Source organism: Halobacillus trueperi, assembly GCF_003386945.1.
Classification (GTDB): Bacteria; Bacillota; Bacilli; order Bacillales; family Halobacillaceae; genus Halobacillus; species Halobacillus aidingensis.
The window spans coordinates 170,522-228,192 of record NZ_QUAE01000001.1 but is presented as its reverse complement, the minus strand read 5'-3'; the positions used below and the strand labels follow the sequence as shown (position 1 = coordinate 228,192).

Annotated in this window: 64 protein-coding genes (2 of these 64 running past the window's edge); 12 read left to right on the top strand and 52 right to left on the bottom strand. The window is 43.8% G+C overall.

Annotated elements, in window-relative coordinates; translation table 11 throughout:
- The 20 genes from DYE48_RS01195 to DYE48_RS01110 all read right to left on the bottom strand — a co-directional run.
- A protein-coding gene (locus tag DYE48_RS01195; RefSeq protein ID WP_115822034.1) for a metallophosphoesterase family protein crosses the window boundary here: on the bottom strand, positions 1–721 show its 5' portion. Its footprint begins 32 nt before the window's first position; the window shows 721 of its 753 coding nt (coding positions 1–721); the start codon lies at positions 719–721; the stop codon falls past the left edge of the window.
- A 169-nt stretch (positions 722–890) separates the two neighbouring features.
- Positions 891–1,775 (bottom strand): alpha/beta hydrolase family protein, encoded by an 885-nt coding sequence (locus DYE48_RS01190; RefSeq protein ID WP_115822033.1) that lies wholly within the window; start codon positions 1,773–1,775, stop codon positions 891–893.
- 646 nt (positions 1,776–2,421) lie between these two features.
- Entirely contained in the window at positions 2,422–2,937 is a 516-nt protein-coding gene (locus tag DYE48_RS01185; RefSeq protein WP_115822032.1) for a hypothetical protein, read from the bottom strand.
- A gap of 195 nt (positions 2,938–3,132) precedes the next feature.
- Positions 3,133–3,288, bottom strand: a complete 156-nt coding sequence (locus DYE48_RS21060; protein WP_014641938.1) for a hypothetical protein — start codon at positions 3,286–3,288, stop codon at positions 3,133–3,135.
- 352 nt (positions 3,289–3,640) lie between these two features.
- Positions 3,641–4,492, bottom strand: coding sequence for an alpha/beta fold hydrolase (locus DYE48_RS01180; protein WP_167449416.1), 852 nt, complete (start codon positions 4,490–4,492; stop codon positions 3,641–3,643).
- Between the two features lie 525 nt (positions 4,493–5,017).
- Entirely contained in the window at positions 5,018–6,100 is a 1,083-nt protein-coding gene (locus tag DYE48_RS01175) for a mechanosensitive ion channel family protein (protein ID WP_115822030.1), read from the bottom strand.
- A 498-nt stretch (positions 6,101–6,598) separates the two neighbouring features.
- Positions 6,599–6,898, bottom strand: coding sequence for a hypothetical protein (locus DYE48_RS01170; RefSeq protein WP_115822029.1), 300 nt, complete (start codon positions 6,896–6,898; stop codon positions 6,599–6,601).
- Between the two features lie 138 nt (positions 6,899–7,036).
- On the bottom strand, positions 7,037–7,480 hold the full coding sequence (locus tag DYE48_RS01165) for a GNAT family N-acetyltransferase (RefSeq protein ID WP_115822028.1): 444 nt from the start codon (positions 7,478–7,480) through the stop codon (positions 7,037–7,039).
- Between the two features lie 97 nt (positions 7,481–7,577).
- Entirely contained in the window at positions 7,578–7,757 is a 180-nt protein-coding gene (locus DYE48_RS01160; RefSeq protein WP_115822027.1) for a hypothetical protein, read from the bottom strand.
- 37 nt (positions 7,758–7,794) lie between these two features.
- Positions 7,795–7,971 (bottom strand): hypothetical protein, encoded by a 177-nt coding sequence (locus tag DYE48_RS21055; protein WP_167449415.1) that lies wholly within the window; start codon positions 7,969–7,971, stop codon positions 7,795–7,797.
- 322 nt (positions 7,972–8,293) lie between these two features.
- Complete coding sequence (locus tag DYE48_RS01155) at positions 8,294–8,731, bottom strand: cell wall hydrolase (RefSeq protein WP_115822260.1); 438 nt, start codon at positions 8,729–8,731, stop codon at positions 8,294–8,296.
- A gap of 166 nt (positions 8,732–8,897) precedes the next feature.
- Positions 8,898–10,859, bottom strand: coding sequence for a phospholipase D-like domain-containing protein (locus DYE48_RS01150; protein ID WP_244199341.1), 1,962 nt, complete (start codon positions 10,857–10,859; stop codon positions 8,898–8,900).
- 211 nt (positions 10,860–11,070) lie between these two features.
- Entirely contained in the window at positions 11,071–11,430 is a 360-nt protein-coding gene (locus DYE48_RS01145) for a hypothetical protein (RefSeq protein WP_115822025.1), read from the bottom strand.
- A 57-nt stretch (positions 11,431–11,487) separates the two neighbouring features.
- A complete protein-coding gene (locus DYE48_RS01140) occupies positions 11,488–12,327 on the bottom strand; it encodes a DUF817 domain-containing protein (protein WP_115822024.1) in 840 nt (279 codons plus the stop codon).
- Between the two features lie 10 nt (positions 12,328–12,337).
- On the bottom strand, positions 12,338–12,550 hold the full coding sequence (locus DYE48_RS01135; protein ID WP_089650949.1) for a helix-turn-helix domain-containing protein: 213 nt from the start codon (positions 12,548–12,550) through the stop codon (positions 12,338–12,340).
- A gap of 10 nt (positions 12,551–12,560) precedes the next feature.
- Entirely contained in the window at positions 12,561–13,043 is a 483-nt protein-coding gene (locus tag DYE48_RS01130; RefSeq protein WP_115822023.1) for a DUF2975 domain-containing protein, read from the bottom strand.
- Positions 13,044–13,316: 273 nt separating this feature from the next.
- Positions 13,317–14,636, bottom strand: coding sequence for an aspartate aminotransferase family protein (locus tag DYE48_RS01125; protein WP_115822022.1), 1,320 nt, complete (start codon positions 14,634–14,636; stop codon positions 13,317–13,319).
- A 57-nt stretch (positions 14,637–14,693) separates the two neighbouring features.
- Positions 14,694–16,091, bottom strand: a complete 1,398-nt coding sequence (locus tag DYE48_RS01120) for a YjiH family protein (protein WP_115822021.1) — start codon at positions 16,089–16,091, stop codon at positions 14,694–14,696.
- An 87-nt stretch (positions 16,092–16,178) separates the two neighbouring features.
- Positions 16,179–17,540 (bottom strand): sigma-54 interaction domain-containing protein, encoded by a 1,362-nt coding sequence (locus tag DYE48_RS01115; RefSeq protein ID WP_208639623.1) that lies wholly within the window; start codon positions 17,538–17,540, stop codon positions 16,179–16,181.
- Between the two features lie 259 nt (positions 17,541–17,799).
- A complete protein-coding gene (locus DYE48_RS01110) occupies positions 17,800–17,967 on the bottom strand; it encodes an alpha-hydroxy-acid oxidizing protein (protein WP_115822019.1) in 168 nt (55 codons plus the stop codon).
- A 128-nt stretch (positions 17,968–18,095) separates the two neighbouring features.
- Here DYE48_RS01110 and DYE48_RS01105 point away from each other — a divergent pair, with 128 nt between their 5' ends.
- The 6 genes from DYE48_RS01105 to DYE48_RS01080 all read left to right on the top strand — a co-directional run bounded on the left by DYE48_RS01105 (position 18,096) and on the right by DYE48_RS01080 (position 23,317).
- Positions 18,096–18,938 carry an aldo/keto reductase gene (locus DYE48_RS01105; RefSeq protein WP_115822018.1) on the top strand — a complete coding sequence of 281 codons (843 nt, stop codon included), beginning with the start codon at positions 18,096–18,098 and terminating at the stop codon, positions 18,936–18,938.
- Positions 18,939–19,175: 237 nt separating this feature from the next.
- Positions 19,176–19,331, top strand: a complete 156-nt coding sequence (locus DYE48_RS01100) for an aspartyl-phosphate phosphatase Spo0E family protein (RefSeq protein ID WP_089650945.1) — start codon at positions 19,176–19,178, stop codon at positions 19,329–19,331.
- 494 nt (positions 19,332–19,825) lie between these two features.
- The gene (locus DYE48_RS01095; protein ID WP_115822017.1) at positions 19,826–20,326 is read left to right on the top strand and encodes a DUF3231 family protein; all 501 of its coding nucleotides are present in this window, start codon (positions 19,826–19,828) and stop codon (positions 20,324–20,326) included.
- 298 nt (positions 20,327–20,624) lie between these two features.
- Positions 20,625–21,758, top strand: coding sequence for a zinc-dependent alcohol dehydrogenase (locus tag DYE48_RS01090; protein ID WP_115822259.1), 1,134 nt, complete (start codon positions 20,625–20,627; stop codon positions 21,756–21,758).
- A gap of 160 nt (positions 21,759–21,918) precedes the next feature.
- Positions 21,919–22,356, top strand: a complete 438-nt coding sequence (locus tag DYE48_RS01085; RefSeq protein ID WP_115822016.1) for a YndM family protein — start codon at positions 21,919–21,921, stop codon at positions 22,354–22,356.
- A gap of 106 nt (positions 22,357–22,462) precedes the next feature.
- Positions 22,463–23,317 (top strand): manganese catalase, encoded by an 855-nt coding sequence (locus DYE48_RS01080; protein WP_115822015.1) that lies wholly within the window; start codon positions 22,463–22,465, stop codon positions 23,315–23,317.
- A gap of 125 nt (positions 23,318–23,442) precedes the next feature.
- On the opposite strand, the gene DYE48_RS01075 is transcribed toward DYE48_RS01080, so the two are convergent.
- From DYE48_RS01075 to dacB, 14 genes are all read right to left on the bottom strand, one after another.
- Positions 23,443–23,874, bottom strand: a complete 432-nt coding sequence (locus tag DYE48_RS01075; RefSeq protein ID WP_115822014.1) for an FAA hydrolase family protein — start codon at positions 23,872–23,874, stop codon at positions 23,443–23,445.
- Entirely contained in the window at positions 23,855–24,079 is a 225-nt protein-coding gene (locus DYE48_RS01070) for a helix-turn-helix transcriptional regulator (protein ID WP_115822013.1), read from the bottom strand. Before DYE48_RS01070 ends, DYE48_RS01075 begins: the two co-directional genes overlap by 20 nt.
- 374 nt (positions 24,080–24,453) lie before the next feature.
- Entirely contained in the window at positions 24,454–24,723 is a 270-nt protein-coding gene (locus DYE48_RS01065) for a DUF3243 domain-containing protein (protein ID WP_115822258.1), read from the bottom strand.
- Between the two features lie 142 nt (positions 24,724–24,865).
- Complete coding sequence (locus DYE48_RS01060; RefSeq protein WP_115822012.1) at positions 24,866–26,017, bottom strand: M14 family metallopeptidase; 1,152 nt, start codon at positions 26,015–26,017, stop codon at positions 24,866–24,868.
- Between the two features lie 168 nt (positions 26,018–26,185).
- Positions 26,186–27,394 (bottom strand): aspartate kinase, encoded by a 1,209-nt coding sequence (locus DYE48_RS01055; protein ID WP_167449414.1) that lies wholly within the window; start codon positions 27,392–27,394, stop codon positions 26,186–26,188.
- A 23-nt stretch (positions 27,395–27,417) separates the two neighbouring features.
- On the bottom strand, positions 27,418–29,229 hold the full coding sequence (locus tag DYE48_RS01050; RefSeq protein ID WP_115822010.1) for an IucA/IucC family protein: 1,812 nt from the start codon (positions 29,227–29,229) through the stop codon (positions 27,418–27,420).
- A gap of 16 nt (positions 29,230–29,245) precedes the next feature.
- Entirely contained in the window at positions 29,246–30,583 is a 1,338-nt protein-coding gene (locus DYE48_RS01045) for a lysine N(6)-hydroxylase/L-ornithine N(5)-oxygenase family protein (RefSeq protein ID WP_115822009.1), read from the bottom strand.
- Positions 30,558–31,139: a GNAT family N-acetyltransferase gene (locus DYE48_RS01040; RefSeq protein WP_425269276.1), complete on the bottom strand. Its 582-nt coding sequence runs from the start codon at positions 31,137–31,139 to the stop codon at positions 30,558–30,560. Before DYE48_RS01040 ends, DYE48_RS01045 begins: the two co-directional genes overlap by 26 nt.
- Positions 31,129–32,883, bottom strand: coding sequence for an IucA/IucC family protein (locus DYE48_RS01035; protein ID WP_115822008.1), 1,755 nt, complete (start codon positions 32,881–32,883; stop codon positions 31,129–31,131). The genes DYE48_RS01040 and DYE48_RS01035 overlap by 11 nt, the downstream gene beginning before the upstream one ends.
- Entirely contained in the window at positions 32,880–34,391 is a 1,512-nt protein-coding gene (locus tag DYE48_RS01030) for a pyridoxal phosphate-dependent decarboxylase family protein (protein WP_115822007.1), read from the bottom strand. Before DYE48_RS01030 ends, DYE48_RS01035 begins: the two co-directional genes overlap by 4 nt.
- A gap of 4 nt (positions 34,392–34,395) precedes the next feature.
- Complete coding sequence (locus tag DYE48_RS01025) at positions 34,396–35,745, bottom strand: aspartate aminotransferase family protein (protein WP_115822006.1); 1,350 nt, start codon at positions 35,743–35,745, stop codon at positions 34,396–34,398.
- A gap of 291 nt (positions 35,746–36,036) precedes the next feature.
- On the bottom strand, positions 36,037–36,984 hold the full coding sequence (locus DYE48_RS01020) for an alpha/beta hydrolase (RefSeq protein ID WP_115822005.1): 948 nt from the start codon (positions 36,982–36,984) through the stop codon (positions 36,037–36,039).
- Complete coding sequence (locus tag DYE48_RS01015; protein ID WP_115822004.1) at positions 36,981–37,616, bottom strand: GNAT family N-acetyltransferase; 636 nt, start codon at positions 37,614–37,616, stop codon at positions 36,981–36,983. The genes DYE48_RS01020 and DYE48_RS01015 overlap by 4 nt, the downstream gene beginning before the upstream one ends.
- Positions 37,617–37,878: 262 nt before the next feature.
- Positions 37,879–39,375, bottom strand: a complete 1,497-nt coding sequence (dacB, locus tag DYE48_RS01010; protein ID WP_341865603.1) for a D-alanyl-D-alanine carboxypeptidase/D-alanyl-D-alanine endopeptidase — start codon at positions 39,373–39,375, stop codon at positions 37,879–37,881.
- Positions 39,376–39,710: 335 nt separating this feature from the next.
- Between dacB and DYE48_RS21285 the strand changes: the two genes are divergently transcribed.
- Positions 39,711–40,319, top strand: a complete 609-nt coding sequence (locus DYE48_RS21285; protein ID WP_208639622.1) for a hypothetical protein — start codon at positions 39,711–39,713, stop codon at positions 40,317–40,319.
- A gap of 214 nt (positions 40,320–40,533) precedes the next feature.
- Here DYE48_RS21285 and DYE48_RS01000 read toward each other — a convergent pair whose 3' ends face one another.
- The 8 genes from DYE48_RS01000 to DYE48_RS00960 form a co-directional block, all read right to left on the bottom strand.
- Positions 40,534–41,436, bottom strand: a complete 903-nt coding sequence (locus DYE48_RS01000; RefSeq protein ID WP_167449413.1) for a DUF4097 family beta strand repeat-containing protein — start codon at positions 41,434–41,436, stop codon at positions 40,534–40,536.
- 686 nt (positions 41,437–42,122) lie between these two features.
- Entirely contained in the window at positions 42,123–42,338 is a 216-nt protein-coding gene (locus DYE48_RS00990; protein ID WP_115822001.1) for a hypothetical protein, read from the bottom strand.
- A gap of 77 nt (positions 42,339–42,415) precedes the next feature.
- Positions 42,416–42,727, bottom strand: coding sequence for a hypothetical protein (locus DYE48_RS00985; protein ID WP_167449412.1), 312 nt, complete (start codon positions 42,725–42,727; stop codon positions 42,416–42,418).
- A 29-nt stretch (positions 42,728–42,756) separates the two neighbouring features.
- Positions 42,757–43,182, bottom strand: coding sequence for a metallothiol transferase FosB (gene fosB / locus DYE48_RS00980; RefSeq protein WP_115821999.1), 426 nt, complete (start codon positions 43,180–43,182; stop codon positions 42,757–42,759).
- Between the two features lie 186 nt (positions 43,183–43,368).
- Positions 43,369–43,779 carry a hypothetical protein gene (locus DYE48_RS21330; protein ID WP_244199355.1) on the bottom strand — a complete coding sequence of 137 codons (411 nt, stop codon included), beginning with the start codon at positions 43,777–43,779 and terminating at the stop codon, positions 43,369–43,371.
- Positions 43,780–43,844: 65 nt separating this feature from the next.
- Entirely contained in the window at positions 43,845–44,720 is an 876-nt protein-coding gene (locus tag DYE48_RS00970) for a serine/threonine protein kinase (RefSeq protein WP_115821998.1), read from the bottom strand.
- A 125-nt stretch (positions 44,721–44,845) separates the two neighbouring features.
- Positions 44,846–45,355, bottom strand: a complete 510-nt coding sequence (locus DYE48_RS00965) for a GNAT family N-acetyltransferase (RefSeq protein WP_115821997.1) — start codon at positions 45,353–45,355, stop codon at positions 44,846–44,848.
- A complete protein-coding gene (locus DYE48_RS00960; RefSeq protein ID WP_115821996.1) occupies positions 45,339–45,722 on the bottom strand; it encodes a VOC family protein in 384 nt (127 codons plus the stop codon). Before DYE48_RS00960 ends, DYE48_RS00965 begins: the two co-directional genes overlap by 17 nt.
- Before the next feature lie 79 nt (positions 45,723–45,801).
- Here DYE48_RS00960 and DYE48_RS00955 point away from each other — a divergent pair, with 79 nt between their 5' ends.
- The 5 genes from DYE48_RS00955 to DYE48_RS00935 all read left to right on the top strand — a co-directional run bounded on the left by DYE48_RS00955 (position 45,802) and on the right by DYE48_RS00935 (position 48,483).
- Positions 45,802–45,981 (top strand): hypothetical protein, encoded by a 180-nt coding sequence (locus tag DYE48_RS00955; protein ID WP_115821995.1) that lies wholly within the window; start codon positions 45,802–45,804, stop codon positions 45,979–45,981.
- A gap of 12 nt (positions 45,982–45,993) precedes the next feature.
- Positions 45,994–46,185 (top strand): hypothetical protein, encoded by a 192-nt coding sequence (locus DYE48_RS00950; RefSeq protein WP_115821994.1) that lies wholly within the window; start codon positions 45,994–45,996, stop codon positions 46,183–46,185.
- Positions 46,186–46,488: 303 nt separating this feature from the next.
- Positions 46,489–47,373, top strand: a complete 885-nt coding sequence (gene cidR / locus DYE48_RS00945) for a cidABC operon transcriptional activator CidR (RefSeq protein WP_115821993.1) — start codon at positions 46,489–46,491, stop codon at positions 47,371–47,373.
- A gap of 209 nt (positions 47,374–47,582) precedes the next feature.
- On the top strand, positions 47,583–48,137 hold the full coding sequence (locus DYE48_RS00940) for an acyl-CoA thioesterase (RefSeq protein WP_115821992.1): 555 nt from the start codon (positions 47,583–47,585) through the stop codon (positions 48,135–48,137).
- Complete coding sequence (locus tag DYE48_RS00935) at positions 48,112–48,483, top strand: hypothetical protein (protein WP_115821991.1); 372 nt, start codon at positions 48,112–48,114, stop codon at positions 48,481–48,483. Before DYE48_RS00940 ends, DYE48_RS00935 begins: the two co-directional genes overlap by 26 nt.
- Positions 48,484–48,626: 143 nt before the next feature.
- Here the strand turns inward: DYE48_RS00935 and DYE48_RS00930 are convergent, their stop codons facing one another.
- From DYE48_RS00930 to DYE48_RS00885, 10 genes are all read right to left on the bottom strand, one after another.
- A complete protein-coding gene (locus tag DYE48_RS00930) occupies positions 48,627–49,010 on the bottom strand; it encodes a VOC family protein (protein WP_115821990.1) in 384 nt (127 codons plus the stop codon).
- A 46-nt stretch (positions 49,011–49,056) separates the two neighbouring features.
- Complete coding sequence (locus DYE48_RS00925; RefSeq protein WP_115821989.1) at positions 49,057–49,875, bottom strand: MBL fold metallo-hydrolase; 819 nt, start codon at positions 49,873–49,875, stop codon at positions 49,057–49,059.
- A gap of 148 nt (positions 49,876–50,023) precedes the next feature.
- Entirely contained in the window at positions 50,024–50,962 is a 939-nt protein-coding gene (gene rbsB, locus DYE48_RS00920; protein ID WP_115821988.1) for a ribose ABC transporter substrate-binding protein RbsB, read from the bottom strand.
- A gap of 10 nt (positions 50,963–50,972) precedes the next feature.
- Positions 50,973–51,935 (bottom strand): ribose ABC transporter permease RbsC, encoded by a 963-nt coding sequence (gene rbsC / locus DYE48_RS00915; RefSeq protein ID WP_425269275.1) that lies wholly within the window; start codon positions 51,933–51,935, stop codon positions 50,973–50,975.
- Positions 51,922–53,412: a sugar ABC transporter ATP-binding protein gene (locus DYE48_RS00910; RefSeq protein WP_115821986.1), complete on the bottom strand. Its 1,491-nt coding sequence runs from the start codon at positions 53,410–53,412 to the stop codon at positions 51,922–51,924. Before DYE48_RS00910 ends, rbsC begins: the two co-directional genes overlap by 14 nt.
- A gap of 14 nt (positions 53,413–53,426) precedes the next feature.
- Positions 53,427–53,813 (bottom strand): D-ribose pyranase, encoded by a 387-nt coding sequence (gene rbsD / locus DYE48_RS00905; RefSeq protein ID WP_115821985.1) that lies wholly within the window; start codon positions 53,811–53,813, stop codon positions 53,427–53,429.
- Positions 53,810–54,700 carry a ribokinase gene (gene rbsK / locus DYE48_RS00900; protein ID WP_115821984.1) on the bottom strand — a complete coding sequence of 297 codons (891 nt, stop codon included), beginning with the start codon at positions 54,698–54,700 and terminating at the stop codon, positions 53,810–53,812. The genes rbsD and rbsK overlap by 4 nt, the downstream gene beginning before the upstream one ends.
- A 5-nt stretch (positions 54,701–54,705) precedes the next feature.
- Positions 54,706–55,683: a LacI family DNA-binding transcriptional regulator gene (locus tag DYE48_RS00895; protein ID WP_115821983.1), complete on the bottom strand. Its 978-nt coding sequence runs from the start codon at positions 55,681–55,683 to the stop codon at positions 54,706–54,708.
- A 188-nt stretch (positions 55,684–55,871) separates the two neighbouring features.
- Entirely contained in the window at positions 55,872–57,203 is a 1,332-nt protein-coding gene (locus tag DYE48_RS00890; protein ID WP_115821982.1) for a 2-hydroxycarboxylate transporter family protein, read from the bottom strand.
- A gap of 34 nt (positions 57,204–57,237) precedes the next feature.
- On the bottom strand, positions 57,238–57,671 hold the end of the coding sequence (locus DYE48_RS00885) for an NAD(P)-dependent malic enzyme (RefSeq protein WP_115821981.1). It continues 754 nt past the right edge of the window; 434 of the gene's 1,188 nt are visible here — the last part of the coding sequence; its start codon lies off the right edge, out of view — the gene reads right to left on this strand; the stop codon is at positions 57,238–57,240.

The window sequence follows — 57,671 nt, the reverse complement described above, 5'->3', positions numbered from 1 at the left end:
ATACCTTTAATATAAATTCTTTTGCAGGCACATGAAACTTTTCATACGAAAGTAAAAAGTCTTTATTATCATAAGGAACTTCAATAAAAGAAACATCTACTTGTTCATTTGATCCGACATGCAATTTAACATAGGGAGCAACAGGTTTGTGGTTACAACCTAATGAACTTGGATTAAGGTAAAGTCTTTGGTTTGACCTAAAATGATGAACAATATGATGGTGTCCAAAACTGATAACGTCTGCTTCGCAATTTTCATATGTTGCATCAAGTTTTTCAGTTGTGGGTTGATTATCAATAGGTAAAAACTGATCCTTCTCATTTAAATGATAATGAACAAACAAAAAGTTTTTACCGTTTATCGTCTCATATTGCATATCTGGCATGCTTAACAAATTAGGAATGAACTTCTTATCTAATCCTGATGCAATCCAATTATGATGCTCTCTTTCCTCACCGACACTTCCTGGTTCTTTCCCATCAATTATTCTTAAAACAGCTTCATCATGATTTCCTTTAACAAAGGTTATATCGTTACGTGAAAACAATAATTCAAGAACCTCATTTGTTTCGTGACCAATACCTATTAAATCACCAAGACAATAAATATGTTCTATTTGCTTATCTTTATCAATGCTATCTAAAACAGATTTTAATGCAGCACTATTCCCATGAATATCAGCGATAATCGCAATATTAGTACCTATTTTAATCACATCCATTTTTTAAAATTAAGTGTTTCATCTTAGACAACCCTGTTTATTTAGTGAGAAACTGATCGATCATATTGAACAATCGCCCCATATAGTTGAAGACTTGATTTCGAGATAAATTGAAATTCACCTTTAGATATATAATCACCACACATTTCCATCTCGTGCCTAACTGTAGTCAATTATTCAAATGGAGTTCAAACCAATCTAATATTTCTTTCGACGAAGATTCATGATGACTTCCTCTGGAGTGGTCTGCATTTGGATACTCGATATATTTATATGTTTTATCATATTTATTTAATTTTTCAGCTATATCTCTTGCTTGTTCAACGGGGACTCTCTCATCTTTAGTACCGTGTATAATAATTGTAGGCACATCAATCTTATCAGCCCAATTAACTGCTGAACGTTTTTCATATTCACTTTCATTTTCTTTAAGACTTCCTACCAAATCCTCTAACACAAGTTTCATTCCATATTCTCTTTCTTCGTATACATTGATTAAATCAGATACACCGCTCACGACTGCTGCGGCCTGAATATCAATATCATTTTTTATTGCAAGATATGTCATCATTCCGCCTCTGGAAGTTCCTAACATAACTTTTTTATTATGGTCCACATAAGGAAGCTCTTCTGCAACCTCTACCAAATTTAAAACATCATTTATATCTGCACCACCAAATTCTTCTTTACCTTCTCCACCATCATTACCTCGGTATTGTGAAGCAAGAACAACATATCCTTGTGCTGCCCAGTAGGAAACATAAGAAGAGAGTGTTTTTTCTTCCAATTTACCAAATTCTCTGTTACCACCTCGATTGTAAATCATCAACGGAAGTTCCTCTTGAATGTTTTTGGGTTTAACAATAAATCCTACAACCTTTAAACCATCACTTAAATATTCTATTTTTTTCGCTTCTACATTTTTGGTATTAGAAGTATCTGAAAGAATAAATTCTTCTTGGGTAATAATTTGCTTTTCCTCTTCCTCGAATGAACACCCCATCAACGATAAAAGCACACTCGCCATAGCAATTAATAGTAGATTACTCCTCATATAACCACCAACCTCGTCAGCGTTTGTTTACTTACGTATAAAGTGACAAAAAGTTTCACATATGACAGAAAATTTGAAACTTTATGATTTTATTTTCGTAAAGTTACTAATGAGTTTTATAAATTAACATTTGGACGTCATTACGATAATAAAGAATATAGCTTGGTCAACGGGGACTATTTGTACAATGTTGCTAATAAATTGGGGAGTAGCAATATTTTTCAGTGGAGATTTTATTGAGTATTCTTTTTTGATCGGTATTGCTATCGTAACAATCCTGTGGTTCTTTAATTCAAAGGGATGTTTGGTACCAATTCTGTTAGGTTGCGTATACAAGCCCGAACTGGAATGAAAATGGAGGCGAAAAATCGAGAATTTAACCCAACCGTAGTATTTTATACTGCTATTGTTTATACCATAATATCCTTTTCACAACGGTTGTTTATTATAAGGATTATTTTATTGGGTGATTTTTAATTGTATATATAAAAAACAATGGAACTCCCTAGTAGCTATGTAGGAGGTTCCATTTTTCAATTGATATGAATACTACTTCTTTAAGAATAGCCCCCGTTAGTGAAAGACTCGAATTCAAGATAATCTAATTTGAGTTCGAGTATAAAACTCCTCTTAGCTGGCAGATTTTTCAAAGGGAGAAAATTTGATTTAACAATCTTTCTAACTGGAATTCCTCTTCACACCTTAAACTTTCCATTTCAATTTCTTTCCCCTTACGTACTGTTTTATCGACCTTCTCCCAACCTTGTTCTCCCCTCTTCAGTTCAATCATGACATTTTCATTAGAAAAATTTTTATATAACATAAATGCTCTATGGGTTGGATCGTCCAAAACGTAGTAAAGCCGGCGCTCTCCCTGGGCTACACCCGCAAAATATTTCCTTAAGCTTTCAATTTGTGTATTCTCTTTCCCCAACAATGCATTGATCATAGAAAGATCATCGGAAGTAAAATAATGGACGTGTTCATAGTTATTGAAATACTCAGATGAACTTATTACGTCCTCAAAAACTCTGTCCTTAAATTTCGCATCTCTTTCCTTCATTAAATTAATGCAGTTATCTGAAGGCTGAGGATTCTCACTCTCTACATTACTATGTAGTGGTGTAAGAACTAAGCTTAGTACTAATAAAGACTTAATCATTTGTTGATCACCTCAATACTAAGGTACCTCTTATCAACGATTATATCCTTTAAAAGACTAAGATGAATTCTGACTTTAGCATTGTCTAAACAACGTAGGACCTTATTTAGCAATTGCCCCCATTACTTGAATACTTGAATTAAAGATAATATTAATTTTTTTCTTTACCTCGCATTCATTTAACTAAATTTAATATTAAAAGCTTTTAATATAAGCGTTAAGGACCATAAATATAACGAAAATGGAAATAATTATAACAACTGAAAAGGTGGATTGTTCATCTTCTTTTTTCTTTCTTAATTCTTCTCGATACTTTTTTTGTACCTTCCTTTTCTTTTCAACTGATTTCATTGCATCATTCTCCTTAATCCCATGTTAAAAACGTTCAATGAATATCTAAATATTTCTTCATCCCAATGCTATTCCCTAATTCTATAAATTCAACGTAAATAATAGCAATCCTTTTACTAATTTCAATTCAATAGACGTATTTATCCCGAAGCTGAGTATTCATCAATACTACCTATAAGCGAAAAAGCGATTGTTCTTATTGAACAATCGCCCCCTATTATGGAAAATCGTTAATGCTTCTTACTCTTGAAAAGTGTCCGATTATTCTATAGCTAAAAATAATAAACTTATGAATTGTGATTAAAGCAAACTATTTGCTCTTTAAATATAAAAAGTATCCAGTAGTAAAGTATTACTTTTCATTGGCAAGAAGTAAGATTGCACGCTCAGGACCTACTACTGCAGTGCCGAAATGACCTGCTCCTTCAATTAAATTGAATTTTACTTTTCTAAAGCGATCAGCAAAAGAACTTGCAACCTTTACAGAAATTGATTGATCTAGGTCTCCATTCCAAAAATATACTGGTACATTTATGTCTTTAAAGTTTATGTTCCACGGCTGTCCAAATAATTTATAATCACTTATCATACCCTCTGATGACCTAGTAGCTTCTTTAATAATTCTAGGAAACTTCTCTAACACTTCGTTAGTAATAATTTTCTTATCAAAGTCCGTGAAACTACTTGTCGCCTCTTCTACCATCCTATGTGGATTATTATGGATATTTTCGATTACAGGCGCCACTTGTTCTGGTGTATTTTGCGCAGCATCCATTAACATCTGATCTTCTTTCGCAATAGATTTTCGCGCTTCTTCTGAATCAAAGGGAACCAAACCACATACTATAGCTACCCTTCCAATTTTAGAACAGAGTTGCTCTGCACAAGATAGAGCATAAGGTGCCCCTCCCGAGACTCCAATTATGTCAACCTTCTCCATTTTAAGCTCCTTCATAAGTTCTCTTACATCTTTCACCCAATCCATATAGGTATAACTGCATTTCTCGTCAGACAAACCATACCCCGGACGTTCAACACTAATTAGATGGATATGATTGTTCATTGCTAATGTATGAAAAAGTTCTGCATCAAACCTACAACCCGGAGTACCATGAAAATATAAAACTGGCTTCCCTGACGTGTCTCCATAGGTTCCATAACCTAGATTTCGCCCATCGTTTAGTTGGATAGTATGCTCACTCATGTTCTCCCTCCCTATGTTGTAGAATGTATTCTTGTCATAAGGCATTATTCTTTACATTCAATATAAATTTCCCAAAAGTGTATATAACTACACAGTTTATAAATAAATGAATATCCGAATATTAACTTATCGAACTTCAGCTCTTCCTCCGATATTTAACTTATGAATATGTATTTTTATCCTCATGCTCTACTCAACGCCTTTATATCAATAATTTTATCACATTTCCTTAATATGGATTCATTTTGGTATAAACTATAAAAAATACAAAGAAATTAACCCGCCTTAACCAGATGAGCCTTCAAGTATCTTCGTTTATATACCTAGCCATTAGTATAATTTAAGATTATAATCCAGGGTTCTCCAAATTATCTCGAATCCGAGTCTTCAACTAACCTGCCCAATACTTAAAGACTCAGTTTCGAGATATACGAATGTGTTCCAAAATAGTTTAAGATAAAATTTCACATAAAATAAGAATAAGCATTCTTTAAATGAACGCTTATTCTTAAAGTCACACATCGCTCAAGAGTCCTCTTGATGTCCTTTTAACAAGGATTCAGGAGCAGACTTGATGTGCAAATCTCTTTGAGGAAAAGGAATTTCAATCCCGTTTTCATTCAGTTGCTCATAAATGGAGAAGTTCAGCTCACTTTTCATACGAATGACTTCTTTCGGGTCGGAAATCCAGAGAAACAGCTCAAAGTCCAATGACGAATCACCGAAACCTTTGAAATTCACATAAGGGGCTGGTGATTCCAGAACGAACGAGTTCTCTTGTCTAGCCAATTCGGCGACCACAAGAAGGATTCTTTTCACCTTTTGAACATCTGTCCCATAGGCGACCCCAATTGGAATCGTCAGACGGAGCCTCGGGTCCGCAAACGAACGGTTCACTACTTTTTCCTCTAAAAAATAGGAGTTCGGAATGATGATGTGTTCATTCTCCAGTGTACGGACGACCGTCGCTCTCATACTGATCTTTTCAACATCACCGATGACGTCGTCAATGAGGACGCGGTCCCCTACTTTTATTGGACGTTCAAAGAGGAGGATCAATCCTGAGATGAAGTTGGAGGCGATGTTTTGCATACCAAAACCGATACCTACTCCTAAGACCCCGGCGAATACAGTAAGGGCACTCAAATCGATACCCACAGTCGTCAAGCTGACTAAGACCGCGACAACCATGATGACATAATGCACCACCCGCTCCATGGTGAACTGGATGCCTTTATCTAAATGGTGACGTTCGAAGAAAAATGGCAGCAAATGCTCATTTAAGATTTTTGAAAGTCTATAGGCGAAGGTAATGATCAGGACAGCAATAATGATCAGAAATAACGTAATATCTACTTGGCCTATGGTGAAGAGAGGGTACAACAGCCAGGCCGAATCAGAAAAATAGAAAATCACAAATAAAAGCAGGCCATTGAACACAACCCAATTGATGAGGGAGAGAGCTGCTTTCTGAACGCTTCCCTTTTCTCGAAACAGCCGGTTGATCAAGACACCCGCAATCCAGCGTGTCAAGAAAAGAAATACTATAAAACCCGCAACCATAACAATATCCTGCCAGGGCCACTCATTAAAAAGATTGGTAGACATAATCATTCACTCCATACAAATGTAAAATCCTTCCCTTCTAATCTCTATTCCCTCACAGAAGAATTTTCGAACATCAGACTTATTCCATCGTACCTTTAAACTTCTCCGTGACGCAGACCACCGGAGTTGCGAAAGGACCGTTTGATCCGGATGTCCTTTGGCTCGACCCGAATACTGTGCCGACCATTGGTGATTATTACCGAGAAGCAGGATAAGGGTGTATCTTACGATTAGAAATCATATAAAAAGGATGAACGCTCCTTACGTTCATCCTTTTTATTCCTTTCGATTAATATATCCATACCGAGATCGCACCTAAAGAGGCACAGCTAATCAATGGGAATAAACATCCAATTCCCACACATCCCTCAAGCAAGCCATCTAAAAACCTAAGAAATCTTCCTTTTCTATTTTTATAATTACGATGCAGATCAGTCATTCTATTCTTTCACCAATCTTTTTTCCTGTAGTATAAATGAATCTCTCTATAACCTCATGCTAGCGAAAAAATGCGACAACCCCCATAAGTAGTAATGAAACAAAAAAGATCCCAAACAGGCTGAGGGAAATTTTCAATAATAAAGAAACCTCTTTTAGGAAACGTATGATATCCCTCGCCTTTTTCATAGACCCTCCTTGCCCTTTACGACCAGAAGTCTCCCCGTTTAATCTCTTTATTTTTCTTTCCCAGTTTCTTTTTCCTTCATCTGTGTATTGAAACCAATAGGTCAACAGAGCTCCTCCGATAATTAGTGAGCCCTGCATCAAATATTTAAGAATGAATAGAAACGCATCCATGTTTTTCCCACCTTTTCTCAAGGGCCATGCTATCAAAGATCGAACCCTTTGAATGCAGGAAAAGTGTTCCATAGTATTTGATAATAAAAAAAGGCAAACCCACATTGGCAGGTTTGCCCATTTCTTGGTAGGAAACTCTTACAAGACCATTCGCATCTCAACATTCCGGTCCTTTTGTGTTTTTCTCTTAAAACCGATTTTTTCATAGACACGGATGGCTGCTTTGTTTTGTTCATCCACTTCTAGCCGTATTTCATTAACGTCTTCGTGATAATGATGCATACCAAAAGCTATACCCTGGTTTACATAGGTTGCACCTATTCCTTTCCCAATCCAATCCGGCCTCAATGCTAATCCGATCTCCATGATCCTTCCATTCACATCGAATTCGAACAAACCAACCACTTCGTTTTCATGAAAGGCAGCATATCCTTCATAGCCACCAGGACCTTGCAACTTCCCTGTTTGCTTGAGTGATTCAAAATAAGGCGCCATTTCCACTTTTTCTACGAGGCCATCATAATTCCATGAATCAATTTGTTTCACATCTTCCACCTTGATCGGCCTGAACTCAAAATCCATTGGACTCACTCCTTAAAACAATTGTACCGCATTCCTTCGTACGATTAGAACACTTGGTTAAAGGACATTTAATGAGAGTTAAAGGACATGGATGAACCTAATTTCTTTTCCCCTGCCTCTTCTTTACAAAAAGAATGACGATCCCGTACCCGAAAACGCCGCCGATCACTGTCAATAGCAACTGGCTGCCATCAAAATTACTGTGGGTGAACATGTTGGCTAGAATTAAACCAAACAGCACGCCAAAAAGCAGTAGAACAGCTGACTTCATATTCATGTCTTCTACACCTCTCCTTTTTATTTTTCCAGTCTCCTTAATTGATCAAAGGAATAATCAAGTCCACCAAAATAGGGGCTAACAATAGGAAGCCTAGAATTCCGATGGCGTATAAAACAGGAGTAGATATCCCCTTAGATTCATGGATCTCATCTAACTTCTTATTCATTTTTTGAATTTCATCTAGAATTTCTTTCTCTCGTTCTTCAGACATATAAACCTCCGTGAAATGATTAAGTGAGGGAATCAACTAATTATAGCTAAACTGACATCAAATCGATGCCTATGTATGCGATCCCTTTTCTCCTATAACTTTCAAAGCCTTTGTTAATCCTGCCAATCGCCTCCCCATTGGTTCATGCAAACAGCTAAGATGGAGTTCCAAATCACCCTTCTTAACTTAAGGAAGATATATAAAAGACTTGCATCCAATTATTTCAAAACCCTTCCCAATACTCAAGGGGCACTAAAAAAGCGCACCCCGACAGGATTGCGCTTTTTAACATACCTTTCTATAACTCCTGAAAACAGCTTCATTAAATATAAACACTGGCACATGTCCCAGCTACAGGTTCGTAATAACAGTGATTTTTATATCTGCCTGTCAGCTGTTGACCGTACCATGTCGGCGGGCATTCGGCATACGGATTGAAATACCATAACGCATACTTCGCTGGGTGCATCCTCCAGAACTTCAGATTCTTTTCGGCTAATCTTTTCTCAGTAGACCTCGCCCGGTTATAAAAAAGATTCCCTTTCTGGACCGCTTCAAAAGAATAATTCCCTCCCTGGACTTGAAAAATGACATCCCGGATCGTCCTTACATCCGTAAAGTCCAGGCAGTCCGCTGCCGCACGGTTTACAATGACGTTGCCGACGTACAACATTCCCTGTTTTCCTTCCCCCACGGCCTCTGCCCGCATCATCCGCGCCATCAGAGCCACATCTGAATCTGTATATTTCACTCTCGCCATTTTACTCACCCCAACATATTGTATGAAAAAAAGCTGGGTTGATGTCATGATTTAGGAAGGGATCCCCTACGGACGGCTTCGCTGAGTCATAGAATCCGAGTATTAGAGAATAGATGAAAAAAGTCCCCTGGCTCGTAAAAGCTGGGGAACCTCTATCACAAACCATTTAAGGAGTGGGAACCTCTCCTCCGGGTGCCTCATACCGGGCATAAAACTCTTGTAAAAATTGATTCGTTACTTCTTCATCATGGATAAACAACATGTTTTCATCGTTGATATCATTTCCGTTCGTGCTCCAATTCGTTGACCCGACAATCGCAGTCGGATCACTAGACGGATGGGTGGCATCAATCAACATCGTCTTCGCGTGCATTTTACGATCTTCCGCATCTTCATAAACGGGAGCGGCATGATTCCATCGTACATTAGGGTTATTTGTTGATGATTGGCTTGCCGTACGGCCGGTCATTTCAATGGAAGCCGACCACCATTGGTTCCAGAAGCTCTGGTCAAAAACACCGCGCACATCAAAGCCTGTCAAACTCCCTTCCAAGTCGTTGTACGAGCCTTCCCACTTGTATTTCAATTCATCGACAAGGGCCTGGTCACTCCATGCAAAGATCGAAAAATAACTGCTGTAATCCGCCTCATTTTTCACATAGGAAGTCATTTGTCCAACAGCATCATCACCTGCAGAAAAGTAGACATTCACTTCTTTTCCACCTACATCCACGGTATGAAGGGTGTTGTCCACTTTACGACCATGGTAATTCGAAACAGCCGGGTCCGGATTCAGAGTAGCGCTTCCCCACATTTCATCAAACTCGGTTTTGAATACGTCAGCAAGGGCTGCAGAATTCAATTCCACAACATGCTGGGTATTGCCACCAAGGACATCATTCTGCATATTTTCCTCTGATCCATATAAACCGGTAACGGTGAAATTCCAGCTTCCTGTGAATACCCATGTTCCATCAATGACTGCAAATTTGTTATGCATCTGTTGTCCTGGAGAGTAGTAACTGCCTTCTTCTTTTTGTTCTGCATCAGCAAGCTTGTATCCGGTCTCTGTTCCACTCCCGACTTCAACGGTCACTTCTTCCATTCCATTCGTTGATGTCGGAAGTCCGTACTGTTCCCGCAGCGCCTGATCTCCCACAGCGAACATGATGGAATCAGAAAATACCGTCGTATCATCGCTTGTTCCTAAGACATTGTCCTGTCCACGCACCAATTTTTCCACATACAAACGCATTGTTTGATAACGTTCTGCATAGTGAGGGTCACTGCCATCTTTCGCATCCGCAATGACTCGGACGTCGACCCCTTCAGCCGCTTTGGCCATCAGTGCATCAATGATGCCTGGTAAGTTGATTTCATAGGTAGCAAGATCGATTGACGTCGTCGCCTGATTGATGCGATGGATTAACCGGTCTTCTAAGTTCACGTTATAGTTGGCTTCGTTTCCGGAAGTCGCGTAATCATCATAGGCGCATTTGTTAAAGTATACATTGATGCTCCCTGCTGACTCGCTCACGTTGTTCAATTTTTCATCTGATGTAGAACATCCTTCTGATGGTACGGAAAAGCTGGCGGAAGGAGTCCCAAGTCCTTCTGAATATGTATCGGTTGCTGTACGCCAGTTTGAAGAGTCGGTCCCCTCCGATAGCGGATCGATCCGTTCCATCGTGGCTTTCGTGTTATTATCACCTGCATACCAAGCATCCACAGCATCAATGACTTGTGTACCATCACTCAGCTCAAGCACCTCACCTGTGTTACTCATAGAACCTGTGTAAATCAAGTCGGCATCAACAGCCGTAACGGTAGAATCATCCGTTCGTTCGAGTAAGTAATACCCTCCGGCAGGAATCGTGCCATTTAACGAAATTTGTGGAGACCCGTCCGTTGCATTTAGTGACCATCCCTCCAGAGATATATCTGAACCGGTCGGATTGTGAAGTTCGATCCACTCATCGTTATAACTTACATCTGTCCCCATCCAGGCCACTTCGTTAATGACCACATCATTCGTCCCTGCTGCCTCTGTCACCTGCGACACAGGAATACTCGTCCACCCTAACACAAAAATAAGTACACCTATAAATCCTGTTTTCCACCCTTTCACGTTTCCATCCCCCATTCACTTTTTTCTCACAATTCTCAACGTACCATAAATGAAGGGGATGAATTCAGAATTTACGGATCATTTACAATAAACGAATCAATGGACCTGATTAACTGAGGAATTGATGAAACCCAGGATACATAAATCTTCCTCATTTTTACTTTTTAATCAAAAAAATAACGGCTGGTTCATCCAGCCGTCTTCATATGTATTACATCTGAGACAACCCTTCCATAAAGAGGGCAAAGACAAAGCTGACAAAAGTAAAACCGGCTAGAGGAATAGCGAAAGCGGCATTATTCTTAAACTCTAATCCTGCAAAAACAACACCAAAAGCACATAACACGAACCATACCGGAAGAAAAATGGCGTCTGCAACTCTCACAGGTAGCAAAGCATAAAAGCCAGATAACCATAAAACCCAGTGGACAAGAAGTATGCCCCCGATACTCAAAGACCTCTTATACGGCAAAGGCCCTCTCCCTTGTTTTTTCACTATAAGGGAAGAGACGACCACCATAAGGATTCCTACGATCGCAAAGAAAACCAGCACTATCACAGATATACCCAAACTATCCCTCTCCTTTCCATGACGAACAAAGGTCATATCACGGAGGATCGCACACCTTCAAGAATATAACTTTCCACTTCCAAAACGTCCTTGCACCTTCGGACTGCTCTCCTCACCTCTGAAGCTACGACTCTCATCAGAACCTTTCTTCACTCGCTTCAAGGTTGCTACGATTAGAAAACTCACAATCACTAACAAGAGCCAAGAACTCACTTTTCCTAGATGAACAAGACTCCATGCTTCAGCCTGGTTCGGGTATTCCCATGCGCTGAAATAAGTCGCGATATTTTCTGCGACCCATATGAAAAATCCGATCAGCACAAACGATAGCGCGAGCGGCATCCGGTAACGCGTGCCGTTCACTTCGTATCGAACCCATGCTTTCCAAAAAACGAGAATCACAAGCCCTGATAACCACCAGCGGATGTCCATCCAATAATGATGGGTGAAGAAATTCAAATAAATAGCAGACGCCAGAGGAACGACGAGCCAGGAAGACGGCCACCGGACCAGCTCCACCTTCAGCCTTCTCCAAGCCTGGCAAAGGTAACTCGCAACACTGGCATACATGAACCCACTATACAAGGGGACGCCGAACACTTTTGAATAGCCTTCTTCCGGATAGGACCAGGAACCCATATGGACCTTGAAAAGTTCAAGCGCAAGTCCGATCACGTGAAACAACGAAATCACCTTCAGTTCATCCCGTGTTTCAAGTCCTGCGCGTACCATCCACCACTGCATGAAGAGACAAATGATAAGCAGCCAGTCATACCTCGGCAAGAAGGGCATCGGCACCCATTTGGTAATCGCCAAAGAAGCGAAAATAACGACTGGAAACAAACAGGACCATGCCTGTTCCCAGCCAAAGAGTAAGAGCTGTTTCACCGCTCGCATCTGACCCCTCCTAATCTTCGTCTTCCTGATATTCCAAAATGTCCCCCGGCTGACAATCGAGTGCCTTACAAATCGCCTCCAAGGTAGAAAAACGGACGGCCTTCGCCTTGCCATTTTTCAAAATAGAGAGGTTCGCCATCGTAATCCCGACCTTCTCGGAAAGCTCGGTCACGCTCATTTTCCTTTTCGCAAGCATCACATCAATGTTGATAATAATCGCCATGTTGATCACCTCAGACCGTAAGATCATTTTCAGATTTGATGGTTATCGCTTCTTGCAGCAGTCTTTGCAGGACAGCAGCAAAAACAGCAATGACCGCGGAAGCGAAGATGATGATCATCCCAATCATTATCAGACCAGGAGCGTCATCAATTTCAGCGACCGTATAGATCACCGGCATAAGTACAACGTAAAGAACGCTGATGGTGATCGCACAAAATTTGATCACTCTCAATGCTTTGACCGATAAATCGGAGAATGCCTGATTCCTGTCAATATAGGTCAGCAGCTTAAACGCTTGATACAGCGCCATGTAAAAAGGGACGGCTGTTAGATACATATAAATGAAGACAACCGGTTCGATGACTGGAAAATCGGAAAGAAGAACGCCGGTAAATTCCGCAAACTCAGGAACAAAAAATATACACAGTGCAAGTACCGGCAGACCAATCAAAAAGACAGCCAGCTTCAAAAAGAGTGTCGATCCACGTTTCATAAAAAGCACCTCATTTCCTAATATCTTTTTCCATCATACCTCCACATTTATCGTTTATCAATAAAAATATATCCCTTATAAATATTTAATTATCGAATAAGCTACATTTAACCTCTTAGGTACTTTTGTTCATAAAAAACGCAGACCTCCTATAACTAAGAGATCTGCGCTTTTTATTTATGGATACTAGTTATCTGGGGTGGCAATCAGTCCTTTGGCGCGATTCGACACCCCTTTGGTGCGGTTCGCCACTCTTTTGGCACGACTTGCGACTTAACCTCGTACCACTAAACTTTTTTCGTACTCTACAACAGCTTCTTCAAAAACGGCCAGCCCCTGATCGATCTCTTCTTGAGATACAACCAATGGAGGGATCATCCGAATGACTTCTTGGTGCTTTCCACAAAGGTAAAACAACACCCCTTTCTCTAGAGACAAATCTAGGACACGCATCATCCCATCCCCATCAGGCTTTCCAGTCACAGGGTCGACAATTTCAATACCAATCATAAGCCCGACGCCCCGAATATCACCGATGACTCGATGTCTTTCCCTGATTTCCTCCAAACGATCCACGGCATAAGTTCCAAGTGTTCTCGAGTTATCAAGCAGCTGCTCTTCTTCTATGATATCAAGCGTGGCAAGAGCGGCTGAGCAGGCAAGCGGATTACCTCCGAAAGTCGTTCCATGTGTCCCCATCGGCCACTGGCTCATCAATTCTTTGGAAGCCACGGTGGCACTGAGTGGCATGCCTGAAGCAATGCCTTTGGCGATCGCCATGATGTCCGGCGTTACGCCGAACGTTTGAGCAGCAAACCATTCTCCCGTCCGCCCGAAGCCGGTCTGTACCTCATCGAAAATCAAAAGGATACCATGCTGATCACAAATGTCACGTACTTTTTGCAGCCACTCTTTCGGAGGGATGATGTATCCTCCCTCCCCAAGAACCGGCTCAACGATGATGCACGCCACTTCTTCCGGTGTGACTTGATGGTCGAACAGCATTTCCACGTCCTTTTCAAGCTGATCCACACAATAAACAGCAGGTTCTTCTCCATCCGGACAGTTTTTAGGATCGGCATAAGGAATCTGGTACGTCAAACCATTCGGCTGTAAAAACCTGCGATACTTGCTTTTTGAAGTACTGACACCGAGAGCCCCTAGAGAACGCCCATGAAAACAGCCGGTGAAGGAAACGACATAAGGGCGCTTCGTTACATATTTCGCCAGCTTCAGCGCACCTTCAATGGCTTCTGTTCCACTGTTGGCAAAAAAGAAACAATCCAGGTTTCCAGGTAAGATCAGCTGCAGCCGATCTGCGACACGTAGAATCGAATCGTACATGATGACCCCGGAAGGACCATGCATGAGCTGGTCCACCCCTTCCTTGATCGCCTCAACAACCTTCGGATGCCGGTGCCCGGTATTGGCTACAGCGATGCCTGAGGTGAAATCCAAGTACTTTTTCCCATCGGCACCATAGTAATAGCATCCTTCTTCTTTCACGACCGGTAAATTGGGATGATCTTTCGCCATGCTGGGTGCAAGCAAATCTGGTAAACGCGTATACAATTCATCGAATGTTGGTTTCATTTTTCCATCCCCTTCATTTCATTGACCTAGCTTTTCTCTTTCAATCATACAAACTGTTTAGAATATGAAATGTGCAATCACCACAATGATCGGCAGGGTAATTACAGTCCTTTGCAGGAATATCACGGCCAGTTCCAGAACCGAAATCGGTATTTTCGATTTGACGAGCAGTACGCCGATCTCGGACATGTAAATCAACTGAGTCAGGGATACAGCGGCGATAACAAAGCGTGTCAATTCACTTTCAATCCCCGAACCGATGACCGCGGGTAAAAACATGTCTGCGAAACCGACGAGCATGGCAGGGGCCGCTTGTGCAGCTTCAGGAATCCCCATCCATTGGAGTAGCGGAACGATCGGCATGGATAAATACGTGAAAAATGGTGTGAATTCCGCAACGATCAATGCCACAGTTCCAAGCGCCATGACTAATGGAATCAAAGCGAAATAAATATCAAGAACCGTTTGGGCGCCTTGTTTGCCAACTTCCTTCAAACTCTTCACTTGTGAGGCTTTGTGAAGCGCTTTATCAACGCCCCATTGAAAATCAGAAACTCCTTCAGGTGTATCTTCTGATATTCTCATGCCTGTCCCTTCGTAATAGGTATCCGCCTTTCTGGATAAAGGTGGGATGCGGGGACAAATAAACGCCGCTACCAAACCTGCGACAACGACAGTCAGATAGAAGGGAACAAAGTATTCTTCCAATCCTATAAAACTGATGACGACCAAACTAAACGCAATCGAATTAATGGAAAAATTTGTAGCGATGATCGAGGCTTCTCGTTTTGTATAGTAACCCTCTTCATATTGCTGAGTGGTAATGAGCACACCGACCGTTCCCGCTCCCATCCAGGAAGCTAGCGCGTCGATGGAAGAACGTCCGGGCAGCTTGAACACCGGTCTCATCACCCGTCTGAGCATCGTGCCGATAAAATCCATCAAGCCAAACTGCATGAGTAACGGCATCAATACCCCTGCAAAAAGGAACCAGGCAGCAAGAACAGGGACAAGTGCATAAAGCATCGTTCCCCCTGTTACATCAGATGTGATGACGGCCGGCCCGATTCCGAAAAGCGTCATAAGAGCAAATACAGCCCCGAGAATTCTCGTAACCAACCAGAAAGGATGAATATAAAAGAGCTGTTTCATAAATGGGCGGTTCATGATCACAGAAGGCTGAAAGGCTTTTGCAAAGATCGGGACAATGGCAGAAACAACCAGGATACCGGTCATTAACCCTGGAAGAAAGGGCTCTAAGTATGCCTGGACCGTTTCAGCAAGTACACCGACACCGATTGTAATTTTCCCTCCGTATGGGATGGGGAATAAGAATAAAAACACTCCCAATAAAGAAGGAATGATGAACCACAGGAAATTTCTTTTGGTTCGATAGCTTTCCTGTTTTGACTCCATATAGCCCTTCTCAAAATCGTCCGTCTGTTTCACTTCCATGTATTCCACTCCTTATAAAAGTAATAAAAAAGGCAAAGGATATTTTTCTTCCCTCACCCTTTATATTGCAAGAATCATGCCAAACTTTCATTTTATTCTGTGTTTTTTAAGTTTTCTGACTACTGTTGGTTGGCTGATCCCTAAAGCTTCGGCCATCTTCGTAGTCGTTCTGAATTTTTCTTTCGCTCGTTCAAGCCTTTCTTTTTCTACTCGATTCAGAGTTTCGGCCAATGATTCATCAAAATTATTCATTTCTGAATAAACCTTCCCCTTTTTACGATATCCTTCGGGTAAATCGACAGGGTAGATGACGGGATTCGGAGAAGTGACCACTAAGCGCTCCAATAAATTGATGAGCTCTCTTACATTGCCAAGCCAATCGTATGTATTCAAATCGTGCAACACTTCTCTGCTCAACACTCTTTTCCGTTTATAACGGGCCGCGAAATGATCCAAAAAGGTATGGATGAGAGGAGTGATATCATCCTTACGTTCTCTTAATGGAGGAATCGTGATGGGTACGACATTCAACCGAAAGTAAAGGTCCTCCCGAAACTCCTTATGGTCCACCGCTTTATCCAGTTCCTTATTGGTTGCGCTGATCAATCGGAAGTCGGATTGTATTTCTTTGCGTCCCCCGACGGGATAAAAAGATTTCTTCTGAATCAGTTTCAGAACCTTCACTTGATTCTGTAAGGAAAGCTCACCGATTTCATCCAAAAACAAGGTCCCGTGATGGGCAAGTTCCGCGAACCCCTTCTTCCCACCTTTGGTTGCTCCTGTAAAAGACCCGCCCTCATAGCCGAAAAGTTCAGCTTCGAACAAGGCATCAGGGATGGCTCCGCAATTGATTTCAATGAAAGGTCCGTCCGCTCGACCACTCTTATCGTGGATCATTCTTGCGAGCTCCGTTTTCCCTACACCAGATTCTCCGAGAAGAAGGACATTCGCATCCACTCCTGCCACTTGATTCGCTGTGGCAAGAACTTTGCGCATCTCTTCACTTTTGCCAATAAACGTTTCTTCCTTTTCTTGTTTCAGACGGTTCAGCTCGTCACGGACACGCTCCATCTCGATCGTCATTTCTTCCATACCTGCTTTGATTTCCATAAGTTCTGTCACATCATGAGAATAACTGACGACTCGAACGAGTTCTCCTTCATCGTCAAAAACGGGCAAGCCTGTCACGAGCAGCTTTTTCCCGTCGCCAACGGTTTGGACGAACGTCACCCGTTCTTTTGATTCCATCACCATAGGCGTAGCCAGAGGCGTAAATAATCCCTCTTTTTCCAAGTCATAAACCGATCTCCCGAGCAGCTCATTCGCATGGACATCATAAACTTTCCCTGTCGCTTCACTCACTTTGACAATCGTTCCATCTGTATTGGTCACAAGGATATCTTCTTGAAGAGAATGCAAAAGTGTTTTATATTCGGACCATTCTGACATGAAATCCCCCACATTATTCATGATTGAATATTTTCTAGAACTCTTAAAAAAACCTCTTAGTAACAACGGAGTTATTATTCATTTCTGAATATTTTCACTTTTTATTATATCATAACCTCTGCACATCGCTTAATGGGATTAAAGATTTTCCTCTTCCTTTAGGCGTCTCATAAAAAAGACAAAAAGCGCAGAAGCTTGATCGAAAGCGTTCTGCGCTAGGCTTATTCCTCGCTCCTCTTAACCAGTCTCCACCGTCCACTCATCCTTTGAATTCAATCAGGATAGACCGATTCAATTCAACAATCGTTGGACAACCGCTTAAGGCCATGGTGATTTCCGTATCCGCTAATAGATTTATGAACGCCTCATGAACTCCCTGTTCTCCGGCAACAGCCAGGCTGTACCTCGATTTTTTAATTATCTTCATGTACACGCTGTCATTGGTTTACGGTTGCACAGACAAGGTAAAAGAGTATATGTTTAAGCTTTCCTCAGAACTACTGAACAATCTTTGATCACCTATAGGAAAAGATCTAATAAAGGAGTGCAACTATAATGAGTCAATCGATTCCTGAAATTCAATTGAACGATGGTCTCACCATTCCATCCTTAGGATTTGGAACGTATCGCCTGAACGGAAACCGCGGCGCTTCATCTATCCAAAGTGCCATAGACGCAGGCTACCGTTTGATCGACACCGCCTATAATTACGAAAACGAGGCGACGGTCGGCGAAGGGGTCCGCCGCAGCAGCATCCCAAGAAATGAACTGAAAATCACGTCCAAACTACCCGGCCGGTACCATAAATACAACAAAGCCGTCACGGCCATCCAGGAATCCCTGTTCCGCGCTCAGCTGGACTACTATGATCTTTACTTAATCCATTGGCCGAACCCGAAAGAGGATTTGTATGTGGAAGCATGGCAAGCGTTGATCGACGCTCAAAAGTGGGGCCTGATCCGCTCCATCGGGGTATGTAATTTTCTCCCTGAACATTTAGATCGCCTTGAAAAAGAGACAGGCGTCTTACCGAGCTTGAACCAGGTAGAACTTCATCCATTTTTCAACCAAGAGGAACAAAGAGCCTATCACCAGGAGAAGCAGATCCAAACACAATCCTGGAGTCCATTGGCCCGTGTCCAGAACATACTCGACAATGAGGTGATTCAAGGTGTAGCGGATCATCACGATAAGACGGTGTCCCAGGTTATTCTGCGCTGGCATTATCAGCTCGGTTCAGTCGCGATTCCCAAATCGTCGTCACCACAACGCCAAAAAGAAAATCTGTCTATATTCGACTTTTCTTTGACGGATGGAGACATGAACAAAATCAATCAATTGACTCGTGAAAACGGGAGAATGAAAGACCAGAACCCTGCCACGTATCAGGAATTTTAAATCATTGAAAACAAGCCGCCCCGTACAGAGGACGGCTTGTTTTTAGTTTCCATCGTCCTTCATTTGCAACAAAAAACGCCCCCATACTTCTAAAGTCTCTCTTCAATCACACCATCCAAAAATACCCACATATATACCTATGGGGGAATAAGAATGATTGTATTAAAATTGTGTTAAGACCAGCACATCATAAGATATCCAAACAGCTTGAAAAAGTATAAATCAGAGGGGAGCGCTATGCCAACCATCCTTTGCTTGGAAAACAGAATCGAGTCCGTTAGAGAACAATTGTATCAAGCATACCTGGATTCCGTGGAATATAGTGAATTAGTAAAAATATCTCAAGAACTGGATCAATTGTTAAATCAATTAGATTCGTTGAAGCGGAGATAAGGAGCCATCATGGACGGCTCCTTTTTATTTGATTCAGGGACGATTTCGAACTGGGGGGCATATGGTGACTTTTTTCATTTTATTCTATCACGAAATGAAAGCGCTTTATAATTCAAACGAAGAAAGATGGAGATCCTTCCCTTCCTGAACCACTATAACTTCCCATCTTCAAAAAATTATACGGATTGCCCCCTTTGTCGGTCGTTCCAGATATTCTGGAGTCGTCACATGTTCGGTATCCATCGAAAAAACGAACCGCTGGTTTTAAGTCACTCTATAATAATCCCCGCCACCGCAATGTATACGTATGGAGCGAAAAAGAAACGCCATACTTGTATCGGGAGGCACCCACGCCTCTTTCGTTCAAGTAAATATCGTTCCAAACGTGCCCCTGGTGCTTACCCTTTTTCAGAAATACATTTGCTCCCTATCCATGAATGATTTTCATGATGAAAAGAATACTATCCCTGTACCTAAAACGAAGGAGTGAAGATATGGGAATCTTAAGCGGAAACCAACAGCAAGAACCCCTTCATTATGGGGAAGTTTTCAGTCTTTGGAGTTATCTATCTGTAGCAAAAGGGGACTCCGCAAGCTACCAGACCATGTATAATCACGCAGGTGACAAAGAATTGAAACGTCTTTTGGAAGAACTCGTCCAGGGAATTAAACAGGAGACACAGGAAATAGAGGAAGTATTGAAAATAAACGGTGTCGTCCTGCCTCCGTCTCCGCCTGAAAGATCCGTGGCAGACGCTAAAGACATTCCAGTGGGCGCACGGTTGAATGACCCGGAAATCAGTGCGGCTATTTCTCTGAATATCTCTCAAGGTTTGGTCGCCTGCAGTCAGGCCATCGGTCAATCCACAAGAGAAGATGTCGCCATGTTGTTTGGTAAATTCCATATGAACAAGGTACAAGCAGGTGCAAAAGCCCTCCGCCTTAATAAAGAAAAAGGCTGGCTTGTCCTCCCTCCTCTCCATAAAAAGAACTGACGAACTGATGCAATCCTTACCACAAGGGCTTCCCTTGTGGTAAAACCTTTACTTCACTAAGGAGGAGAGATTGGATATGAACAGAAAAGTCAATCAGATTTACTGGATCCTTATAGGAAGTACAGTTCTCTCATCTGTTTTCAGCATTCTCATGCTAACGCTAACATTAAAACATGATAAAAAAGTGACGGAAAGTAATTGAAACCGCCTTATCAAACAGGCTGCTCTCGTTACATAATTAGAAAAATCACCCGTCGTTCTACGATACGAACAAACTTGTAAGGAAGAGGGATAAATGATGAAAGCTGTTACCTACCAGGGAAAATATTCAGTAGCTGTCAAGGAAGTCTCCGCTCCAAAGATACAGGATAAAGAAGATGTCATTGTCCGCATTACATCCACAGCAATCTGCGGATCTGACTTACATTTGTATCAAGGCAATTTCCCTTTGCCGATTGGTTATATTATCGGACATGAACCAATGGGAATCGTGGAAGAAGTCGGTCCGGAAGTAACCAAAGTGAAAAAAGGCGACCGTGTCGTCATCCCGTTCACCGTTGCCTGCGGTCATTGTCCTTATTGTGCAACGGACCATGTCAGCCAGTGTGACAACGCCAACCCCCATTACGATTCTGGAGGGTATTTCGGTTACTCCGAGAAATTTGGAAACTACCCTGGTGGACAAGCGGAATATTTGCGGGTGCCTTTCGGGAATTTCACGCCCTTTAAGGTGCCGGAGGACTGCGAACTGGATGATCCTTCCCTGCTGTTTCTTTCGGATGTCCTCCCAACCGCCTATTGGAGCGTGGAAAACGCAGGTGTCAAACCAGGAGATACGGTGATTGTTCTAGGATGTGGACCTGTTGGTTTGATGGCACAAAAATTCGCCTGGCAGAAAGGGGCCGAGCGTGTGATCGCTGTCGACCACCTCTCCTACCGTTTAAACCATTCCAAGATCACAAACCGGACAGAAGTCTTTGATTTCACAAGGCATAAGGATATGGGAGAAATTTTGAAAGAAGTAACCAAAGGCGGCGCGGATGTCGTGATTGACTGTGTAGGCATGGACGGGAAGAAATCTCCACTGGAATTCATGGAACAAAAACTCAAACTCCAGGGAGGAACGCTCGGTCCGATTCAAATCGCATCGAAAGCAGTGAAGAAATGCGGAACGGTCCAACTTACCGGGGTCTATGGAGGAAATTACAACATGTTTCCTCTCGGGGCTTTTTTCTCGAGAAACATCCAAATCAAAATGGGGCAGGCTCATGCAAGGCCTTATATGAAGCCACTTTATGAACAAATTGTAAGAAAAGAGTTCGATCCAAAGACGATCCTTACGCACGAACTGCCTTTGGCAAAAGCAGCAGAAGGCTATAAAAAATTTAATAAACACGAAGATGACTGCATCAAAGTCATCTTAAAGCCTTAATTCTTCAAGGCCTATCCAGTAACAAGTGTAAGAAAAGCCGAGACCTGTTTGTTCTCTGTTACTCACTGATTTGTCGGGGCATACCCACTAAAAGGACCAACTCCTTTGGCGTATATTTTTTATGCAATGGTGCATCTTATAGCTTGAGGAGGTGCCTTACATGACACACGTAAAATTACTGGCCCTGAAGTTTGTATTCACTTTAGGCATTCTGTTTATCATTTTAGGTTTAGGATTTGACGTCTCTTTCGGAAACGTCTTTCTCATTTCCCTTGTCGTTAGTGCTCTCGGTTATTTAGGGGATGTGACGATTCTTAAAAAGTCAAACAATACCATGGCCACAGCCGGAGATTTTGTCCTTAGTTTCGCCGTCATATACTTTATGACCGATGCACTGACGGTCGGTGACGACGTATTTGAAGCCACCCTGATCTCAGCTGTTTCCTTAGCGATTTTCGAATACTTCTTCCATCAATCGGTGGCAAGAAGCCTCGATCAGGAAAAGAAAGAAAATCACGGAGTACGTTCCACCGGCCAGCTGCAGACAGAAGCTTCAGAAGAACTTTTTCCGTATGATGAAGAAGATAAGGAAAAATAGGTACGTCCAAGGGAAAACATCTAATGTTTTCCCTTGTTTTTTTCACATATAAGTTGGAGCTTATCCCACACTAAGAACGTGACACCACCACAAGAGGAGAGATGTTATGTTCTATCACATCAAAGAACTTCAATATAATGCAAAACCCTCACAACCTGATCCCGTGTATGCAAAAAAACTGCAGGAAATCTTAGGCGGACAGTACGGAGAAATGTCTGTCATGATGCAGTACCTTTTTCAAGGCTGGAACTGCCGGGCTGAAAATAAATACAAAGACATGATTTTAGACATTGCGACAGAAGAAATCGCCCATGTGGAAATGATTGCGACCATGATCGCACAGCTTTTGGATGGGGCGCCTGCGAATGATCAGGAACAGGCAGCCAAGGATCCCGCGATTGAAGCTGTTTTAGGTGGAATGAACCCCCAGCACGCGATTGTCAACGGTTTGGGAGCCCAGCCTAATGATAGTGTGGGCTATCCATGGACGGCCCGTTACACGGTCGCAAGCGGAAACCTGCTTGCAGACTTCCGGGCGAATCTCAATGCAGAATCACAGGGAAGGCTCCAAGTATGCCGTCTTTACGAAATGACGACAGACCCTGGCGTAAGAGACATGCTTTCTTTCCTCATTGCCCGTGACACGATGCACCAGAATCAATGGATGGCAGCCATCGAAGAACTCGAGCAGACACAAGGGGCTGTCGTTCCGAGCTCGTTTAACAAGGAATACGAAAAGCAGGAAGTTTCCTACTCTTTCTACAATTTTTCTGAAGGTACGGAAAGTCAGCAGGGAAGATGGGCAAGTGGGCCAACAATGGATGGCAAAGGTTCTTTTGAATACATTCAGGATCCTAAACCGATGGGACAGATTCCCGATCTTAAACCGGGGCCTGCTTATATCCATGGAACACCGCCAAAAGAAATGAGAGAAGCTCAAAACCAGACCTTCCAATCATAGGACAATGAAAAAACCCGCACACATGGAGGTTCTTCCTTGTTGCGGGTTACATACGGTGTGTGTTTCACACAATTGGAAAGACGAATCTGATTATGGTTTCTCATAATCAGCAAATAATAGGAAAATTAATTGGATATCTCTTCTTCCAAGTTATCCTTTCTTAATTTAAAGATATACAACACCGGAACCAGGAAACTGACGAAAATGATTCCTCCGATGATAAGGCCGTTCCATACTTTCTGCCCATCTGAAAAGGATACGAACAAACCAATGATAGCGGATAGTACACTAATGACCGTCAAGGAGATATAAAGGCGCTTAACAGGGGACCTCTGCCGTTCTTCATGATCGACACTTATGGTCATCGATAAATATGCATTTACAATAACTGAGACCATAAATACGATCCAGACAGGATTACTGGTCATCCCGTCTAACCCTTTCGTTGTAAGATCATAACCAAGAATCGCCAAAATTCCGAGCGTTTGAACGATGTAAACCACACGAATGTTTTTTAAGTTCTTCAACTGCAGCCGTTCATCCCTTATTTTCTTCAAAAGAATCGCTCCCCTTTTCCACCCAGAAAACTTCATCAAGGGTTTTATTCACGGCGTAACAAATTTCAAGACACAATTTCAAACTTGGATTATACTTCCCTTTTTCTATTAAACTGATGGTCTGCCTTGTCACACCGGTCTTTTCAGCCAACTGCTGTTGAGTGAGGCTTTTACTCACCCTCGCCACTTTAACATGATTACCCATAAATACCTTTCCTTTCCACTACACTATAACAGATAAACTCTATAATGCAATATATATATTACATCCATGGTTTTATGACGAGTGCCTCGTTTCCAAAAAATAACACCCCAGAGGATGGAAGGAATTTAAAAATGAATCTCTTACACTTTTCAAACGTATGTAAAAGTATAATCGAATCTTTTCATATGGAGGTGATCATCTTGTTTATCCGAATCTTCCATAAAGCCAACCGACCGACAAAAATCGCTCTACTTTCAGGGTCCGTTTTATTATTAATCGCTGGTCTCATTTTTCTCATCTTTTAAAGCACTGGGACAGTTATTCAAGAAAAATGAATAAAAAAAAGCGCCCCAATGATGGAGACGCTTTCCCTTTTAGTTGGTTCGATCCGTCAATTTAACCAACACATGAGCCATATGTTCACGTTCTTCTTTATTCGCTACATTCCATAATTCGTTTAAGACTTTCTCTTCACGGTTTCTCGGCTCCTCATGTTCAGCGAGGTAATCCGCTACCCGCTTAGCCCCTTTGGAAAGACCTTCTTCTCCGAGACCCAGCTTTTCTCCTTTTTGCACTTTGTCACCTAAATAATCTTTGAACGTTTCAAAATGTTGTAGAATATCTTCTTTCTTTTCTTCATTCATTTGTTTTGCTGCTTGTTTTGGATCGTGTACCAATGTGATTCCTCCTTTATTTCTTGTATAGAGACCATTTCCTTTTTCAGAATTTAGTAAACATTGGAAAGCCTCGGGTCCGCACATCCACTTTCACTACATGTTTCCCTTCCTATTCATGTGAAGAATGAGAAGCAGAAGACTCGAGAATGTTTTCTTTTTTCAACACAGATTCAATAGCTTCACAAGCTTCTTCCAAGACTGATTCTTTCCATTCCTTCTCTTTCGGATAGAACATATTCATCAACTCTTCCTGGATCCATTCCCTGCTTTCCTCATGTTCCGTACCTTCCCAATACAGTTGGTTTTCTAAGATGATCGTCGTAAATTCCCTCAGTTCCGCTTCACGGCTGGTCCCAAATGTACCAAACTCGAACAAGGCGGAGAATAGTGATGTAGAAGGATATTCCGCCTCTCTTAATTCATAAAAGTAATTCGTCGAATCGCCCTTGACGTCTTCTGGAGAAAACACTTGGATATTTTCCATTCCATAGGAAGCTTTCAGCTCATCTTCCTTTATGCCGTGCTTCTCGGAAATGACCATGGTCACTTCATTGGTCGGTCCAAGCGCTGTATGCCAGTCCATGTGAATGACTTTTTGGAATTGCTCCAGCAAATGCCTCTGCCATGTTTTGATATAGGAACCGGAAGGCTCTTCTTCATAACCGCCGAAGTACACCCCCCGGTCGAACTGAAACTGCCCCATTCCTTTGGCCTGTTTGATTCCTTTATAACCTTCATTCATCATCCCTTTACTTAAAGCTTCATACAGTTCCGTCTTCTCTTTAGAAATCACATCCACCGGTTTCTTCGGAAGAAAGATGCGGCTTTCTTTTTCATAGTTTTCATTAAGATCATAAGGGACATCCGTTTCTTCTAAAAAGTAATTCCGGTTCAAATCCACATTATTTTCAGTGACTCTGCGAAAATGCCTCATGCCCCAAGGGTTGATGGCATGAACCAAACAAATCCCCGTCGTCGATGGATCGATGGATTCCAGGTAGCTATCGACGAATAAATGAATAACAGCCGCTCCCGCATATCCTTCGATTCCATGTTCACCCGATGTCAGCAGGGTCACTTTGTCGTTGGACGATGTCGCTTCCGCATAAATGACATCTATGGTGTTGTCTTCGTTTTCACCAATCGCATGCTGATAAAGCTTGGCTTCCGGCCAGACTTCTTGAACTTTGCTCAATAAACCTCTAAACGTTTCTCTCGATTCTTCATAATTATTTTTGAAATAGTTATGGTTATCGATCATACTCACCATCCTTCATAGAAATAGACGAGAATTCTAACACCATCCAATTCCTTTATTGACTCTCTAGTGAATTTACCTTTCATTCGAAATCTCGAAACCTATGCTCGATAAAAAACGAATGCCTGACCCCACCTTAAAAACAGTTGGGCTCAGGCATTCGATTAACTTTCAATGAGCAAGTGGAAACTTGTGCTGGGTCCCACTCATAAAGGCAGCATACACCCGACGTGCCAGATCCCTTCCATGTTCTTCAGGGACGGCAACACTCCATACCGCTTGATGAGTGTCGATCGAATGGACGTCTTCCAAAGGCATGAACTTTTTTTCATTCAGCAAGGCGGTCTGCTTTCTTTTTTTCTCCTCATTGACAAAAATCAGGTGGATGGCCGCTTTTTGATTCTCTGTTTGAATGGTTTGGATGCCTAACTGATCTTTGTATGGGTTAAGCATGGATATCGTCTGATCGAGATCGTCTTTCTTTATCACTACGAGAAGTTCTTCCAAGTGTGAATGAACATCCTTTGTTCCGATCACACCAGAATCCTTCATCCACCTCAAAAGTTTTTCCTTTTTCAGCCTTCTTCCAAAAAGACGGAGATGACAGAGATTTGTTTGATACGTGACCCCTGCCACTGAAGAGATAGATGTATCCTTTGATATCCAGGTCCCTTCGTGTTCACTGAAGCTCGAACGAATGACAAGAGGAACTTGATATTCTTTCGCATGGGCGACCGCTCGCGGATGAATCACCCCGGCTCCCATTTCAGCCATAGTGAGAAGGCTGTCGTAATCCATGTATGAATATTTCCCTGCGTTTGGGATCACACGAGGATCTGCCGCATACACCCCATCGACATCAGTACAGATGTCACAGCGGTCCGCCTTCAGTGCTGCAGCCAAGGCAGCGGCCGTAGTGTCGGAACCGCCTCGGCCAAGCGTACAGAGTTCTCCGTTTGCGGCTACGCCTTGGAAACCGGCGACAATGACAACCTTTCCTTTTTGTAACTCCTTCTTCATGCTCTTGGTATGAATCGCCGTGACCTTGGCGTTCCCGTGGAGGTATTCCACTTCAATCCCTGCCTGCTCGCCGGTCATAGCAATAGCTGCCTGGCCTTTTTCTTGAAGGGCGAGCGCCATCAGCGCGCATGACACTTGTTCACCTGTAGATAAAAGCAGATCCTTTTCTCTTCCATTCGTACAGGAAGAGACTTCCCGGGAGAGCTGCTCCAGGTGATTGGTAGAGTCTCCCATGGCTGAGACAACAACGACCAACTGGTTTCCATTCTCTCGTTCACCGATGATACGATTCGCTGCCTGTCTAATTCGCTCGGTCGTTTGGAGTGATGTGCCTCCATATTTTTGTACAATAATCGCCACAATCCATCCCTCTTTTCGTCAGGTTATCCGATCGGCTGTTCTTTAAAAGCAGCCAGTGCGTTGGTTACCTTGCCAAATTCTGATGCATGCGGACGATCATCTCCATCGGCATATCCATAATCGACCATTCGGTTGCGGTTCAGGCAAAGCTTCGTCATTTCCGGTTTGAAGAAGTCGAACAACTCAAACCGTTCCTTCAATTCAGGGAATCTGCTCTGGTAGTCGTGGATCGACTCTGCAAGCAGCTGCCAGAAGACTTCTTCATTTAATAGATGATGTTTTTCTAGAATATGGCTTAAATAACGCAGATGGCAGATGAATAGTCCTGTAAAGATGAACTGCGTCAAGCCTTCCGGTGGTTCTGTACGCAGCACGGCTTTCATCTCTTCCGTTACGTGCTGAAGCTCAGGAAATGGCTGATCTGTCACATTCACATCATCGACAAAGTCTTTGACAGCCAGACGGTGCGGCTCATAATCTTTCAATACGAGAATTGTATTCTGCCCGTGTGGAGAAAAGACCGTCCCATATTTGTATAAATAGTGAAGCAGTGGATCCATAACCACTTGATAAAACTTCTTCATCCAATCCTCGGGATTCAGTTCAGATGACTCGATCAACGATTGAATAAAAGGTTTCCCGTTATGATCTTCGTGAACGAGCGCTGCAAGTGTGATGGCCTGTTCGCCGTCTTCCAGATACGTATAGATGCTTTCCCGCCAAATCGTCCCAAGCATTTCAAGGTATTGATACGGAGCATCCTTCACTGCAGAATACTGTTTATGATCCACATTGATGCTTGCGTTTTCCCCTGGCAGAATCACCCGGCATTCATTCTTTAAAAAGTCGTCTTGTTCATAGAGACCTTTGATCCATTCGGTGACCTTCGGAGCAATCACCGTCCGCTCGGAAGGCAGTCCACGATACACGAGGGTATTCAGGATACTCATCGGAAGCTTTATATGATGTTTCTCTTTATAACTTCTATTAACAAACGTACGAATCGACTGCTGAGGAAGATAAGCATCGTTGCCATCTCCGACCGCTATGATTTCCTTTTTCGCGATTTCTTCCGGGAAGTTTTGGATCAGCTGATTTTTCCACTGCCATTCATGGACAGGGAAAAAGTAATAGTCTTCCGGATCGCGGTTCTGTTTGCTCACCTCGGTAAAGAAGCGTTGCCTCTCTTGTTCACTTAACTCCTCTTTAAGAAGAGTTTCATAGCTGAGATTCTGAACCGATTGGAAGGTTGCTAGATTTTTATGTGCCGCAATCCAGGAAAGCTGTACTTCCTGCTGGTGCTCAGGGGCAAATCGCAGGTAGTCATCATAACCGAAGCCGATCCTTCCTTTGTTGTAGGTAATCCACGGATGACCCTTCATGTAGCCTTCCAGTTCGGCATAATCAAGAGATATCAGCTCATCAGACGGCACATCTGTCTTTTCCATTAAATGAACATCTGCGATTAAAGTAGCGTTCATCTCTTTAATCAGATGGCCAAGGGTTTCTGCGGACATGCCGATGATTTCCTTTAAATCGATCAGAAGTTCAAGCGCATTATCCGCCTCTTCTTCAATCCCCTGCTCAACTTTTTTCAGTTCATCAGAGGAGACATCAAAACTGTCGAACAAACGCTTTTCCGCAACGAACCGGTACGACTTTTCGTTGGAAACGGACAGCTTGTACTCTCTCATTTTCCCGTCTTCCCGTAAAACCTCAGGCTGGATCATATCTTCGTACATATATTCCGCGAACATTTTCGCCATTAACTGTTGATTGGCTTTCTTCCAATTCTCTGCGTTCAATTGTTCATGAATGTCCTGTTGAAATAACAAACCGATCCCCTCTTTCTTATGATTGATGTTGTGTGACCAAGGTCTTCTTCGTTCCGAATGTTTGGAAGACATTGTTTTCCTGTATCGAATAAACGTCTCTTTTTGCGATCCTGTTTATGATTACCGCATTGCGATGCGCGCCAAGTCCAAGATCAGGTGCGCCGACGCCGTGGGTATGGAGTTCACCATTTTGGATGAAAATGTACCCATCTGCCTTTAGTTCCGTAGCCAGGTCATAGCCTTTGTTCACGGCAAACCTGCCCTGCTCATCCCAAATGATGCTTTCCTTTATGCTTGAGAAAAAGGCGGGCACGCGAGGCTGGTACCCTGTCCCTAAAATGACCAGATCCGCTTCCATCTCCACTGGCTCCTCTGTGACCTTCTGATAACCGTTTAAGCTCAAATGGTTCTCTTTCTGTTCGATGGACGTCACTTCGGTCATCGCCTGAAGATGGATCGAAGGATCGGCATTTCCGACCGTCCGTTCATAAAGATGATCATAAATAGCGGCGATGGTTTCTGCACTGATGCCTTTATAGAGAAGGTCCTGCTTATGTAACAGCTGGTCTTTCTTCCATTGAGGCAGCTCATAGAAGAAATCGATGTAATCCGGGGAAAAATACTCCAGCCCAAGCTTTGAGTACTCCATCGGGAAGAACCCTTGTGACCGTGTGTACCATTGAAGCGAACCGCCCGTTTCTTCCTGGTGCTTCGCTACATCAAGGAAAACTTCCGCCGCGCTCTGTCCGGACCCGATCACCGCTACAGACTTGGATAAATCACACGATGGTTTTCTTTTCAAATATTCGGATGTATGAAAAACCGGCTCTCCAAGTGCGTCTTGAAGTGCCTCCGGGACCCGGGGCTCCGTGCCAATGCCCATCACTATGTTTTCAGTTGTGTACGTGTGTTCCTCACCTGTGGAGGAATCGTGAGCGGTCACTTGATAGAGTGTCTTTCCACCAAGATCAGCGGTTGTCACATGGATGACTTCCTTACCGAACCGCAAGCTGTCCAACCGGTCACTAACCCACCGGCAGTAATGATTGTATTCTTTCCTCGGAATATGGAACTTCTCTAAAAAATAAAAGTTATATAAACGGTTGTGTTCCTGCAGGTAATTCAAAAAGCTGTGCTTGTTGGTAACATCCGCCATACTGACAAGGTCCGCGAAAAAAGGCACCTGCAGCGTTGTTCCTTCCATCAATAGATGAGGGTGCCACTGGAACTCTTCTTCTTTTTCCAAAAACACCGCGGACACATCATCAACCGTATCCAGGAGCGCGGCCATTCCTAAGTTGAACGGTCCGAGACCGATGCCGATCACATCAAAAATCTGCTTTTCTGTATTCATCGTTCCACCTCGATTCAAATGCTTCTCGTTCACAAAACATTAGCTGTGCCTCTTTATCCGGCAGCTGTATGGACGCAATCGGTGCGAACCCGCACTTTTTAAAAATATGGATCATTTTGTCATTCCTTATATCCGGTTCTGCCACGACTTTCGTTGTCGCTTCATGCTGAAACTGAAAACGCACCATCGATCTCAGAAGAGGCAGAGCAAAGCCTGAACCGAGGTAATTCTTTTCCCCGATTAACAGATGGATGCCCTGGTCGTAAGCTTTGGGTGTGTACGCGTTTTCTATCACATCCCCTTTGACCCAGTAAGCTTCCCAATAGCTCATCACTTCCCCGTCGATCAGGCCGAGGTACAGCGTCTGATGGGGGTCGGCCAATGCCTTCCGAAAGTGTTTTTCAAACCGGTCAAACGGGAGATTCAACTGCCAGAAAGGATGCACGTGTTCTTCATTCATCCACTTGTGGACCAGCGCGATATCCTCCATTTGAGCTTTCCGAAATGAAATCGTGCGCTGGATCGTTTCATCATAGACCTCAAACTCAATGCTCATGGCCGACTCCCACCTTTGCAGCGAGTGGGTTATCGACCGCTGTATAAACCGACTGTGATTCCATCGGACCGACCAGTTCATCCATATCATACAAACGCGTCAGCAGATTGGCCTTACATGGAAGCTTGCTTTCTTCCAATAGACTTTTGACCAGGGAGGATGGAAGATGGTCCATCAAACGGCTGCGAAGAAGGTCGATCAGTTTTTCTTCCTCGATCAATCGACTGACACCGAACCCATTGATCAGCCCATATAAATGATTGAAAAAGAAATAATAGCGCAGACGTTCATCTGCGACGTCATCCTCACAGATCGTATCGCTTTTGCTATTTAATGAAGGAAGCAGCTCCAAGAGTTGATCCGCCTTTGACCGGCTGAAGTAATACCCTTGGTTATCCCTGTAATAAAACTTGGAAGGATACCCTTGTTCCAGCCTGACAACAGAGTTCTGCTGATGGGCTTCAAGGGCGATCCCGTACGTGTGATGCAGCCAGAGAATAGGATCCAGGCTGATGGACAAATACTTGTCAAACCAATCGAGACTGACCTCTTCCACCGATCTTCCTTCGCTCTCAGCAATACTTCGGATGATCGTGGAGATTCTGGACTGCCCTCCATACGCATGATCCTGGACGAGGCCTGCCACAAGAGTCACCTGCTCATCATCTTCGTAAAAAGGATTTTCCCTTAACGAAACTTCAAACCCTGAGGTTTCTTTCGATAAACGGAGGTTGATCGACGCAGGGTCTTTCATCATATGGAAATTCGGATGATGCTTCTTCATTTGCTCTCCAAGCTCAGTATCGAGCAAACGCGAAACTTCCACCCCTCTCGCCAGTTCCTTCGGCTGGTTCGCCCTTAAGGAGTTCGTAATTTTGACCGGGACAGAGAATTTGTACATAAACCGGGAAGATTCACTGTACAGCGTCCGGAACGAAGAGGTAGCCGTAAACCGGACACCCGCTGGTCCAAGGTATTTGATATCTCCAGAATCAAGATAACCTTGGACTTCCGGATCTTTTAAAACAACGGGCACTTGCAGGGGATGCATAGGAAGTAAAAGTCGGCCTTTGTTCCATTCCTTCACTAGTGGTTCCGCCCCTTCCGTATCTTTGACGCCTTCCAAGATACATGCGGATGCGGGACGATCCAAACTGGAATCTTCTTCAACAAGATCAGGATTCATACTGAAATAGTGGAGCTGGAAACGCCCTTTATATTCAGGGGAATATTCACGGTCCTCATCATCGGTCAGGCCTTGTTTGCTTTTCGGTGTCGGATGCAGCAAATGCCCGAACAGCAGCGACTGTTCCGCTTCGATAAATGTAAAATCTTCGTCCATCAGCTGATGACAATCCTCGAACCTTGCAGCTACATAATCTTTCATTTTTTTGCAGCTGAGCAGTACACGCAGGATGAGTTCATCTTCTGCCCATTCCTGTCCATTGCCGATGAGCCACTCCTTCACAAGGAGTGTCGTCATCGTGACATAATCCAGCGTATGGAATTCTTCGCTTCCCTCTGTTTGATAGGTCATCGGAAAGTCAAACAAGTGCCTTCCGGTTAGCGACCAATAGTTCACAGGTGCATGAATGACCATATTCTGTCTAACCAAAGGGATGAACAGCATTTTTCCATCGCCTTCATCATCATTCATCCATTCATAGTTGTCTGTTTCTCTTAAGTAGCAATTCAAAAAGCTTTGCATCGTTGCCTTTTCGGCGATTTCTTTTGCTTTATTCAATGAGATGTCCCTCCTAAAATCTCTTTCGCTGTATGTTCAATCTCATCAATCACGGCCAACACGTCCTCTTCTGTCGTACGTGGATTTAAAAGTGTAAATTTCAAAAAGGGTTCTCCTCGGACTGATGTTTTCGCAATCACGGCCGTTCCTTCGTGGAAAAGTTTTTGCTGAATTTTCCGGTTCAAACCGCTCACATCCAGGCTTCCCCCCGGCTGGTACTGAAACACGACTGCTGAAAGTTCAGGAGATGGATTTTCAACACGGAAAACGTTGCGACGCCCGAGTTCCTCTGCAGCAAAGCTTGCGACTTCCATCGTCCGGTCAACCATACTCCCTAATAACCTCGTCCCGAGTACTTTCAAGGTCAATAGAACTTTCAATGCATCAAACCTGCGCGTCGTCTGGACGCTTTTATTTACAAGGTTCAAAATGCCTTCTTCTTCATCTTCTACAGGATTCAAGTAATCGGCATGGTGGGATAACAACCGCAGGTGCTTCCGGTCTTTGACCGCAAACATCCCGCAGCTGATCGGCTGAAACAGCCATTTATGGAAATCGAGCGTCACCGAATCCGCACGGTCTATGCCTGCAAGCTTATCTATGTGCTTCTCACTAAGCAGAAGTCCCGCCCCGTAGGCCGCATCGACATGAAGCCAGAGGCCTTTTTCTTCACAGAAATCTGCCAAACTTTCAAGCGGATCGATGCTTCCGTAATCCGTCGTCCCACAGGTGCTGACAACCGCATAAGGCAGAAGCCCTTCCTGCTCCAATTGTTCAACGGTACGTCTGACCTCATTCAGCTCCATCTGATGGTCCTCGTTGACGGGAACCGGCACGACCGCCTTCTCGCCAAGACCAAGCTGAGAAACTGATTTTTTCACAGAAAAGTGAGCTTCTTCTGAACAAAGGACCCTCATCTTTTTGAACGATTCCGGCAGTCCATCCCTTTGGACGATGTGCTCCCATTTCGATCTACAAAACGCATCGCGGGCGAGCAGCATTCCCATGTAGTTGGACTGGGTCCCGCCACTCGTAAACACACCGTCTCCTCGTTCTGAAAAACCTATCCGCCCGCACCAGTAACTATTTAATGCTTCTTCCACATAAGTCGCTGCCGGGCTCTGGTCCCAGGAGTCCATCGATTGGTTTAACGCCCCGATAATCAATTCCGCCAACACGCCCGGTAATACGGGAGGGCAGTGCAAGTGGGCCATACTCCTTTCGTGGGAAACGTGGAGGCTGTTTTTTATGACGGGCCCTTTGATTTCCCGTAGGACTTCATGCAGCGCCTGCGGTTCTTCTGAAAGATCCAGGATCCCGCGGAGCTCCTGCTGGATGTCTTGACCGGTCTTTCCTTCCAACGGTCGATCAACGTCCTGCAACGCGTCAGCAAGTGTATCGACCACGAGTTCGACATGGTTTCGAAAATGCTCTCCCCCGGATTCCCCGTATGGAAGGAAAAACGAATCGAATTCGGCAGCTGCTAATTTAGTCGTTGTCGTTCCCATTCACTCACTCCGAAACAGCAGCGTCGACAGATTCATTGAAGATGGAAATGACGGTATCGACCTGCTCCTCTGTAATGATAAGTGGTGGCAGGAATCGGAGCACAGATCCGTGACGCCCTCCACTCTCAAGGATTAACCCACGGTCAAAACAGGCTTTCTGAATCCGGCTCGTCAAATCAGGATCTGCTGGATAACTGCCATCCTTACCGGCTTTACCAGATGGATCGACGATTTCCACCCCAAGCATCAAGCCGCGGCCGCGGACGTCCCCTAGCTGCGGATAATCCTTCTGCAGTTCACATAAGGATTGGAAAATCTTCCCGCCCATATCTTTTGCATGTGCAGCCAGCTTGTGCTCTTTAATGTATTGGAGGGTGGCTGTTCCTGCAGCCATCGCCATCTGATTACCACGGAAGGTCCCAATATGAGCGCCGGGCTCCCATGCATCAAGGTCACGGTCATAAACGACAACCGATAACGGGAGACTGCCACCGATTGCTTTAGAAAGCACAAAAGCATCCGGTACAATGCCTGCATGTTCGAACGAGAACATTTCTCCTGTCCGTCCGATTCCTGTTTGAACTTCATCGATAATCAGTGGAATGCCACGTTCTTTGGTGATCCGGCGCATTTCCCTCAACCACTCGATGGGCGCTGGAATGGAACCTCCTTCACCTTGGACGGTTTCAAAAATCATCGCCGCTGGCGGAAGAATGCCGCTCTCCGGATCGTCCAGCAATCGTTCAATGTATGTAGCACTCAGCTCTGCTCCTTCTGTCCCTCCCTTTCCAAAAGGACAGCGATAATCATAAGGGTATGGAAGGAAATGCGTATCCGGCATCAATCCCTGGACACGCTTTTTCGGTCCGAGGTTTCCGCTGATCGCCATCGTTCCATGGGTCGCTCCGTGATAACCACCCTGGAAGGTCAGAATGCTTTGTCTACCTGTCGCTGTTTTCGCAAGCTTCAACGCGGCTTCAATCGCATCTCCACCGATCGGTCCGCAAAATTGAACCTTCGCACGATCGCGAAACCCTTCTGGAAGACTGGAGAAAAGCTCATCCACAAATTGCTCTTTCACTTCTGTCGTAAGATCGAGCGTATGTAACGGTAGTTTATCGTGAAGCACTTTTTCCATAGCTTCAATGACCACCGGATGATTATGTCCTAAAGCAAGCGTCCCAGCTCCGGCCAGGCAGTCGATGTACCGGTTCCCCTCCATATCTGTGAGGTAGACCCCTTCAGCTTCCTGAATCGCTAATGGGAAACGGCGCGGGTAAGACCGTGCATTCGATTCCCGTTGATTTTGTTGATTCAATAATTCCTGATTGGATTTCTTTATATGAACACTCATGTGATTCCACTCCTTTTCTTTTGCTCAATGGCTTACCGCTATACTATTTGATAATGATTATCAATGTCAACACTAATTGAAAACCATTATCATTATCAATTGCACCCTTGCACTTTGATACAGAGCGGTTTTTGCCTTATTTTCTAGTCGATTATTTTTCTGATAATTAAGGAATTCGTCATGAATAAAAACAGGCGGTTTTAACTATAAAGGACCCCGTTTCTAGGTTTTTCTTCCCCTGTGTAAAATTGGGTGAAAAAAGTCCACCTTCGCAAACGAAGGTGGAACACGTTATTCATACAGTATCTCTTTCAGTGTCCTCGTCATTTTGTCCAAGGCTTCTGCCGAACGATCGACGACGCCCGCCATATTGATAAAACTGTGGACGAGATCTTCAAAATGGAGATGATTTACGGACACTCCTGAGGATTGAAGCCGCTCAGTATAAGCAAATGCTTCTTCTCTAAGGGGGTCGTATTGTGCTGTAACCATCACTGTCGGCGGTAACTCGGCCATGTTTTTGAGCCGCAGTGGTGAAACAAACACATCCCGCCCATCTTCCTCCTCTTTCAAATAGTGCTGGAAAAACCATTTCATTTTTTCATTCGTCAAGTTATATGTATAATTCGCCCTGTACGATTCGGTATCGAAATGATTATCCAACACAGGGGTAATCAGAAATTGATGAGAAATCTCTATCTCCTCATCGCCCCTGAAATAAATCGCCGACGCAGCAGCAAGGTTTCCTCCCGAACTTTCCCCTCCTACGGCCAGCCGCTTGAGATCAATGTTCCATTGATGAGCCTTATTCGCAACCCATGTGACCGCATCCAAAGCATCGTGGAAAGCTGCCGGATATTTATGTTCAGGGGCTAACCGGTAGTCAACGGAGACCACAACTGTTTGCGCATGACGGGAAAAGTACCGGCACACGTTATCTGAACTGTCGACAGCCCCGAAGACCCAGCCGCCGCCGTGAAAATAAACAAGGACAGGAAATGGCCCTTCTCCATCAGGTGTATAGATTTTCACCGGGATTTCATTCCCTGATCTGCCCTGAAAAGAAGAGTCAACCACGGCCACTCCGTCGACAGGTAGATCTTTAAAATATTCTCTGGCCACCTCGTAGTACTCTCTTGATTGTTTAGGAGTCAACACGTCCAGGGGTGGATGTTCTAGCTCAATCATTCGATCACCAATGGTTTTGAGTAAGCGAAGGACTTGTGCATCTACTTTCATACCACCAGCTCACTTTTAGACGTCTTCATCCTTGTCAACGTCTGGATTTCAACATCATTCTCCTGCAATGATTTTTCAAATGCCTCTTTCGCTCCCACAATTAAAGATGCTTGTTTCCCATGAAGATCAATGCGGCCTAAATTTTCTCCCCCGACCTCTTTTAAAATCGGGATTACAATCCGATTCCGCCGATCTGGTTCTCCGATAATTCTTTTTGCTTGGTAACGATCAAACAGAAAATAAATCATCGCACGAACGATGGATAAACCGTCATCTTTATTCAATAACGGACGAGGGCCAATTAAGAGATGCATGCCTACATCACCGTTTTGATAATCGTAATAGTCATTGATCGGGTCCTTTTCAACCGCATACGCAATCAGATAACAAACAGGCTCGCCATTGTATGTACCGATGTAGCCATCCTTATGATCAGCTTCTACGGACTTTCTCACCCATGAACGCAGCTCCTCCATTGGGAGATTCAGCTTCCAAAATGGTGAAATATGTTTTTGGTGCATCCAGTCATGCAGCAGCCCCACGTCTTTTTCTTCCAAGGGACGAAAAGAGAAAGCATCTTCCTTCGCTCTATCTTTCATCTTTAGTTCTGTACGATTAGTAGTATCACTCATATTTTTTCCTCCTCAGACAAATGATAACGATTTTCATTATCATTTGTTGTTGATTATAGAGAAAGGTGGAAGAAAGAGCAACAGACCTTTTGAACTATACGCCCACTCATCAGAAGTCTTAAACAGAAAGATTCTCCCTTTGTTTACCTGGAAAGAAAGGGTTGATAGGCTCAAGTGCACCGGCTGTTTGAGTTCATTTCATATACCTAAAAAGAATGTAAAAAAAGAGAGACTTCCTCAACGCGAGGAAGTCCCTATCAGCTTATTCTCCACTGTCCTGTTCATACTCAGCCAGCGTCACAGCAATTTCATCTTCAATATCCTTTACAGAACCTAGATAATTGTTCAACACAATCGAAAAGATCAACTCTTCCCCATCGGCTGACGTTACATATCCAGATAGCGATGTCACTCCCGTCAAAGAGCCCGTTTTAGCCCGCACGTTATCTTCGGCAGCTGTATCATTCATGCGATAACGAAGCGTACCACCAACAAAACGTTCCCCATTGCCTGCGACCGGAAGAGAATTCCAATAAGCAGGGAACCACTTTTTATCTTTTACCTGGTACAAAAGGTTGGAAATCTCATTGGCTGGAACCATGTTCACATGGGACATCCCTGACCCGTCACGAAGCCGCATCGTATCCGCATCAACGCTATTGTCAGTCAAGAAATCCTCCACAACCTCCAAACCTTTATCCCAGCTTCCTTCATCATGAACCACTTTTCCCATCTCTTTGAGCAATACTTCCGCATGGCCGTTGTTACTGATTTTCATAAACGGGATAAACAATTCTTCAAGAGGGATGGATTCCTTAGATATCAACACTTCTGCAGCCTCCGGAGTTTGACCGTCTACGACCTCTTTGCCCTTCACTTTAATTCCCTCATCTTTTAAAGCTTTGTGGAAGAGGTTCAGCGCGAGACCCGTCGGTTCGGAGACCGCAATCCATGACCTTGAACGGCTTCCATCCACTGGGATCGTTCCTTCTATGACAATTTGATTGGTCTCATGTTTCCGCTCTATGGAAATGTCTTTCGATTGATCGGAAGGTACAGTTGTGGCACGGTTTACGACTTCCACATAATCATTTTCAGGCGTCACCTTAATCTCTGCCGGTTCCCCAACCGTATCAGACGGATGAGCCGCTACAATGACCGTACCTGCATCATAATCCTCATTTGGGGAAACCGTCAGTGCAGATACTTGAGCACCGGTATAGTTGGTTTCATCGTTCCAGGCAATATCTTCGGATAAACGAATATCATCATACCACGTATCATCGGCGACAAGGTCACCTTTCACTTCCCGAATCCCTTTCTCTTTCAAAGACTGTGCCATAGCAGCGAAGTCCTCTTCCATCAACGTAGGATCGCCTTTCCCTTTTACATACAAATCTCCATGAAGTTTTTTTCCTTTGATGTCCCCATCAGCAAGGATTTCTGTCGTAAATGTATATTCCGGACCAAGAACTTCCATCGCCGCAGCTCCTGTCAGCAACTTCATATTCGATGCAGGCTTCAGACGAATATCCCCATCATGTTCGTAAATCATTTCACCCGTCTCTGCAGATCGAATACTCACCCCAGCAAGCGCGCCATCCAGCTCTTCATCCATCAAGATCCTATTGATCTCATGCCCAAGGTCATCATTTTCTGCGTTCACTCCCGTGCTTTCATTCGTTTGAAAAGGAGTGACGATTAAAAAAGAAGCCATCATTAAAACAACCATTTGTTTCCATCGAAATGGATTCATCATTATGTATATTCCTCCTTGAAAATTATGGATAACTCTAACCTTAGCAAAAATGACAGAAAATTATAACTATTATTTAGGATAAGAATGAAAACAGTGCCATAGTCGCAGTCTTTAATACTTAACCCTTTTTTATACCGTTTTTTCCATGCCTTCACTCTCTCACTTCTAAGAAGGTGAAGCGGGAGTAAAGATCCGTGTAAGGTCCGGTCTATATTCTCAAAAATGAAAAAAACCATGAATGAAATTAGGCAAATTCATTAATTCGTGAGAAAAGATAGGCGAAGATGCCGGAATTGAATAGGATGAAGAGATGTATTCAAGGGAGGCGAACGTTTATGTATCATATGAATGCTTATCCACCATATTTTCATCAGCGTCAGCAAGGGGCCATGATCTGCTTTCCACAAGGGCAGGGTGCTCAGATGCAAGGCGGAATGCAGGGAACGATTACTGGAGAAGACGGTGAAGAAATGAAGGTCACCTGCTATCCATTATATCCTCAGGCCGGGTCGCAGAATGGAGCGGGAAATCAAGGAAATGGAACCAGTAACGGTGAATCCGCTAGTGAGGAAAATGGAAGCGGTGAAAGCGGAATGCCGCAATCGCCTCAGAGTCCGTCCCAGGGGCAGGGCGGAAGCGGAACTGGCAACGGGATGATGCCGGGGTTTCCTTTTCCCGGGCAAAGTGAAAATGGAACGATGCCTGGATTCCCTATGCCGGGCCAGAACGGAAATGGAGCAACCCCGGGATTCCCTATGCCGGGGCAAAATAGTGGTGGCAGCGGAAGTGGGATGATGCCAGGGTTCCCTCAACCGGGTAGCAGCCAAGGTGGCATGCCAGGCGGTGGAATGATACCGGGGCTTCCGGGTATGGGAGGTCAATCACGCGAATATTTAGAACCAGCACCTTGGAGCTATCAAGGTTCCCATCATTACTACAAATAGATAATTTGGTGCCTGCCAAGAACGACTCCACAGAAAGGCAGGCACGCTCCTTTAATTCAAAATGTATTCCACCACATTTAATACTAAGCAGTACAGAAAAAAGATCGAAATTGAAACCTCAAGAATCATTACATTTAAGAGATCGGCGATATGTTCCCATACTAGTTTCTTATATACTGAAAAAACAATGGAATATAGTTTCAAAAAAAGACCCTTATTCTATTGAGAAATCACCGGAACTTGTCTCTACTTTCACTTGATATTTCCCCTTCCCCTTTTGTCCTTTGACTTTATGTTCCGTTCTTTCCTCATAATCGATTCCACCCAGCTGGATCAGCTCTTCTCCTGAACTAGAATCATAGTCTATCGTTAACGACGAAGGTTCATCATTAAAGGATAATTCAACATTCCCACTTGATGTATGAGCAAAGATATCACCATGAAGGCTGCGATAATTTAAATTCACATCACCTGAGGATGTTTCTGCTTCGGTATGGACAAAACTGATGTCATCCCCTCTCACATGCCCACTGCTCGTTCGGATCTCTGCCTTCGCTTCTGACCCATCCATATGGTTTAACGTTATTTCCCCACTGGAAGAACGGACCATCAACTTTTCATTGATTTGGGCACCCCCTATCTGGATATCCCCCGAGCTCGATTCAACAGTGGCAGAAACAGCTTTTAAGTTATGTAGTTTCACTGAAGATGATGATGTCTGCAGTTTAAGTGAATCGAAAGTTTGATCGGGGACGGTGACCTTTACCCTCATAGAATCTTGGTTGAAAAAGTCCAATGAAAAACCAAGTCTTCTCTTCTTGTTCAATTCAATTCCTAAAACTCCATCAGCTAACTGAACCTGATAAAGGTATTTCTCTAGATCTAGGTTAGAGCCGAAAAGTTCAACCTGTATCTGATTGTTCACTCCTTTTATGATTTGAACATCAGCGGTTGATGTATCGATATCAATAGAACGTACTTCCTCTCCTGAAAATGCTTGTTCGTTATGAACCTCCTCCGCATCTTTCTCTAATGCACTTGTCAGACGTAAAGAAACGATTCCCGTTATTACTCCTAGAATCACGGTTAAGCTAACAGCCCAGGCTATTTTTTTCATTTCCGTTTCCCCCTTGAGATGGTCGTCCCGTTTTTTCCGTTTCATATGTAAATCCTACATTAACAATTCCAATATTTCCATAAATTAATTGGAATTTTAAGGAAAATTATAAAACCGTAACAACCTGCTTTACATTATCTTTTTCACAAAAGACACACTCCCCACGAGAGTAGTCCTCTGTTTCCTGTGTGAAACAGTCTTTCTCTATCCACCATGAAGAAAATTATGATGAATACTACCTATATTTAAACGCTTTATAATAATTAATTTTTAAAAAAATGTAAATTCAACATAATCTACTTAACGAACAAAGAAGAGAAGAGTAAAATCTATTATAGATAGGAGCTGCTCTGGGTTATTAGAAAAAAAGGAGACTACTGAATGAATATAAAAAACATTTACGATCGGCTTAATAATGAAAAAATTGTAGGCATGTACTATAAGGTTTTAACGGAAATCTTTAATGGTACTTTATCGGATGTAATGTTCAACGAAATAGACTTATTAGAAACCATTGCTGCAAATAGAGGAATACAACTTTCTTATTTCAGATTCCAAGAACATATGAACAGTCCTTCTAAGGTGATGATACTGATACGATTCCATTGAGCATTTGGATACTGAGTCCATGCCTATACTAAAAAAAGCCTCCCTGTAATGGAAGGCTTGATCATGCACGATGGACCTTATCTTCGTAAAGGTATTTTACTTGAATTCACCACAGGTTTATTATTTTCCTCTTCACCTTTTAATAATTTATAAATCTTAGTCAGTTGATGGAAGATTCCTAATAAAACCCCCAGTACTGCCCCTAACAATAACGTGTTTCCAAAGCCTTCGGGGATAATTCCCAAAAAGAATGCGATGCCAATGCTAATAGCCATGTAAATCAAAACAACCATAGGATCCCCCCTTTATATATTAGTGATAAAGAAACAGGATTTTTTATGAATCATGAAGACGTACATAAAACCAATCGTTATTCTTTGGACAACATTTTTCTTATCATCCTCATCTGCCCTCTATGATTGATCTCATCTTCAAAGACATGAAACCAAATGAAATAGTTGTTTGAAGAATGATGATCCCACATCCGGTCCTCGTATAACCAACCATCGGTCCGTTGCGAAAATTCGTGAAGTGTTCTTCTTCTCACTTCTTCACGTTTAAAAAGATAGTATTCCAACGGGTACCCCTTGATGTCCTTTCTTCCTTTTTCTCCAAGACTATAAGCGGATCCCCATTCCAACATTTCCTGTCCGTTGGGAGTTCGTCCGTCAAGATTCATCATCAAACGGCTCCTTTTCTGACTATGTACATTCATAAATCATAAAAAGACATATGCGGTTTTGCCTCTTTGTAATAGTCGATACGATCTTTCCGTGTCCCTGTGTGAAATTCGAATTTATGACCATCGGGATCCGTAAAATAGATGGACCGTTTATCCCTCTTTTCACGCTCCCGCCCCGGAAGGATATGCACGCCCAGGCTGACCAGCTCCTCATAGGCGTCATCAAAGTCACATTCTCGAATCGTGAAAGCGGTGTGGGTATAGGAAGCTGAAATTTCATTTCTAGGAATATTTTTTTCTTCATTTAATGCAAGCCACATCCCCTGTAGATCAAAATAGGCGGTCGACTTTCCTCTAACTAATAACTCGGCTCCTAAAACTTTTTCATAGAATGTGATGGATGTTCCTAAGTCAGATACTGAAAAAAGAAAGTGGTTAAGCCCCTGGATTTTCAAAAAATCGCCTCCTTCAAAATTTTTCAGCGTGAAGCTGTTTCATGCCAGCGCCATTCAAAAGGATTTCACAACCTTAAAAGTTTGGCTCTTTTAAAGTTTAAGGTTGATATTTATATAAAAAAACAGAACTTCCGCAAAGTTGGAAGTTCTGTTTGGTTTTTACAGGACTTTCAGCAAAATTGAAACTTATTCATCCCATTTCAAAAGTTCAGCAATAACGTCAGAGCTCCCGGGAAGCAATAATAATGATAACGACATTACTATAAACCCAATACCAATTACAAATAGAAAAATTACTATTTTAACTGAACGAGGCACATCCTTTTTAAGTGCTCCAATTACAATTAGTACAATTCCGATAACGAGTAAGAATAAATAATAAAATCCCATCAAGACACTCCTCGTAATTTTTTCTTCTTTAAAGAATATGTTCAGATAATTGAATGAAGAAATAACCTTTATACAGTGAAAGTCTTCACCGTCCACGATAGTGGAGTATTTCCCAAATCGAACAATATGCTCTGATTCGCAATCAGGACAATCTCTTTTGTACCGGCTTGAATAATGGACAAGACGTATCGCCGATGAATCATTCATGATCATTCCCTCCTATGTTGTTCTTTCTTCGTTGAAAGAACCTCTCTAAACCATAAAGGGTGCCGTTACGTAAAGGTCAACCGTTCCTTTACCTCTTTCCAGGCTTTCATGAATGCTCGAACATTCTTATACCTTGCTTCTCTATCCTTATTTACTGCATTACTAGCCACTTCATAGAGATCTTCACCAGCTTCCCACCTCGACAACGAGTAATCCGTCTCCCCTCCTAATAGCCCAAACGCAATCGCTCCCATGGTGTACACGTTAGTACGCTCATCAATCACTGCCCCGAGCTTATATTCTTCCGGAGACTTGGACCGATCCGCTCCCCAGAACTCTTCGCCTATATCGTTAAAGGTAGGGCATTTTCGATAAAAATCTATATCACAAATGGTCGTGACATCATTCTTAAAATCATAAAGAATGCTGCCATCATAAAAGTCAACAGCCACAAATCCTCGCTCCTCCACAAAGGCATGAAAAGAAAAGGTCGTCTCAAGCGTCTTCAAACGCTTGGTAACATCTAGATTTCTGAACCGGTAATAAGGTGAGGTAGGATCTGTATATTTCGCTGGTCCGCCATGAGACCAATGTGAATGCAGACACTCTCCCTCTGCCCAATCGAAAACAGCAGCATACCCCTCCCTTAATGCAAAATGATTTTTAAGCTTGATCAAGGAAGGGTGGTCCAACTGTTCATAAACAGGAAGGGCTGTTTTCAACCGCTCCACCGCATCTTCTGGTTCGCCTGCAAAGTCCATCGGTTTCGCTCCTGCATATTTAACAAAAAACTTCCCATCTTCGTTTTCCACTCCGAAGCTGATGTTTCCTGAATCCTGCTCATCAAAGACACAAAACACGTGTCCTATTTCTTCCAACCAACGAAAATCATGGTCCTCCCGCAAAGAAAAGGACACATCACCCAGCATTTTTGTTTTCATAAAATCCTCCCTGTATTAGGGATCTCGCGTAGTTTATAGAGGCTGTGATACGCTCCCCCTTGAAATGGCCCCGATATTTCTTCTATTGCTTTTCATAAAACAACGCCTCCTTTCAAGCTCTTCTATCAAACGGTATAAATCCAGACGTCTTTTCCATCCAGAACTACCGACTTCTCTTTTTCCATCCCCATTTTTTCAGCAACACGCTGAGAGGCGATATTTCCGGACTGGATCATAGAAATCAATCGCTCCCGCTCCCTCTTTCCTTGCTTCAAAAGACCGGCAGCCGCTTCTGTCGCATACCCACGGCCCCAGTAATCCCGGCCTATCCAATAGCCGACCTCAAGCTCTTCTTTTCCGTCAATAAATTGAGGAACAAGTCCAGCATGGCCAATCTTCATCCCATCCGCCTTACGGACAAGAACGTGCAGTCCATGATTTTCCGAAGCTTCATATGTACGGTAGATCCACTGCAAAAATTCCCCGGCTCCTTTTTCCCCTTTCACCCTTCCATCCCCGATGAATCTTACAGTTTCCGGTTCCATCAGCATGGATAATAGAAAAGGAAAATCGTCATCCTTATACTTTCGAAAAAATAACCTTTCTGTTTGCAACCCCTCACATGATTGATTCATAGATTTCCAGAAGGTTACCGTCGGGATCTCTGAAATGAGCGACCTTGATGCCCCAGTCCTTCTGCTCCACAGGTTCTGTAATGAACGTCACTTTATCCTTCCATTCCTGATACGTCTCCTCCACGTCATCCACTTTAAAAATAAGTGCAGCTCTGTCCTCCCTGCTGCCGTTCTTTACATAAAGATTCCCTAGTGCTTCCACCATCTGCTTCCGTTCAAAGACGCCTAACGTCACCCCTCTGAATTTGAAATCTGCGTAGTTGGAGTTTTCATCTCCCCACGTCACTTTGAACCCGAGCGTATCCCGGTAAAAATAAAAACATGCTTGGTAATCATCTACAAGCAATCGCACATGAGTCAATTCCATATACATCGTCCTTTCTATATGTTTTCTGCTTAATAAAAAAGGTAATAACAGGAAGTAAACCTTTCATGGAGCTGATAAAATGACCCGAACTCAACAAATCATCCTTGGGCTTGCCCTCGGATTCGCCCTTTTCTTAGGTTTCCAGCTGGGGTTGGCTGTTTCCGATCAATTCGTTGTCGTCGTTCTCATTGCTCTAGGATGTGGATTCATTACCCGTTTCGTGCTGCAGTGGTTTTTCAAAAGGGGAAATCATGGGTAAGGAGGTATTCGTATGTGGCGAAGACTGCAATGGGGATTAATCACAGCTTTAGGATACATCATCGTTTCGCTGATGTTCGGCTATTTTGTTGTTGGAGAAATTAATTGGAGTCTCATGATAGGACTGACTGTAGGCGGCTTTTTTTCCGGGTTCACTTACCTTAATCCTCCTCCCCAAAAATGGCAGAAAGGTCAAGGTGTTTGAGCTCTTAATAGAAGGAATTCCTTATTATAGTTTCATAGTATATGATTTCCAGTTAAACGTCCATGATGCTCCCAGGCCCTCTACCTTTCATTCTTGCGATAGACCCTTATGCTTTCGGGACTCGAAAAGTAAGCAGGGCAGGTCACTTTCTCTCTTCCCGGCAGCCCCTCTCTTTCGCTGACAATCTTATCCCTTAAGTCATACCATGCTCCCCTTCCAAGAAAATCCCCATTGATAAGATGGATCCCTCTCTTTATGATGGTACATAACCCGTAAGATTCAAAAACAAAGGAGTACATAACCATGGACATCCGCCATTTGCAATACTTCATCGAAGTCGCACGTTTCCAGAGCTTCACCAAAGCAGCTGAGCATTTATTCATCTCACAACCAACCATCAGCAAAATGATAAAGAACCTGGAAGAAGACCTGGGTGTGGAATTGTTTGAACGCACACGAAAAAAGGTCACCCTCACCGATGCCGGGCGGCTGATTCTTATGCAGGCGAAAACCATTGATAAAGCATTTGAAAACCTCAATACCCAGCTCAATGATTTGCTCGGACTTAAAAAAGGCCACATTCGAGTGGGACTCCCCCCGATTATGGACGCCGAGCAGATCATTAACATTATCGGAGGCTTTCATGCGAAGCACCCTCATATTACCTATCAACTCATAGAGGATGGGGCGAAAAGAATCGAGGAGAATATCCTTCAGGAGGAACTGGATGTCGGCATTACCGTGTTACCGACGCAGGAGGAGAAATTTGACCACTTCTTTCTTTTAAGTGAGGAGCTTGAGGTCATTCTTCCTCCTGCCCACCCGTTAGCCGGACGAAAGCAGATTCGGCTGGAAGAGCTCAAAGACGATTCGTTCATTCTCTTCAGTAAAGACTTCGTTTTAAACGACCGGATCACCTCCTCCTGCAAAGAGGCCGGCTTTATACCGAAAGTCATTTCCGAGAGCTCACAGTGGGACTTTATCGGCAAGATGATCGCTTCCAACCTCGGGATTTCCATCCTCCCAAAAAGCGTGGCCCGTCTGCTTACGCAAGACGTAAAGCGATTGAAGGTCATCCAGCCGACCATCGCCTGGGAACTCGCTATCATTTGGCCGAAAAACCAATACATATCGTATGCTACGAAAGAATGGCTCGCTTATACACAAGATCGATTGAGTATGGATTAAAGATCGACCAGCTCCCACGAGGGGCTGGTCTTTTTCATGCCAAAATCAATAGTTGAAAACACTTCCATTGATAAAAGCTATCCAACTCATGACGATTCGCTATTTCACTTATGAAGACAACGCTCGTACACTGAAATTATCAACGAACACAAAGACATGTCTTGATGTTGAAAAGAAATAATAAATCGAACCAAACAGGAGGCAGACTCATGGAAGCGAAACGCACCAAAGAAAGTTTAGTCATCAATACAGATCAAGTGATGATCAACGATTTAAACAATTACAACACATTGTTCGGCGGGGTCCTCATGAAGAAACTCGACAACAATGCCACATTATCTGCGAGGCGCCATGCACGTGTGAAAGAATGCGTCACCGCTTCGACCGACTCCATCGACTTCCTGCATCCGATTCATCAAACGGACTCGGTTTGTGTGGAATCCTTCGTCTCCTATACCGGAAACAAATCGATGGAGATCTTTTGTAAAGTCATTGCCGAGGACATGATTACCGGTCACCGTCGAATGGCCGCTACTGCATTTTTAACCTTTGTCGCTCTCGATGAAAATAAAAAAGCGATCAAAGTTCCGAGGGTGATTCCTGAGACAGAGGAAGAGGAATTTCTCTATCAATCTGGTGAAGAGCGAGCCAAAACAAGACGAATTCGACGGGAGCACAGCGCTCAGCTCACCGAAATCATTGGACTTGAAAAACCATGGGAAAAAGGAGAGGATCAACATGTTGAAGTTAGCCAGCTTGGATGAATTGTACGAAGCAAAAAAAGGGTTGGAAGAAGTCAGCCGCCGCTATCCGGATGTCTATGAAATGTTGACTCATGTGGTCAGCTTCACCCGTCAGCTTCAAATCAAATATGGCTATATGGGAGCCATGCTGATGGAAGAAGAACTGACCACAATGTATCCAGCATTTATTAAAGGGTCCATCCTATCTCTTTATAAGAAAGAAGTGGACAAGCTGAAAAACCACGAAGATTTCCCTGTCATTAAAGATCTGTTAAATCAATACAGAGAAGTGGGAGATGCTAAACTCTTTCTATTAATACTAGGAGCTAAACCGGAGCTGCTAAAAGGGTCCACGTTCATTAAATAGGCCATGCGGATATCATCGGCCTTCTGGCCCCGTTCAGATGAAGGAGCAACTGAATGGGGCCCAGGCCCTTTACCGCTATCGAAAAAGGAACTCCCGCACGGCCCAAGGTATGTGGAACGACCTATCCTATTTACTCCTGTTTGTTATGTACGATAAGAGGCACTGGTCGTTTGGATTTCCCCTAATTCAATACGGTTTCCATCCGGGTCCAGAAAGACCGCGATCGTTCCCCATTCAAACACACACCTCTCTTCTAAAAAGTGGATGCCACGTTCCTTCAGGCTATGGACTTCCTTGCTGAGGTCTTCCACATCAAAACGAAGGACGGCCGGGTTCTCGCCCCTTGTTTTCTCTCTTGTTTGAGCCACCCCGCCTTTTTCGACCATAAGATAACCAATGGGAAGGTCGAAACAGACGAGCATGTCCTGACTCCTTCTAACAGGTAATTGTAAAAGATTCTGATAGAAGCTAACACACTTCTGAAACCGCTCGACAAACAAAATCAAACCAAATTCATCAATGTTCATCCTGCCCAGCTCCCTTGTCTATGAATTCTTGCTATAAAACGTCCATTTACGGTGCAAATAATGTTCCATTAATGGCGTGTATGTACCGTTCCGCCGACTTTTGCACAACGTCATCCGCCTTCGTTTTTACGACTTTGTGAAAAGCATTGTAAATACGGTCGAAAGCAAGTCCCTCCACTTTCTCTGCAATCTCAGCAACTTTTGCTGCCGGCAGAGGAATCAAATTCGGATAACTGTACATGAAGCTCACCCACCGATGGTCGGCAACAACCTGAATAATATCTCCAGTCAGCAGCAAGCCCTCTGCACCATGTTCCATGTGCAGGACCGCTCCCCCTTTGAAATGTCCTCCCAGACGTTGAAGTGATAGATTTTTTGAGAGTTTCATAGATTCCCCTTCCCAGAAGTGAAGGTATGCGCTCTCTTCCATTACCCACTCTCTGTCATCCTGATGAAGATAAACGGGCGCATCGAATGCTTCGGCCCAATCGGTCATACGGGAATAATAATGCGGATGGGAAATAGCAATTGCATCAATCCCCCCGAGTGCGCGAATCACATCCACCGTCTCTTGATCTAAATAAGTAATGCAGTCCCAAAGGACATTCATGCCATCTTTTTGAACCAAGTACGCCGTCTGCCCAATCCCGAATTTAGGAGTCGTCGTAATGCTGTACAGTCCTTTTTCCTCTTCCCTAATAATGTTTTTATATCGTTCTGTCTGAACAAGTTCTTCATGTGTCGTCCATGTCTGTCCCTCTGGGTTTACATACTGCCTTTCTTCGCTGCATATATCACAACCATTTGGTCCTTCTTTTCTTTCCGAATACTGAACGCCACAAGTCTCGCAAATGTACTTCTCCATGAATCTTCCTCCCTTTGATTGTTCCGCTTTTGTTCTATCTTCAGCTTAGCTGGAAAATGAAAAAGGGGTCACCTGCAATAGATGGAATGCTTTCTACAACTTTGGATGTATAAAAAAAGAGACTCGTGAAGAGCCTCTTTTCTGATCATTATTCTTCTGTTTCTGAATTTGATTCCTGCGTTACGAGTTTCAAAGGCACCGGAATTGTATCTTCAACTCCCTCCCCTTGCAGCACATCGGCACCCGCCTGGACAGCAAGCTTGCCAATTTCCTCTGGCTGCTGAGCAACTGTGGCCGAAAGGTTTCCATTTTTGATACTCGTAATCGCATCATCGTTCCCGTCGAATCCGACGACAAGAACATCCCGACCTGAACTTTGGATGGCCTGGTAGGCTCCGAGCGCCATTTCATCGTTATGAGCGAAAACAGCTTCGATGTCCGGATTTCCTTGGATGATGTTTTCCATCGTATTCAATCCTTCCGTCCGGTCAAAGTTCGCCGTTTGTTTGGCTACAACATCCAGTTTTTCATCGGCAATGTTGTGGAAGCCAGCGCCGCGTTCACGTGTCGCGGACGCGCCGGGGACACCTTCAAGTTCAGCTACTTTGGCACCTTCACCAAGCTGATCAAACAAATACTCCCCTGCCATTTCGCCGCCTTTTTCGTTATCTGAGCTGACCAATGTCGCGACTTCCCCTTTTTCTGCAGAACGGTCAAGCGTCACGACCGGTATGCCTAAGCTGTTGGCTGATTGAACGGCCGTCGAAATAGCCGAAGAATCGGTAGGATTGATCAGCAATACATCCACACCCTGCTGGATCAAATCCTCCACGTCATTGATTTGTTTAGCTGCATCATTTTGCGCATCTACGACTACGACTTCCATCCCTTGAGCCGCGGCCTCATTTTCTACCCCTTCTTTCATAGAAACGAAGAATGGGTTATTCAGCGTAGATACAGACAGACCGATTTTAATGTCATCCGGATTTTTATCCCCTTTAGGTTTAGCCCATTCCGGTGGCTGCAGCGAGCAGGCACCAAGGAACACCAGGGATAAACTCATCAATAATACGACTAGCTTCTTCATGTTACCCCTCCTATGCTGCTTTCTTTCGATCGATTAGTACGGCGATGATGATGACGACACCTTTGACCACCATTTGGAAAAAGGATGAAACGCCGAGAAGATTCAAGCCGTTGTTCAACGTTCCGATAATCAGAGCTCCAATCAACGTCCCAATAATCAAACCACGTCCGCCGGAAAGGCTCGTCCCGCCAAGGACAACAGCAGCGATCGCATCAAGTTCGTACGACGTACCTGCTGTCGGCTGGGCCGAGTTCAATCGCGATGTAAGAATAGCCCCTGCAAGCGCTGAAAGCAGACCAGCGAGTGAGTAGACCATCACTTTAATCCGAGAGACTTTGATACCTGAAATGAGTGCAGCCTTCTCGTTGCCGCCGATGGCATACGTTTTACGACCGAATGGAGTTTTATGCAAAATCACCCACAGGACAGCAAAAGCAAGAAGCATCGTAATCGCTGGAACTGGAATACCCAAGAAATATCCTCTTCCGAAAAGTTGAAAAGCATAGCTGTCGCCAAGACCTGTAATCGGGTTACCGTCGGTGTAAACAAGCGTCAAACCACGGAACATCGTCATCGTTGCAAGTGTTGCGATGAACGGGGCCATCTTTCCTTTTGTAATAAGAAGACCGTTAACCGTTCCCATTAGTGCTCCAAGCAAACATCCAATTAGAATAGCTAATATCGGGTCAATACCTGAGACCATCATCCCTGCCATCAAGGCACTGGATAAAGCGAGAATCGATCCGACAGACAAATCGATACCCCCTGTTAAGATCACGAATGTCATTCCATAGGCAATCAGTGCATTGATCGCGACTTGTCTTAATAAATTCAATAAGTTCAATGGTTCAAGAAAACTTGGATTAATAATGGAAACCGTCGCCATCAAAACAAGCAAACCAACGAATGGTCCTAATTTCTGCATCAAGTTTCCTACATGATTCGATTTTTTGATTGCATTAATCATTGACATTACCTCCTGTTGCCAGTGTCATAATTTTTTCCTGATCGGCTTCTTCTTTGGAAAGTTCTCCAGCAATGGTTCCCTCATGGACAACGAGCACGCGATCGCTCATCCCTAACACTTCTGGAAGCTCAGAAGAGACCATGATGATGGCTACGCCTCTGTCGGTCAATTCATTCATCAACTGATAAATCTCCCGTTTTGCCCCAACATCGACACCGCGGGTCGGCTCATCCAAAATGAGAACTTTCGGACCGATTCCGATCCATTTCGCGATGACGACCTTTTGCTGGTTTCCTCCAGATAGATTCTTTGCTTCCGTTTTGGCTGATTCAGTTTTAATCGTCAGCCTTTTGATGAGCAAATCGACAAATTCACGCTCACGCTTTTCTCCGATGAGTCCTTTGTCTGTGAAACTGTACAAACTCGGGAGGGCGATGTTGTCCTGAATCGGGAAATTGAGAACGAGCCCTTCTTCTTTTCGATCTTCCGTAATGAAACCGAGGCCGAGCTTGACCGCCTGGCTCGGGCTTTTCACCGTCACTTTTTCTCCATTGATGAAAATGTCACCCTGGTACTTGCCATCCAAACCAAAAATCGTGCGCATGATTTCTGTACGCCCCGCGCCCATCAATCCGGCGACGCCGACGATTTCACCTGACCGGGCACGAAAGTTCACATTCTCGAAGAGGCCTTTTTTTGTAAGGTTTTTCACTTCCAGCATAGTTTCTCCAGGCTTCGCTTCTCTCGCAGGAAAACGATCGGTCAGTTCACGTCCGACCATCTTCCGGACCACGTCATCAAAATTCGTTTCAGGAATCGGCTTCGTATCCACCGTCTGCCCATCACGCATGACCGTGATCGTATCGCAAATCGTAAAGATCTCCTCCATCCGGTGGGAGATATAAACGATGGATACGCCGGATTTTTTCAATGACCGAATGACGTCGAAAAGCTTCTCTATTTCCCTGTCTGTCAAAGCAGCTGTCGGCTCGTCCATAATGATCACTTTGGCATCCGTCATGAGGGCTTTAGCAATCTCAATCATTTGCTGCTCACCAACCGAACACTGGCCGGCTTCTTTATGAACTGGAATAGAAATGGAAAGCTTCTCAAACTGCTCATTCGCAACCGCTTTCATTTTACTTGTATGAATAAGCCCAAAATGTGTAACCGGTTCCTTATTAATAAACAAGTTTTCCAGCACCGTCATTTCCGGCCAAACATTCAATTCTTGATGAATAAAGGCAATGCCGTATTCTTCCGCTTCCTTTGGGTTGGCAAACGTTTTTTCCTTTCCATCAATTTCAATTGTACCTTGGTCCTTTTTATGAAGCCCTGTCAGGATATTCATAAGCGTAGATTTTCCAGCGCCATTCTCACCCATCAATGCATGAACTTCACCGTCTTTAATATGAATATCAACGCCTTCAAGGACTTTGTTCTTTCCGAAAGCTTTATGAATCTGGTTCATCCGGATTTCCATGATCGCTCACCTCTTTAAAAAGTTACTCCAGCGTGAAGAATACAGTTCGCATATGGGCTGACTTCCCCTGTCCGCACCACTGCTTTCGCTTGTTTCAGATGATGTTTCAATGCTTCATGAGAGAGATAATCGACTTCCCCAAACCATTCTTTCATCCCTTTATGAACAGAGGGGTTCTGCTCCATTTCCTCTGCTATCGTCACACGTTCGACAACCATTTCTTCTTTCAATACCTCTACGACTTCAAGAAAAGAAGGAACCCCTTGCTTTAAAGAGAGATCGATTTTTCTCACTCCGTCCGGCACGGGAAGACCCGCATCAGCAACAACTATGGTATCGGTGTGACCGAGGTCTGCAAAAACTTTGGATAAATGGCTGTTCAAAAGGCCGTGTCGTTTCATTCCGTAAGTCCCCCTTCTACTTCTTTCCTCGTAGGCATGCCGCCTTGAGCTCCGAACCCTGTAACTGACAGGGATGCCGCTCGATTAGCGAAGCGCAGACTGTCTCTCAAGCCCATCCCTTCTGCAATGGCTGTTCCGAATGCAGCATTAAACGTATCGCCCGCACCCGTGGTGTCTATTGGTTTTACAGGAAAAGACGGAACGAGCGCTTCTTCTTTTCCATCAAAGTAGCGTACACCCGCCGCCCCTTCTGTAATGAACAGTTTATTTGGATATTTCTTTAATGCTTTTGCAAGTTCTTCTCCTTGAAAGAGTAAAGCAGCTTCATGTTCGTTCGGCGTAAGATAGCTCACTTGTTCCACCACTCGATCAGGAATTTCCCTTGCTGGTGCTGGGTTCAATAACAAGGGCACACCAAGCTCCTGACATAGTCGAGCCGTTTCAATCACGGTTTCTTCAGGGACTTCCTGCTGAATCATCACAAGGTCACACGTTTCAATGAAGTCACGTTTTTCTTTTACATAGTCAGGAGTGACGTGGTCGTTCGCTCCTTTGACGACAACAATGCTGTTATCCCCTTCAGCTAAGATGATGTGTGCCGTTCCGCTTCTCACATGTGTAACCGGTTCCACATAATCCGTCTGAACACCATTTGACTTGAAATTATTTAAGATTGCAGTACCGTAAGCGTCCTCTCCCACGCGTCCGATCATATACACTTCTGCTCCGAGACGGGCGGCGGCAACGGCCTGGTTCGCTCCTTTTCCTCCAGGGACGGTTTCAAATGATTCACCGAGGACAGTCTCTCCCGCACCCGGCCGCCGTTTTGATGTCACGACTAAATCCATGGAAGAGCTGCCAATTACAGCAATTTTAGGTTTTCTCATTGATTTCATTCCTTTCGTGTCGTCTTTCTTTCTACTAACTCCACAGGCATTTGAATGGTTTGTTCCACACCTGGTTCTTTTTTTATTGTTCGTATCAATAGTTTTGCCGCTTCCCTTCCCATTTCATAGGCCGGCTGGCGAATCGTGGAAAGGGTCGGATAGGACAAACTGCTTTGAGGAATATCGTCATAGCCAATGATTTGTACATCTTCCGGAATACGTTTTCCACGTTCCAGGGCCTCATGAATGATCGCGATCCCGACAATATCGTTACTCGCAATGACTCCATCTGTATCTGAGAATTTATCAAACAGTTCTTCTGCCCACCCTTGGGCTTCTTCGAAAGAATAGGAGGTAGTAGACAATACAGAAAAATCAACATCTGCCTGACTCAGCTCTTCGATGGCTCCTTGAAAGCGGTCTTGGGCGGGCTTGATATTGGCTGGACCTTTTACGAGCGTAATTCTTTGCGCTCCCTTTTCAATGAGCGTTTTTGCTGCCAGACGGCCGCCCTCTCTTCCATCTGCGAAAACGGCTGGATAGTTTTCCGACGCCCGGTCCAAGAGTACAAGTGGCAGATCCAGGGCTTCGTAGATTTTGTAGTCCACATGGTTGGTTGCCGTAATGATTCCCACCACATTGTTCTGGACGAATGTTTGTATATAATCCAATTCTTTTTGAATATTTTCATCACTGTTCCCGAGCAGAAGTCGATATCCTGCCTGGCTCAGTTCATCTTCCACACCTCTCGCCAGCTGTGGAAAGAACGGGTTCGTGATATCAGGTAAAAGCAGACCGATCAGACGGGACTCCCTTTTGTAAAGAGAACGTGCCACTTCGTTCGGACTGTAGTTCAATTCAGCAATGGCTTCCATCACTTTCTTTCTCGTATCTGCTCCAACATAGCCATTATCATTCAACACACGTGAAACAGTAGCCACTGAAACGCCTGCTTCACGAGCAACATCTTTGATTGTTACCATACGTTCACCTCTGTGTGTAACCGGTTACAGATAAAGTACCACATTATTGTAATCGTTTGCAAGAACTTTTTGATAAGAACAGCTACAATTTGAATTTAATTAGCTGTTTTTAATGATTAAACATGATGAAGATAATAACAATAAAAAGCTTTTCCTGAGTAGAATTCAGGAAAAGCTTTTTTAATTCACTACATAAGTAAAGGAATAATCAATCCAGCAAGCAACAATATGAGAGCACCACCCAAGCGTGAAGAAATTTGAGCAAAAGGCATCAGTTCCATCCTTTTCGATGCAGATAAAACAGCCACATCCCCTGTTCCACCCATATTTGCCATACATAAACCTGCCGTAATCGCGGACTCGATCGGGTAGAAACCAACCAGCTTCCCAAGCAACCCTGCTCCAAGGACCGCTCCTATAATGACACCAAGAACCGTAAGAATGTACTGAAGCGTCAAGGCTTCAAGGACCGTGTTCAAGTCTGTATAAGCGATTCCGATTCCAAACAACAGCGCCAGCGTCCAGTTTTTAGCGACAAATTTATACCATTGATTCGCACCATCAATTACGCTTTGGGGCAGAATTCCTGCGATTTTCACCACGGCTACAATGATGATCATCAATGCATAGGCGTGAAGCGGTATAAAACCAGCCAGTAACGTACCGACCGTAAAGAAGAGAATTGCCACCATCAATCCTACCCCCATCTTTTGGACGTCAAAGGATGATGCCTTTTCTTTGAATTGGAAACCTTTCAACAATTGCCCGTTCCCTGTTAACGAAGGATTTTTCTTGCCAATGATATCAAGAATGCTTGCTAGAATAATGGCAAAGACATTTCCGAGAGCAAGTGCTGGAACAAGCATGGAAATATAGTAGCTAGGATCGTTCCCCATCAATTCACTATAAATCTGGCTCATCGGAACGGCTCCAGCTCCCATTCCTCCTCCCATGATCGGCATCGTAATGACAAGGACTGCATCCCTTAGAGAAAACCCTACAAGAGATCCGAGCAGACCAGCTACAGACATAGCTCCAATGACGGCTCCGAAGATTGGCAGGAAATATTTGAGGCCGACTTTTATGAGAATGCTTTTATCCATACCAAGAATACTTCCCGTGATTAAAGCGGCAATATAGAAATTCAGGAACCCTCCGCTTTTCATGAAATCCGTGATCATCGTTACCGTTGATTCAGGAATCCATCCCCCATACACCATATAGGCCGCTCCAAAGATCGCGATGATCGCCCCGCCACCTAAATAGGTTTTAACGATTGGGGTATGGTCTCCAAGCCAACCGAAGAGCTCGCCAAGCACCATCATAACGAGAAGGCTTCCGAGAATTCCTCCCGGCAGGTTTCCTGTGTACATACTGGCCAACGTCACTGCAGTAATGACACCAAACCAATGTAGAGGAAGACCAAATATTGTAATCGCTTTCTTTTTTTCATGTACAAAAGGGGTGACGTTTGCCTCTTGGGACGGATTCCTATGAATCTTTTCCGCTGAACTCGACATGTAATCCTCTCCTTTTCTTTTAATTGGTGAACGCTTAGCAGGTGGCTAAGCGTTCAACTCTATCTTCTACAGACTCTTCAACAGCACGGGCGACTGCGCGGGCCACTTTTTCATTCAAGGCACTTGGAATCACATATTCCGAACTAAGCTCGTTCTCAGAAATGACCGCCGCAATCCCTTCTGCTGCAGCGATTTTCATCTCAGGGGTGATGTTTCTGACCTTCTTGCTCAGTGCTCCTTTAAATATTCCGGGAAACGCCAGCAGGTTATTGATCTGGTTCGGGTAATCCGATCTTCCGGTTCCTACAACTTTCGCTCCTGCTTTCCAAGCATCTTCTGGATAGATTTCAGGGATAGGGTTAGCTAAAGCGAAGATGATCGGGTCTTTGTTCATCTTTTGAACATGTTCTTTGTTCATGACTCCAGGAGCCGAGACTCCGATGAAGATATCAGCCCCTTCAATGGCCT

Excerpts from the sequence above, each read along its gene's own strand:
- DYE48_RS01190 (WP_115822033.1), bottom strand. The coding sequence starts at position 1,775 with ATGAGGAGTAATCTACTATTAATTGCTATGGCGAGTGTGCTTTTATCG.
- DYE48_RS01185 (WP_115822032.1), bottom strand. The coding sequence starts at position 2,937 with ATGATTAAGTCTTTATTAGTACTAAGCTTAGTTCTTACACCACTACAT.
- DYE48_RS21060 (WP_014641938.1), bottom strand. The coding sequence starts at position 3,288 with ATGAAATCAGTTGAAAAGAAAAGGAAGGTACAAAAAAAGTATCGAGAA.
- DYE48_RS01180 (WP_167449416.1), bottom strand. The coding sequence starts at position 4,492 with ATGAGTGAGCATACTATCCAACTAAACGATGGGCGAAATCTAGGTTAT.
- DYE48_RS01175 (WP_115822030.1), bottom strand. The coding sequence starts at position 6,100 with ATGTCTACCAATCTTTTTAATGAGTGGCCCTGGCAGGATATTGTTATG.
- DYE48_RS01170 (WP_115822029.1), bottom strand. The coding sequence starts at position 6,898 with ATGGATGCGTTTCTATTCATTCTTAAATATTTGATGCAGGGCTCACTA.
- DYE48_RS01165 (WP_115822028.1), bottom strand. The coding sequence starts at position 7,480 with ATGGATTTTGAGTTCAGGCCGATCAAGGTGGAAGATGTGAAACAAATT.
- DYE48_RS01160 (WP_115822027.1), bottom strand. The coding sequence starts at position 7,757 with ATGAATATGAAGTCAGCTGTTCTACTGCTTTTTGGCGTGCTGTTTGGT.
- DYE48_RS21055 (WP_167449415.1), bottom strand. The coding sequence starts at position 7,971 with ATGTCTGAAGAACGAGAGAAAGAAATTCTAGATGAAATTCAAAAAATG.
- DYE48_RS01155 (WP_115822260.1), bottom strand. The coding sequence starts at position 8,731 with ATGGCGAGAGTGAAATATACAGATTCAGATGTGGCTCTGATGGCGCGG.
- DYE48_RS01140 (WP_115822024.1), bottom strand. The coding sequence starts at position 12,327 with ATGCGAGCGGTGAAACAGCTCTTACTCTTTGGCTGGGAACAGGCATGG.
- DYE48_RS01135 (WP_089650949.1), bottom strand. The coding sequence starts at position 12,550 with ATGGCGATTATTATCAACATTGATGTGATGCTTGCGAAAAGGAAAATG.
- DYE48_RS01130 (WP_115822023.1), bottom strand. The coding sequence starts at position 13,043 with ATGAAACGTGGATCGACACTCTTTTTGAAGCTGGCTGTCTTTTTGATT.
- DYE48_RS01125 (WP_115822022.1), bottom strand. The coding sequence starts at position 14,636 with ATGAAACCAACATTCGATGAATTGTATACGCGTTTACCAGATTTGCTT.
- DYE48_RS01120 (WP_115822021.1), bottom strand. The coding sequence starts at position 16,091 with ATGGAAGTGAAACAGACGGACGATTTTGAGAAGGGCTATATGGAGTCA.
- DYE48_RS01115 (WP_208639623.1), bottom strand. The coding sequence starts at position 17,540 with ATGTCAGAATGGTCCGAATATAAAACACTTTTGCATTCTCTTCAAGAA.
- DYE48_RS01110 (WP_115822019.1), bottom strand. The coding sequence starts at position 17,967 with ATGAAGATAATTAAAAAATCGAGGTACAGCCTGGCTGTTGCCGGAGAA.
- DYE48_RS01105 (WP_115822018.1), top strand. The coding sequence starts at position 18,096 with ATGAGTCAATCGATTCCTGAAATTCAATTGAACGATGGTCTCACCATT.
- DYE48_RS01100 (WP_089650945.1), top strand. The coding sequence starts at position 19,176 with ATGCCAACCATCCTTTGCTTGGAAAACAGAATCGAGTCCGTTAGAGAA.
- DYE48_RS01095 (WP_115822017.1), top strand. The coding sequence starts at position 19,826 with ATGGGAATCTTAAGCGGAAACCAACAGCAAGAACCCCTTCATTATGGG.
- DYE48_RS01090 (WP_115822259.1), top strand. The coding sequence starts at position 20,625 with ATGAAAGCTGTTACCTACCAGGGAAAATATTCAGTAGCTGTCAAGGAA.
- DYE48_RS01085 (WP_115822016.1), top strand. The coding sequence starts at position 21,919 with ATGACACACGTAAAATTACTGGCCCTGAAGTTTGTATTCACTTTAGGC.
- DYE48_RS01080 (WP_115822015.1), top strand. The coding sequence starts at position 22,463 with ATGTTCTATCACATCAAAGAACTTCAATATAATGCAAAACCCTCACAA.
- DYE48_RS01070 (WP_115822013.1), bottom strand. The coding sequence starts at position 24,079 with ATGGGTAATCATGTTAAAGTGGCGAGGGTGAGTAAAAGCCTCACTCAA.
- DYE48_RS01065 (WP_115822258.1), bottom strand. The coding sequence starts at position 24,723 with ATGAATGAAGAAAAGAAAGAAGATATTCTACAACATTTTGAAACGTTC.
- DYE48_RS01060 (WP_115822012.1), bottom strand. The coding sequence starts at position 26,017 with ATGATCGATAACCATAACTATTTCAAAAATAATTATGAAGAATCGAGA.
- DYE48_RS01045 (WP_115822009.1), bottom strand. The coding sequence starts at position 30,583 with ATGAATACAGAAAAGCAGATTTTTGATGTGATCGGCATCGGTCTCGGA.
- DYE48_RS01040 (WP_425269276.1), bottom strand. The coding sequence starts at position 31,139 with ATGAGCATTGAGTTTGAGGTCTATGATGAAACGATCCAGCGCACGATT.
- DYE48_RS01030 (WP_115822007.1), bottom strand. The coding sequence starts at position 34,391 with ATGGGAACGACAACGACTAAATTAGCAGCTGCCGAATTCGATTCGTTT.
- DYE48_RS01025 (WP_115822006.1), bottom strand. The coding sequence starts at position 35,745 with ATGAGTGTTCATATAAAGAAATCCAATCAGGAATTATTGAATCAACAA.
- DYE48_RS01020 (WP_115822005.1), bottom strand. The coding sequence starts at position 36,984 with ATGAAAGTAGATGCACAAGTCCTTCGCTTACTCAAAACCATTGGTGAT.
- DYE48_RS01015 (WP_115822004.1), bottom strand. The coding sequence starts at position 37,616 with ATGAGTGATACTACTAATCGTACAGAACTAAAGATGAAAGATAGAGCG.
- dacB (WP_341865603.1), bottom strand. The coding sequence starts at position 39,375 with ATGATGAATCCATTTCGATGGAAACAAATGGTTGTTTTAATGATGGCT.
- DYE48_RS21285 (WP_208639622.1), top strand. The coding sequence starts at position 39,711 with ATGTATCATATGAATGCTTATCCACCATATTTTCATCAGCGTCAGCAA.
- DYE48_RS01000 (WP_167449413.1), bottom strand. The coding sequence starts at position 41,436 with ATGAAAAAAATAGCCTGGGCTGTTAGCTTAACCGTGATTCTAGGAGTA.
- DYE48_RS00990 (WP_115822001.1), bottom strand. The coding sequence starts at position 42,338 with ATGGTTGTTTTGATTTACATGGCTATTAGCATTGGCATCGCATTCTTT.
- DYE48_RS00985 (WP_167449412.1), bottom strand. The coding sequence starts at position 42,727 with ATGATGAATCTTGACGGACGAACTCCCAACGGACAGGAAATGTTGGAA.
- DYE48_RS21330 (WP_244199355.1), bottom strand. The coding sequence starts at position 43,779 with ATGAATGATTCATCGGCGATACGTCTTGTCCATTATTCAAGCCGGTAC.
- DYE48_RS00970 (WP_115821998.1), bottom strand. The coding sequence starts at position 44,720 with ATGAAAACAAAAATGCTGGGTGATGTGTCCTTTTCTTTGCGGGAGGAC.
- DYE48_RS00965 (WP_115821997.1), bottom strand. The coding sequence starts at position 45,355 with ATGAATCAATCATGTGAGGGGTTGCAAACAGAAAGGTTATTTTTTCGA.
- DYE48_RS00960 (WP_115821996.1), bottom strand. The coding sequence starts at position 45,722 with ATGGAATTGACTCATGTGCGATTGCTTGTAGATGATTACCAAGCATGT.
- DYE48_RS00955 (WP_115821995.1), top strand. The coding sequence starts at position 45,802 with ATGACCCGAACTCAACAAATCATCCTTGGGCTTGCCCTCGGATTCGCC.
- DYE48_RS00950 (WP_115821994.1), top strand. The coding sequence starts at position 45,994 with ATGTGGCGAAGACTGCAATGGGGATTAATCACAGCTTTAGGATACATC.
- cidR (WP_115821993.1), top strand. The coding sequence starts at position 46,489 with ATGGACATCCGCCATTTGCAATACTTCATCGAAGTCGCACGTTTCCAG.
- DYE48_RS00940 (WP_115821992.1), top strand. The coding sequence starts at position 47,583 with ATGGAAGCGAAACGCACCAAAGAAAGTTTAGTCATCAATACAGATCAA.
- DYE48_RS00935 (WP_115821991.1), top strand. The coding sequence starts at position 48,112 with ATGTTGAAGTTAGCCAGCTTGGATGAATTGTACGAAGCAAAAAAAGGG.
- DYE48_RS00930 (WP_115821990.1), bottom strand. The coding sequence starts at position 49,010 with ATGAACATTGATGAATTTGGTTTGATTTTGTTTGTCGAGCGGTTTCAG.
- DYE48_RS00925 (WP_115821989.1), bottom strand. The coding sequence starts at position 49,875 with ATGGAGAAGTACATTTGCGAGACTTGTGGCGTTCAGTATTCGGAAAGA.
- rbsB (WP_115821988.1), bottom strand. The coding sequence starts at position 50,962 with ATGAAGAAGCTAGTCGTATTATTGATGAGTTTATCCCTGGTGTTCCTT.
- rbsC (WP_425269275.1), bottom strand. The coding sequence starts at position 51,935 with ATGTCAATGATTAATGCAATCAAAAAATCGAATCATGTAGGAAACTTG.
- DYE48_RS00910 (WP_115821986.1), bottom strand. The coding sequence starts at position 53,412 with ATGGAAATCCGGATGAACCAGATTCATAAAGCTTTCGGAAAGAACAAA.
- rbsD (WP_115821985.1), bottom strand. The coding sequence starts at position 53,813 with ATGAAACGACACGGCCTTTTGAACAGCCATTTATCCAAAGTTTTTGCA.
- rbsK (WP_115821984.1), bottom strand. The coding sequence starts at position 54,700 with ATGAGAAAACCTAAAATTGCTGTAATTGGCAGCTCTTCCATGGATTTA.
- DYE48_RS00895 (WP_115821983.1), bottom strand. The coding sequence starts at position 55,683 with ATGGTAACAATCAAAGATGTTGCTCGTGAAGCAGGCGTTTCAGTGGCT.
- DYE48_RS00890 (WP_115821982.1), bottom strand. The coding sequence starts at position 57,203 with ATGTCGAGTTCAGCGGAAAAGATTCATAGGAATCCGTCCCAAGAGGCA.